Here is a 41,292-nt window from a genome sequence, read left to right on the forward strand (position 1 = left end):
GGCGGTGTTTATGACTCACCTTCATTAAGTGCCTACAGCAACGGCATCTATGACAGCCCGACCCTGTTTGCTTTTGCAAAGGGGGCTGGCGTGTTTGGTGAAGCTGGTCCGGAAGCCATTATGCCTCTGGCGAAAACGACTGACGGTACGCTGGGTGTCAGGGCGCTGGGTGACCCGGGTTCCTCTGGTAGTGGTATGAATGGTGGGATTGTTTATTCACCTGAGTATCACATTACCATTCAGAATGACGGGCAAAACGGGGAGATAGGGCCGCAGGCATCGCAGATGCTGGTCAAAATGGTCGACACGCGTGTCATGAGTATCCTGAGAACTCAGGGCCGCGATGGCGGCATGCTGGCGGGAGGATAAGTGAAAACCTTTCATTGGGCACCCAGGGAGGGGATGCAGTCTTCTGTTTCCCCTTCGGTGACAACCATAAAATTTGGGGATAGCTATGAGCAACGTCGCCCGACCGGACTCAACCATCAGTTAATTAACTTCCAGCCTGTTTTCCGTATCACGTCGGACAATTCCCGCACCGCACTTGAAGCGTTTCTGGCCGAGCACGGAGGATATAAAGCCTTTCTGTGGCGACCGCCAAAATACAACCGCACAATAAAAGTTGTCTGCCGGGAGTGGTCTGTTACGGACAACGTCGCGTATTCCGATTTCAGCTGTAAATTTGAGCAGGTCATTGCTTAAGGATCTTTATGCAAGATATTCCTCAGAACACCCTCAACGAAATCACGAAAACCGAACAGTCGGCCCGCATTGATTTGTGGGAAATCGACCTGACGGCCTTTGGTGGCCAGCGCTACTATTTTTCAAATGAACTGAACGAGAAGGGCGAGCCGGTCACCTGGCAGGGCCGGAAGTATGACGTTTACCCGATACAGGGAACCGGGTTCGACCTGTCAGGGAAAGGGACTACCGCCCGCCCGACGCTGGCGGTGTCGAACCTGTTTGGCATGGTTACGGGACTTGCGGTAGATATGCAGAGCCTCGTCGGGGCCACGGTGGTAAGGCATGTTGTGTACGCCCGTTTTCTCGATGCGGTGAACTTTACAGGCGGCAATCCGGAGGCCAACCCGGAACAGGAAGTGGTCAGCCGCTGGGTGATTGAACAACTGTCGGAGCTGAAAGCCACCACGGCGACCTTCGTGCTGGCCACACCGACCGAAACGGACGGCAGCGTGTTTCCGGCGCGGATCATGCTGGCTGATGTCTGCAACTGGACCTACCGTTCTGATGAGTGTGGTTACATCGGGCCGCCTGTGGCGGATGAGTTTGATAAGCCCACGGCAGACCCGGCAAAAGATGCCTGCAGCAAATGCCGTACCGGCTGCGAGCTGCGTAATAACCTGCCGCGCATCGGCTGCTTCCTCTCGATTAACCGTCTTTCCTGATGGATACACACATGAACAAAACACTCCTGGCGCATGCTGCTTCGTGTGCGCCCGCTGAATCATGCGGCTGGGTGGTGAACACGCCAGCCGGGGAGCGGTATTTTCCCTGCCAGAATCTTTCCGCTGAACCGACCCTGTATTTCCGCATGGATCCGGCTGATTACCTTCAGGCGCAGGCGGCAGGCGATATGGTGGCCCTGGTCCACAGCCATCCCGATGGCCTGCCGTTTCTCAGCGATGTTGATCGCCGCCTGCAGGTTCAGAGTGGCCTGCCGTGGTGGCTGGTCTGCGATGACCGGATATACAAATTTCGTTGCATGCCGTTCCTCACCGGGCGGGCATTTGAGCATGGCGTGACGGACTGTTACACCCTGTTCCGCGATGCGTACCATCTGGCCGGTATTGAGATGCCGGATTTTGCGCGGAAGGAGGACTGGTGGACGCAGGGGGATAATCTGTATCTGGATAATCTGGAGGCGACCGGCTTTTACTGGGTGAATGCCGCAGAGGCACAGCCCGGAGACATTCTGATTTGTTGTTTTGGTTCATCGGTTGCCAATCATGCTGCGATTTACTGCGGCGATGGCGAGCTGCTGCACCATATTCCTGATCAGCTCAGTAAACGCGAGAGGTATACCGACAAATGGCAACGCCGCACACACTCGATATGGCGACACCGGGCATGGCACGAGTTTGCCTTCACGGGGATTTACAACGATTTGGCCGCCGCTTCAGCCTCAGTATAAAAACGGGGGCCGAGGCCATTTACGCGCTGGCCATGCAGGTTCCGGGCTTCCGGCAGAAAATGAATGATGGCTGGTATCAGATACGCATTGCAGGCCTGGATGTGAATGAAACCAGCCTGTCAGCCCGTCTGCACGAGCCGCTGCCGGAGGGGGCCATTATTCATATTGTCCCACGCATGGCTGGGGCTAAATCCGGTGGTCTGTTCCAGGTGGTGCTGGGAGCAGTAGCAATAGCCGCGTCCTTTTTTACAGCAGGGGCTTCACTGGCAGCCTGGGGAGCAGCGTTATCTGCCGGTGCTATTTCGGCATCCTCGGTTCTGTTTTCTATGGGGGCGGCCATGATGCTGGGTGGTGTGGCGCAGATGCTGATGCCGCAGGCAAAAATCCCCTCGTCCCGGAAGACCGATAACGGCAAACAGAACACCTATTTTTCGTCACTGGACAACATGATGGCGCAGGGTAATGCCCTGCCGGTGTTATACGGTGAAATGCTGGTCGGATCCCGCACGATCTCCCAGGAAATCAGCACACGGGATGAAGGTGGCGGGGGGCAGGTGGTGATCATCGGTCGCTGACTTACTGCAGCATATTTGTATTTACATAGAACCGCCTCCGGGCGGTTCTGTCGTTTCAGAGGGAACAGATTATGGGTAAGGGTGGTGGCAGCAGTGAAACACCGCATGAGGCTCCTGACGACCTGAAATCCAGTCAGATGCTGACGGTAGTTGATGCCATCTGCGAGGGGCCGATTGAAGGTCCTGTGGACGGGCTGAAGAGTGTCAGAATTAACAAAACGCCGGTCCTCGACAGCGACGGTAACGCGATGGTTCATGGTGTCACCGTGGTTTACCGCGTGGGGGAGGATGAGCAAACCGCGATGGAGGGGTTCGAAGACTCCGGCGCTGAAACCCTGCTGGGTGTGGAGGTGAAGAAGTCAGAGCCGGTAACCCGCACGATTACCACTAAAACGCTGGACCGTCTGCGCTTTACCTTTGGTGTGCAGTCTCTGGTTAGTACCAGTACCAAAGGCGACCGCAACCCGACCAGCGTACAGATGCTGATCCAGTTTCGCCGGGACGGGCTGTGGCGAACGGAACGGGATATCACCATTACAGGTAAAACAACCACGCAGTTTCTGGCATCTGTGGTGATCGATGATTTGCCGCCCCGGCCGTTTGAAGTCCGCATGCAACGTATCACTGATGACAGTACGACAGACCTGCTGCAGAACAAAACGGTGTGGTCGGGCTATACCGAAATCATTGATGTAAAACAACGCTATCCGAATACCGCCGTTATCGGGGTAAAAGTGGACGCGGAGCAGTTTGGCAGCCAACAGGTCACGCGAAACTATCTCCTGCGCGGGCGTATCGTACAGGTGCCGTCGAACTACGATCCGGTAAAACGGACATATACGGGAATATGGGACGGGACGTTTAAACCCGCCTGGACAGATAATCCGGCCTGGTGTGTGTTGGATATGCTGACTCATCCGCGCTATGGCATGGGAAACCGCATTGGTGTTGCTTATGTGGACAAGTGGGCGCTGTATGCCATTGCACAGTACTGCGATCAGCCTGTTCCTGACGGTTTTGGCGGGACAGAGCCGCGCATCACCTGCAATGCGTATCTGACGGACCAGCGTAAGGCGTGGGACGTGCTGGGGGATTTCTGTTCCCTGATGCGCTGCATGCCGGTCTGGAACGGCAGTACCCTGACCTTTGTGCAGGACCGGCCCGCCGATAAAGTCTGGACCTACACACAGAGTAATGTGGTGATGCCCGCTGACGGTGCGCCGTTCATCTACAGTTTTAGTGCCCTGAAAGAGCGCCACAATGCCGCCGAGGTGCGCTACACCGACCCGAACAACGGCTGGGAAACGTCCACCGAACTGGTGGAAAACGACGCTGCCATCCGGCGCTACGGTCGCAATGTTCTGAAGATGGATGCATTTGCCTGTACCAGCCGTGGGCAGGCGCACCGCGCCGGACTGTGGGCCATCACCACCGAATTGCTGGAAACGCAGACGGTGGATTTTTTCGTGGGGGCCGAAGGACTGCGACATGTTCCCGGCGATATCATTGAGGTCTGCGACAGTGATTATGTCGGCGTGACCGTGGGCGGACGCGTTCTGTCGGTCGACAGCCTGTCCCGTACGCTCACCCTGGACCGCGAGGTGGAAATACCGCCAGGCGGCAATGTGGTGCTGAACCTGGTGGGCAGCGATGGCCAGCCTGTTACCGTCGCGGTCACCGCACATCCGGCCCCGGACCGCGTGACCGTCAGCCAATTACCCGATGGCGTGGCGGCGTACAGCGTGTGGGGGCTGAAACTGCCGGACCTGCGCCAGCGCCTGTTTCGCTGCGTGGCCATACGGGAGAATGATGACGGCACGTATGCCATCACCGCCGTGCAGCATGTTCCGGAGAAAGAGAGCATCGTGGACAACGGTGCGAAGTTTGACCCGTTGCCCGGCACAGGTATCACGAACACACCACCCGCTGTGCAGCATCTCACCACGGAGATTCTGGCAGAGGACGGGCAGTATCAGGCGCGGGCGCGCTGGGACACGCCGCGCGTGGTGAAAGGCGTTAACTTCTTCCTGCGCCTGACGGTGAAAGCGGAAGATAACAGCGACCGCCTGGCCAGCAGCCTGACCCTGACCGAAACGGAGCACTCCTTCCGCAACCTGACGCCGGGGCGCTACACCCTGACGGTGCGGGCGGTGAACACCCAGGGCCAGCAGGGTGAGCCTGCCAGCACAGATTTCAGCATCGCCGCACCGGCTGTACCGTCTTATGTTGAGTTGACTCCCGGCTATTTCCAGATAACCGCCACCCCGCGCCAGGCGGTATATGACCCCACGGTGCAGTATGAATTCTGGTTTACAGATACGCAGATTGCCGATATCCGCCAGGTGGAAACCGATGCGCGTTATCTCGGCACCGCGCTGTACTGGATTGCAGCAAACGCGAATATCAAACCCGGCAAGGATTATTACTTCTATATCCGGGCCGTGAACCAGGTCGGAAAATCGGCGTTCGTGGAGGCTAAAGGGCAGGCCAGCAACGACGCGGCGGGTTATCTGGATTTCTTCAAAGGGAAAATCACCGAAAGCCACCTGGGTAAAGAGCTGCTGGAGAAGGTGGAGCTGACGGAAGACAACGCCAGCCGGCTGGATCAGTTTTCGGAAGAGTGGCAGGACGCGAACGGCAAGTGGAATGCCATGTGGGGCGTGAAGATAGAACAGACCGAAGACGGGAAGCACTATGTGGCTGGTCTGGGCCTGAGCATGGAGGATACGGAAGAAGGTAAACTGAGCCAGTTCCTGGTGGCGGCTGACCGTATCGCGTTTATCAACCCGGCGAACGGCAATGAAACTCCGATGTTTGTGGCGCAGGGCAACCAGATATTTATGAACGAGGTGTTCCTCAAATATCTGACGGCCCCGAGCATCACCAGTGGCGGGAACCCGCCGACCTTTATGCTGACGCCTGACGGCAGGCTGACTGCCCGTAATGCGGATATCAGCGGTAATATCAGCGCGAATTCCGGCACCCTCAATAATGTGACGATAGCGGAAAACTGCACCATTAACGGGACAATGCGGGCAGAGAATATTGTCGGCGATATCGTTAAAGCCGTGGGGCGGGCTTTCCCCGGAAGCGCTAATTACCCGAATGGGACCCTCACGGTTCAGATACAGGATGACCACCATTTTGACAGGCAGATAATCATTCCCCCCATCACCTTTGCAGGAGGAAAGGCAAAATCAGAGACAAGCAACGAGATATGGACAGACTGTGGGCTTGTGGTGAAGCACAACGGCAGAGAGATATACAACGCAGAACCCGCGATTACAGCGAGATCATTCAGCAGGGTTCTTGATATGCCAGCCGGAGGTGGAAATGTGACGCTGAGCTTCACGGTTTCATCCAGGGGGTATGGCGGCGGGGCCTGGGCTGATATCAGCAACCTGCTGGTCATGGTGGTGAAGAAGAACAGCACGGGGATCAGCATTTACTGATACCTGAATCCAGAAACGAGCGCCTGAATGGGCGCTTTTTTATTGCTGAAAACAAGAGGTAATGACATATGTCAGTACAAATTTCTGGCGTATTAAAAGACGGGGCGGGGAAGCCGGTACAGGGTTGCACTATTCAGCTGAATGCGAAGAAAACCAGCCCGACCGTTGTTGTGGAGGTTATTTCATCCACTGTTACGGACGCGAACGGCCACTACAGCATTGAGGCTGAACCGGGTTATTACAGTGTGTCACTGATGCGGGAAGGGTTTCCGCCCTCTGTGGCTGGCGACATTTACGTGGCCCCGACCGATGCGCCGGATACCCTGAATGCGTTTCTCGATGCACCAAAAGATGCAGATCTGCGCCCGGAGGTGATGAAACGCTTTGAAGAAATGGTAAACCGTGTAGTGGATTTGAGCGGTGCAACAGAAAAGGATCGGGAACGCGCCGAACAGGCTGCACAGTCAGCGGAACAAAGTAAGGATTCGGCAGCCCTTTCTGCAACGGCTGCAGCAGAGTCACAGAAGCAGGCAGCACGCTCTGCAGATGCTGCTGATGTGTCTGCCCGCTCTGCTGATGATAATGCCCGACAGACCGCGCAGGACGTTCTGGCCTGTGCAGCGGATGCGGACAGTGCGGCAAAGTCTGCACAGACAGCGACGGAGCAGGCCGGACAGGCTAAAATCGCCGCCGATACGGCACAGAAAGCGCAGGAGGAAGCGGGAGTTTCGGCACAGTCAGCCGCAGGAAGTGCCGGAAGTGCTGCTGCAGCAGCACAAACAGCGGGTGAACATGCCGGTAATGCAGCCGCATCGGAAACCTCTGCGCGTGAAAGCGCCCTCACGGCCACGCAGGCGGCAGAACAGGGTGATAACAGCGCGGCAGCTGCAGTGCTAAGTGAACAGCATGCCAGGGAGTACAGCGAAAAGGCTGCTAAATCAGAGGCTGCGGCATCAGCCAGTGCAGAATCGGCATCTTCCAGTGATGCATCAGCCATGCAGTCAGCCGAAAAGGCTGAGAAACAGAAAAATGCGGCCGCTGAGAGTGTCACCCGCGCAGAACAGGCCAGAGATGAGGCGCTGACTTCCCGGAACGAGGCAGTGGAGGCCGCTGAAACAGCGGCGACAGACGCTGCGGAGAAAGCCGCAGGCAAGGTTTCGGAGCAACTGAAAGCCGCTGTAGCTGATGATACTCAGCGCGCCGAAGCCGCAATGGCTGGCGCTGAAAGCGCGGCAGTAGCCTCACAGGGATACCGTGATGAAGCGAGGGATATTGCTGAAAGTCTGAAGCCAGGAGACGCCAGCACCACGCAGAAAGGGCTTGTTCAGTTAAGCAGCGATGACGACAGCGACAGTGAAGCCTATGCAGCGACACCGAAAGCCGTTAAAAAAGTCAAAGGCCTGGCAAACCAGAAGGCCCCACTGGACAGTCCGGATCTGACAGGGACTCCAACTGCCCCCACGCCGCCATTAAGTGTCAGTAACAAACAGATTGCGAATACCGAGTACGTTCAGGCTGCGGTTGCTGCATTAGTTGGCTCATCCCCTGAAGCTCTGGATACGCTGGCTGAGTTAGCGCAGGCATTAGGAAATGATCCTAACTTTGCAACCACGATGCTCAATGCGTTAGCGGGTAAACAGCCGCTAAATGAAATACTGACGTCGCTGTCCGGGCTGTCTACCTCCGGAAGTAAATTGCCATTTTTTAGCAGTAAAAATACGTTGATGTTGACGGATCTGACGACGACCGGGCGTGGGTTGATTGCTAAAAACTCAATAAATGAAATTCTCACATACCTTGGTTTGGTAGAAACGATAAATTTAGCAGCTGGCGCGGTGCCTTCAACGCGCAGAGTAAACGAAAAAGCGCTTACAGGTGATATTTACATCACCTCACAGGATATTTTTAACGGGCAAGTCTTGATGATTGGTGCAGACCAAAATCTGGACAATTTCCAGACGCCGGGGCTGTATGTTCAGGATATGAATGTTAATACCAGTGCGGCACTGAATTACCCGGAGAATAATGCAGGTTCTCTGATGGTACTGAGAAGCGCCGGAGTGACACAGATTTACCGCGTGTACAACTCATCCCGCAGTTATACACGTAGCAAGTATTCAACGCAGGCATGGACTCCCTGGGTACCTGATGATTCTTTTCCGGTCGGCGCACCTATTCCCTGGCCGTCTGATACAACTCCGCAAGGGTATGCTTTAATGCAGGGGCAACCTTTCGATAAAGCAGCCTATCCATTGCTTGCGATTGCGTATCCATCGGGTGTTATCCCGGATATGCGAGGCCAGACGATTAAGGGTAAACCGAACGGTCGTGCGGCACTTTCGTATGAACAGGATGGTGTTATATCGCATACCCACGGAGCCAGCGCATCCAGTACGGATTTGGGAACTAAAACCACATCATCGTTTGATTACGGCACTAAGACTTCAAACACTACCGGTGACCATAACCACAACAGAGGTACTATGGAAATTACTGGTACTCTCGGTTACTTCAGAAGTGATAATAGTAGCTTCTATACAGCAAGTGGAGCATTTACACTTGGTGGCTCTGCAGCGGCTAAAAGTTTTACAGGTTCTAATTTTACTTATGGTGTTCCTGTAAACTTTAACGCTTCCAGAACCTGGTCTGGCGTCACAAACACTACGGGTAACCATGCGCACTCTGTTGCAATTGGCGCTCATGCACACTCCATTGCTATTGGTTCACACGGACACTCCGTCACTGTTAACGCTACTGGTAACGCGGAAAACACTGTCAAAAATATTGCGTTTAACTATATTGTGAGGCTTGCCTGATGACTTTTGAAATGACAGGAGAAAACCGAACTATTACTCTCTACAACCTTCGTGCAGATACAAATGAATATATTGGGAAATGTGAAGGGTTTATCCCTGCTAATACCGGATTACCTGCTTACAGTACCAATATTTCTCCGCCGCCAGCGAAGGCCGGTTTTGTCGCTGTATTTAATCTTAAGTCAGAAAAATGGTCACTGGTTGAGGACCATCGAGGGAAAATTGTCTACGACATTCAAACCGGGAAAGCTACCACAATTGACCAGTTAGGTAAGTTACCTGACGATGTTGTTTCCGTTGCGCCGGAAGGCCATTTTGTTAAGTGGAACGGAGCACAGTGGGTCCACGATACCGATGCGGAAAATGAACATCTTCTGATGTTGGCGGAACAGGAAAAAATAAATCTTCTGGCGGTTGCAACATCCGCTATAGCTCCCTTACAGGATGCTGTTGATCTCGACATGGCAACGAAGGTTGAAACCGCACTTTTACTGGAGTGGAAGAAATACCGTGTCTTGCTTAACCGGGTAGATACCTCAAATCCTGAATGGCCTACTTCCCCGAATATTCAGGCCAGTTAATATCAGGGGCGGAAGACAAATCGAGGCGGCGTAACTCAGTACGATAGCTTCGCAACGCTGCCAGTTCTGTTTCCTCGCTGGCTGATATATCGCCGTCTTTTGTGCAAGACGACTAAAGTTAACCGCAGAAGAGTGGGCTCAGGCTGGAAGGTTGATAGCTGCAGGTGAGTCAAGAAAACGTGTGGCTATAATTTACGATGTAGGGAGGGCGACGCTATACAAAAAATTTCCTGCGCGGTGTTGAGAAGACACCACCGCCTCGTCGTATGCAAGAACGGGCGACGGCGAACTGGCGAACGTTCGATAGTGCGGGTATTGAATGATTACCAGATTACTACTGTTCACCCCAAACGGAGGATTTTAGCTATGGGGTTCCCTTCAACTGCCAGTGATTACGTTGAAACGAGGATCTCACTCGATCAGCAGCTTATCAACCAGCAACGACTTACTTCATGCGGGTATCACGTTCACATTTCAGGGAAGGGATACTCCAGGGGCGCTGCTTGTGGTAGAGACATCACTTACTGCCTGCGATGACTCACTGCTGATATGTGCAATCGACGGGGAAGCGATATCGGACTCACCCTCAACCCAACCTGATTAATCTGGAGAGCGGGCGAAAGGAGGCGCTGCCAGTAGATGATGACGGATACGGTTCTGCACCCGCTATATTCTGGGTGATTACTTACATCATCAATGATGCTAGGAATGCAGAGTTTGATGATTGCCCGGCCATGTGAGCACATTATTGCTAAGTGAAGTATGAAGTGGGGTTACGTGGTTGAGGCTAATTATCATTTCTGTCTGGATTGTTAGACAAACCAATCCCTACTTTTACCGCAGCGAACAACATGATGCACAGAGTGGTAATCGCGGCAAATACCAATAAGAGACTAGTAATCATAGAGCTTCTTAATGTCAGATGAATTCAATTGTCAGACAACTGTATAGGGAAAAGGTTCCTGGCAATTATCGTGCTTGCTATTCAAGAGGATATTACAACCCGATAGAACGTAGTTGGCTGGTAATCTGTCGATAGTTTCACCCCAATAATCCCCTGAGTTTCCCCGTACAGAAAACAGGCATAAAAAAACCAGCCGTAAAGTCTGGTTCTTAAAGGAGTTTTGGTCGGCACGAGAGGGTTTGAACCTCCGCCCCCCGAGACCCCATGACGGTGGCTACTGTTTTTAGGATTGCTATGTGCTAAAAGCGGAAATAAATAACAATTGTTCGATAATCACTTTTAGTGATCAGAAGCATGAAATCCCCTGCAGCAATATGCAGGGGCTTATATATGATGCCGGGTGCCTCCCGGTAAGACTTTGGGTAACCTCCCATGACTCGCTGCTTCAGTCGTGCATGATGAACATTCCAGCATAGAAGTCATCAGGTTAATTAGCCCTGCCGCTCAGAAGGATTCATCATAAAAGGCAAGATAGCATGAAGAGGGTGGGAGAGATATCGGCATTTAATCAGATAACAAAGAATATTTCTCTCATGTCAGTGTAGGTATTAAAATGTTGAATATGAAAAAAAGCCTGCTGTTAGCAGGCCGTAAATATTTTTAACTCATTTTTTGTTCGCTTCTGATAAATATGGTAAGAATGCAATCAAACGTGAAGCAGAGAGCATAAAAAAAAGCTATAAATATTTCCTTGCAGCATCAAGTATCTCCTGTGACGTTAACTCCCTGTCAGAAGCTACGTAAACAATACCATGAACGCCAGTTAAGGAAGGAAAGCCTGCAGACATAATCCGAAGATGCGTTTCTTCACCGTTCGGATATTCCTGCCTGATAGAGGATATACCTTCCAGAACAGTCATGACTTTACAGGATTCAGCATTAAAGAAAACAAGGACTTTTATCATATTCCACTACCCTGTTCTCTCGTGGATGTAAACAGTCAGATGCCATAAGGTAAAAGCAAAGACGTGATGCTTTCGGAGGCAGCCTCGCCTCTTACGCACTTTATTATTTAACAAGCAGTTAGCTTCTGCTTTCAGACTTTTATGCAGCAGTCCTGCACTTCATCACATCGGTCAGCACACTCATAATTGCGAAAAAATATGCTGACCTGATATTAAGAATAAACGACTTTTATCTGATTTAAGTTATGGAACTGTCTACTCAGGAATAATTATTCATCGTTATCGCAGATCCACAAAGATTTATTTATCGCAAAGTATTACGTTTGCAGCAGCAGGGCCTTTGTCACCACTGTGAATGGCGAATTCAACTTTCTGTCCTTCAAATAAGGTCTTAAAGTTGTCGCCGTTAAGCGCAGAAAAATGAACAGAGATGTCTTTACTACCATCAAGAGGAGAGATGAAGCCAAACCCTTTGTCTTCGTTAAACCATTTTACCAAACCTTTAATTCTTATGGTCATACCAACTCCTGCTACACATGATTGTATTGATAGTAAACGTATAGTATTAAACGTATGGACTCAAAAGGGGGGGATATCAGCGATAACACCTGGTAATGAGGACTACACGGAAAATGTTTAACGTTCGTCTGTACATTGAACTGATGGGATTCATTAAGGCACGGTAATTAATAATAAGCAAATTATATTTTAGCCATCCAGAGAATCTGCAAGAGAAATTAAACTGGCAAAGGCCTCAACCTCCCTTCAGGGTGCCTGTGGTTGCGAATATCTACCTCTCCTGAATTTCAGTGCCTCAAAATAAATAGATTAAAACTTAACCACATGTGATACGGTGAAGCTCGTTCATTGAAAGGTTAATGGTTATGTCTATTATCAATTACGCAATGAAACTCTTCACCAGTGCGTCTACCGCCACTGCCGTCTGCCCTGTTTGTGGCTTAAAATCGGCTCAACTTCTGTCAAAAATCCGGCGCAATCAGGCCATGCTTTGCCCTGGATGTAAGGCTCTGTTTATCTCCCGACGCTAGCGCGGCCAAAAAACGCAGACAAAACTCATATTCTATACTTAAGTCAAATCCCGGCAGCTGTTAAATCCCTGATGCCTTACGCCCATCCTCAGAGAACGTTTCTGAACTGATTTTGCAACTGCTCCTGCATGCTAACTCTGCATCAGAGCAATGCTATGAAAATGAACCCCAGGGCGTGGTTTAACCGCTCCCATATTCCGATGAATGCTACCGAAAGCGTAACGTTTTCGGCGAACGATCCTGCCGGTGAAAGCACTCTGCAGTCAGAACTCTTTTCGACCGCCCAGATGGAACGCTATGGTCAGAAGCTCGCCCGGACCCATAAATTATCGCCGGATAAACATCCTTATTATCTTCTAAAAAGACTCGGCGAGAATGAGGCCATCATCACCCAAAGCTGTTATGAGTTTAACGCGGGTAAAAAGACCAGCATCATGCCTGCTGGGGAGTGGTTGCTGGACAATTATTATCTTATTGAGGAACAAATCCGCACGGTCCGCCAGCACTTGCCGAAAAGCTTTGGTAAAGGTCTTCCGTCGCTGATGTCGCCGCTGAATTGCCCACGAATTTATCATATCGCATCTGAGGCAGTTGCTCACGGTGATGGCCGCTGGGATGCCGCGAGCCTGACCAGCTATCTCACTGCCTATCAACAGGTGACACCGCTGACGCTAGGTGAAGTCTGGGCGCTACCGGGAATGCTGCGCCTGGCGCTGATTGAAAATCTTCGTCGTATCAGCATGGAAGTGATAAATGCGCAGCAGGACAGAAACCTTGCCGATACGTGGATAACCAGGATTTTCGAATGTGCAGAGAATGCCCCTGGCGATTTAATCATGGTGGTTGCCGATATGGCACGCTCCCGACCTACGTTAACCAGTGCGTTTGTCGCAGAGCTGGTGCGGCGCCTGCAGGGGCATGGCAATGCGTTGTCGTTACCTCTGACCTGGGTTGATCAGTGCCTTCGGGAACAGGGGATCACCACCGACGTTCTCATACATAATTTCAATCAACAGCTTGCCGCCAGCCAGCTATCTGTCAGTAACAGCATCGCGGGTCTGCGATTACTGAGTGAAACGGATTGGGCTGATTTCGCCGAAACGATAAGTGTCGTCGAACAGGCATTACGCAATGATCCTGCCGGTATCTATCCCCGGATGCACTTCAATACCCGGGATCATTACCGGCACGTTGTTGAGGTCCTGGCCAGGGACAGTGGTCTCAGCGAGCCTGAAGTTGCTGACAGGGTGCTGACGCTTTCAGGGAACAGTGCTCCCGATACACTGGAACATCATGTTGGTTATTATCTCGCAGGCGAAGGTCGGCAGGCGCTGGAAATTCATCTGTTAGCAGACACCTCAAGGCTCATGCGCTTGCGGCACAGTTTCAACAGAATAACCCTGCTGTCATGGCTTGGAAGCCTGGCGTTGTTGACAATCGCAACGACCGCAACGATTTTGCACGAAACAGCCATGCAGGGCGCAGACTGGCTGTTGATCGCGGTGATATTCCCTCTGATTATCGCTGTAACTCAGTTAATGAGCGATTTACTCAGTGACGCAACCACCCGTTTTCGCGTTCCTCGCCCCTTGCCGCGGATGGATTTCTCAACCGGCATTCCCCCTGACAGCGCCACTCTGTTAGTCATCCCCTGCATGCTGACCAGCCACGAAAGTTTCAGCCAGCTCCTCACCAGTCTTGAAGTCTGCTGGCTGGGGAATGAAAACGAAAATCTCAGGTTTGCGCTGCTCACTGATTTCGCTGATTCTGCAAATGAACCCTCGCCGGAAAGCCAGATGCTGCTCAGACAGGCGATCGCCGATACGCAGGCGCTGAATCGCCGCTATCCCTCCAGCCGCCCACGTTTTTATCTGCTACACCGCCAGCCTGAATGGAACCCCGCGGAAGGAACGTGGATGGGCTATGAACGCAAGCGGGGAAAACTGGCGTTACTGAATAGTTGGTTGCGCCATCCGGGGACACAATTCGTCAGCGTTGCAGACATGCCTGCTAACCTTTTACCGGGCCACATTAAATACGTCATTACCCTGGACAGTGATACGGTGCTGCCGCGCGATACGGCGCACAAACTGGTCGCGACGATGGCGCATCCGCTGAATACGCCAGAGTATGATCCGGTACGCCAGAGGGTTGTCAAAGGATTTGGCATTTTACAACCCGGCCTTGCGGAGGAGATACCACGCAACGGTCAGGGACGTTACGCCGCCATGCGCAGCAGCACACCAGGCAATAATCCCTATTCGATGATGTCTTCGGATATCTATCAGGATCTTTTTGGGGAAGGATCGTTCGTGGGCAAAGGGATTTACGATGTTGACATTTTTATGCAAGCCACTGCCAACACCTGCCCGGAAAACCTGGTTCTCAGCCATGATCTACTCGAAGGATGCTATGCACGTTCGGGTCTGCTGAGTGAGGTGTTACTCTATGAACAGTACCCGAATAATTATCTGTCGGATGTTGCACGCCGTTCACGCTGGATCCGGGGTGACTGGCAACTGCTTAACTGGCTGAAACCACGTGTCAGAAGAGCCGATGGAACCCGGACCAGGAATCCGCTGACCGCGCTTTCTTACTGGAAATTACTCGATAATCTGCGTCGCAGTCTGGTCGCCCCTTCATTACTGGTATTGCTGTTCTTCACACTGCTAGGGGTACCTAATCCGGTTTACTGGCTGGGCGTACTGTCGCTGATATGGCTGTTGCCAACCATCCTCTGCATCACCTATGACCTGCTGCATAAACCTCTGCGTCGCCGCCTGAAGCCGCATCTGTTACTGGTAGGGGCGGGCGCGCTGAAGCGTTTGTCAGGTATCGGCCTTAATTTTGCGATACTGCCGCACGAAGCCGGATATTCGCTAAAAGCGATCGCCGTGACGTTATGGAGATTGGGGATCAGCAGGCGTCACCTCAGCCAGTGGTTCAGCCACAGCCTGGACAGCAATCAGGCCGGACCCACTGTCGCGCGTTTTTATCAGGCGATGTGGCTGAATGTTGCATGTGGTGTGATGCTGATAATACTGACCGGACAATTTGCTCCACAACTGCTGGGGATTGCGTTGCCGATCGGTTTGTTATGGTGTGTGGCACCGCTGCTGATGAGCTGGCTGAGTCGCCAGCCTGCGCGTAAGGTGTTTTCGCCCAATCCGGAACAAAAACAGCTGTTGCGCCAGACAAGCCGTGAAATCTGGGCGTTTTTTGAAACCTTTGCAACAGAAAAAGAGAACTGGCTTCCGCCTGATAACTACCAGGAAATACCGCAGCCGACGGTGGCCCATCGAACCTCTCCTACCAATATTGGCCTTTCCCTCATGGCTAACCTGACGGCATGGGACTTTGGCTACCTGCCCGGCGGGGAAGTGCTACGGCGCGTGTCGCTCACGCTCGACACAATGGATAAAATGGAGCACTACCGGGGCCATCTCTACAACTGGTATGACACTCGTACGCTGGCCCCCCTCAGCCCACGCTATATCTCAAGCGTCGACAGCGGCAACATGGCAGGGCATTTGTTGACACTGCGTGCAGGGCTGTCCGCCATGCGTCATCAGCCAGTTTTAAACCGCCAACAGATACTGGCAGGACTGAACGATACGCTGGATATTCTGGAAAAACAGTGGGGTCAGAACCCGCCTGACAGCTTGCGGTTGCTGCGAAAACACTGCCTGAGCGCGGTGTCGCTCTCTCCGCAGACATTTTTCAGCGAGCTGAAAAATATGCGCACCCAGTGCAATCACCTGAACACGCTATGCCATCAGGGATCTCCTCTTCAGATGCGTTGGGCAGGACATCTGGAGCATCAACTGGTTCAGGTTTGCCATGAGTGGTCGCTGCTGCTTGGCTGGTTACCCGCATCCTGGAACGAACAGACGCTGCCGACTTTGTGCGAGCTTGCCCGCGCAACATTTACTGGCGCAGGAACCCCCCCGGCGTCAGCGACGGAGCAGGCCCGGATGCGACTCAATATTATCACTGAACTTGAACAACGGTTGGATGAGCATGCCCGGATGGATTTCGCCTTTCTGTACAGCGAAGCAACCAGTCTGCTCAGTGTTGGCTATAACTGTGACACGAATATGTCTGACAAGAGCCACTACGATCTTCTGCCGTCTGAAATCCGCCTGACCAGCTTCCTTGCCATTGCCACTAATCAGCTACCTCTTAAAAGCTGGTACGCGCTGGGGCGACTGTTCACCACCATTGACAATGAAACAGCCCTGATGTCATGGAGCGGGTCAATGTTTGAATACCTGATGCCGAATCTGGTAATGCCCACCTGGCCTGGCAGCCTGCTCGATGAAATGAGTCAGTCGGCGGTTATGCGCCAGATTCATTGGGGGAAAGAACGCGGAGTACCGTGGGGCGTTTCAGAGTCTGGTTATCATGCTTTTGATGTTCAGCATAATTATCAATATCAGGCATTTGGTGTGCCGGGTCTCGGCCTGCGCAGGGGGCTTGCTGATGACATGGTTGTCGCCCCTTACGCCACACTGCTGGCGTTGATGGTTTCCCCACAGAAAGCCTGTGAGAACCTGATAAGGCTGCAAAAAAATGGCGCACTTGGTGAATACGGTTTTTATGAAGCGCTGGACTATACTCCCTCACGCCTCGCAACCGGTCAGCTCTATGCGGTGGTTCAGTCCTGGATGGCGCATCACCAGGGGATGGCGTTTCAGGCGCTGGCTCATGTGCTGCTTGACGCCCCGATGACTGAACGCTTCATGTCCAGTACGGTCTTCCGCTCAGCGAGCCTGCTGTTACAGGAACGCGTGCCGGATGCAGTCGATCTGTACAGTCCGCGCCGTCATTTTGAATCTCATGAGGGCAGGGTCAAACCCGTTCGCTATGAACCCCGTATTTTCTATGGCGTGGACACGCCGGCCCCGGATATTCAACTGCTGTCCAACAACCATTATCATCTGATGTTGACCACGGGCGGCGGCGGCTATAGTCGCTGGAATAATATTGCGCTCACGCGCTGGCGCAGTGATACCACCCGCGATAACTGGGGAGCATTCTGCTATATCCGCGATATACAGACGGGGAATGTGTCGAGCAATACCTGGCAACCGACAGCCCACACCAGCGGGCATGACGAGGAAGTGATATTCACCGATGCGAGTGCTGAATTCAGACGCTCTTTCGATGGGCTCAGCATCAAAACTCAGGTTGTGATCTCCCCAGAGGATGATATTGAGTTGCGACGACTCACACTGATTCATCGTGGTCGCCAGCCTCGCTCTCTGGAACTGACAACCTATGCCGAAGTGGTACTGGCGCCTGAAGCCAGCGATCTGGCACACCCGGCATTTAGCAATTTGTTTATTCAGACGGAACTGGATCCTGAGCGTGACGCTATTCTTTGCCACCGGCGCCCGCGTTCTCCGGGTGAAGAGAGTCCCTGCCTGTTTCACATGATGGTGGTGCATGGCGATAACCGTCATAACGTTTCGTTTGAAACAGACAGGGCAAAATTTCTTGGTCGTGGCAGAAACCCTGCGGATGCCCAGGCAATAAAGGCAGGCGGAGCGCTCAGCAACACGTCGGGGTCAGTGCTGGATCCGATCCTGGCAATACGCCACGCCATCACTCTGCAGCCGGGGCAGCCGGTCACGATTGATATCATTTATGGCATCAGCGAGACCCGCCAGCAGAGCCTAGCATTGCTGGAAAAATACCGCGATTACCCTATCGCTGATCGCGTATTTGAACTGGCCTGGTCTCACAGTCTGGTGGTGTTACGCCAGATGAACGCCAGTGAAGATGATGCCACTTTGTTTAATCGTCTTGCCAGCGCGGTGCTTTACCCTGTCCAGGAGCTGCGCGCCGAAGGCCAGGCGATCAGCCGCAACCGGCGTGGTCAGTCCGGTCTGTGGGGCTGGGCAATTTCAGGTGATCTGCCGATAGTGCTGATCAGTATTACCAGCGAGGAAAGTATTGCTTCAGTGACCACACTGATTCAGGCACACCGTTACTGGAGACAGAAAGGACTGGATGTTGATTTGGTTATCCTGAATAACAGTCCCGGCGGCTACCAGCAGGGCTTACAAAATCAGATTATGGACTTAGTTTATGCCGGGTCTGAAGCCAGTCTGCTGGACAAAACGGGCGGTATTTTTGTTCGTAATGGCGAGCATCTCTCTGCTGAGGATAAGTTGCTTTTGATGAGCGTGGCCTGTCTTTATCTTGATGACCGCACAGGTAGTATCAATGAGCAGCTTAATCAGCGTACTCATACCCTTAAACCTCAGGCCAGAGCACTCATTCCACGGGCTGTACGCGAGCGTAATCAACATACGGACTGGAGTCCCGATATCAGTCAGTTATGCCATTTCAATGGGTACGGTGGATTTTCTCAGGATGGTCGGGAATATCAGATTGTTCTGCGGGAAGATGCGCAGACACCGGCACCCTGGTCAAACGTACTGGCAAATGCCCGTTTTGGCACTGTGATTTCAGAGGCGGGACAGGCCTACTCCTGGTATGAGAATGCACATGAATACCGGTTGACACCGTGGGAGAACGATCCTGTGAGCGATCGCAGCGGCGAGGCGTTTTATCTGCGCGATGAAGAGAGTGGTGAGTGTTGGTCACCGACGGCTTTACCTGTTCGCGGACATGGTGATTACCTGACCCGCCATGGTTTTGGTTACAGCGTGTTTGCCCATCGAGAGAATGGTATAGACAGCGAGCTGACGGTCCTGGTTGCCGAAGAGGCGCCGGTTAAACTGGCGCTCCTGACGCTCAGTAACTCTTCGGGTCGGACACGCAAACTTTCCGTCACCGGCTATGTGGAGTGGACGCTCGGAGGAACACGAACTCGCTCAGCCCCTCACATTGTGACACATGCGGCCAGACCACCTGGCGGCTGCGGAGTGCTGGCGAACAACTTTTATGGCGATAACGGTAGCGGTCGTACTGCCTTTTTTGCCGTCAGCGGTAATGACTGTTCGTTGACCGGGGACCGCCGGGAGTTTATCGGTCGTAATGGTTCTCTGCACGCCCCGTCGGTCATGAAGCTACGCAGGCTTTCAGGTAAAACGGGCGCCGGTCTGGATCCCTGCGGGGCAGTACAATCGGCGGTAACATTAATTGATGGGGATCAGAGGACGTTTATTTTTATCCTAGGCGCAGAGGAGAATCATATTCGAGCTCAGGAGACGCTTGCCCGTTATATGAATGAGGAGACGGTCCGCGAGGAGCTGAACCGGGTTCACAACCACTGGCACAATGTGCTCGATAAAATTGTGGCTAACACTCCCGACACATCGGTAAATTTACTGGTGAATGGCTGGCTATTGTACCAGACGGTAGCCTGTCGCCTGATGGCTCGCAGCGGTTACTACCAGTCCGGCGGCGCATTTGGTTTTCGCGATCAACTGCAGGATACGCTGGCGCTGAGCCATGCTGATCCGAACCGGATGCGAGAACAGATAATCCTGTGTGCATCACGGCAATTTATTGAGGGTGATGTACAGCACTGGTGGCACCCGCCACACGGCAACGGAGTGCGCACTCGCTGTTCCGATGATTATCTGTGGCTTCCGCTTGCCGTTTGCCACTATGTCGAAACGACGGGGGATATGGATGTACTGGAAACACGTATTCCTTATCTGGAGGGACGTCCGCTTCAGCCTGGTGAAGAGTCTGCCTATGATACGCCGGTGATCAGCGGTACCGAAGAGACACTCTGGTTACACTGCGTCAAAGCCATTAAGTATGGACAACAGTTCGGGGAGCATGGTCTGCCGCTGATGGGGGCTGGTGACTGGAATGACGGCATGAACCGGGTGGGGATTGAAGGCAAAGGTGAAAGCGTCTGGCTGGGCTTCTTCCTGTTCGACATTTTGCAGCAGTTTGCGGCGCTGGCTGATCGCAGGTTGGATGAAAGCGTCGCCTCAATGTGCCGTTCACAGGCTATGCGCCTGCAAATCAATCTCGAAGCCCACGCCTGGGATGGTGAATGGTACCGGCGTGGATATTTTGACGATGGTACTCCCCTGGGGTCGAAGGCTTCACAGGACTGCCGGATTGATGCGATTGCGCAGAGCTGGTCTGTATTGTCCGGGGCCGCAAGCCCGGGACGGTGCGCAATGGCCATGCAGGCGCTGGATAAGCACCTTGTGGATAACGAGGGGGGACTGATAAAACTATTAACACCTCCTTTCGATGGGCACGGTCCAAATCCTGGTTACATACAGGGTTACCTGCCTGGTGTGAGGGAAAACGGAGGGCAGTATACACATGGCGCTATCTGGGCTGTGATGGCATTTGCCCGAATGGGGAATGCCGAACGCGCTTGGCAACTCTGGTCAATGCTCAACCCGATAAATCATACTCTGAATACAGATTCGGCCGGGATTTATAAAGCTGAACCTTATGTCATGAGTGCTGATGTCTACAGTGTCGCTCCCCATACCGGACGTGCAGGATGGAGCTGGTATACTGGTTCTGCAGGCTGGGCCTGGCGTTTACTTACCGAGGAATTACTGGGGATAAAACGTTCCGGTGCTGACTTTACGGTTCATGCCAGGTTGCCGGATGGGTGGACATCTTTTTCTATGAGCTATCAATATGGCGAAAGCCATTATCAAATTAGTGTCTCACGCGGCGATGCAGAATATCGCGTGACACTGGATGGTGTTCTCCTCCCTGATGACAGAATACCGCTGAAGGATGATGGACAAAACCATATGGTTGAGATCATTCAGAACTGACACTGAGTCCGGAGGCGCATTAACGTCTGCCGTTAATGCGCTGATTATCCCTGAGAACATCAATCGCAGTTTGCATGGCGATTTTGTCATCCCGCCTTTTTTGTTTGTCCTGCATGAACTGAAGGTATTCCAGCAAGGTGCGGGTATTAATCGGTCGGCCCTGTTTACCCACAGCCAGCACGGCTTCGCCAAGAATAATTTTCACTGGCGGTAGTTGTGCCGGATACCAGTCAAGGGTGTCTTCTGATTTCATTATAAATCTCTCACGGAAGGGTAGTGTATCATAAATCAGACGTTCAATTTTCAATATTTGATATCCTGATTCAGACACAACTTAACATAACTTATGCCAGTTATTTTTATATTAAAGCGTATAATAATTACTGTATCCCTCAGAGAATTATTTATGTCTTATACAAAAGGGCTCAGGTATTTTAAAGAAAGACCGGTTCATGTTGCCTGCCCGGTATGCGCACACAAAGCTGATCAGAAAGCAGGTAAACTAAGAAAAGATGCAGTTCTTGAGTGCCCTGCCTGCGGACTGTTGTTCAGACCTTCAGAATGCTGGTGTATCGGCGGCTGATCAGCTTCTGCCTTTTAACGTAAGTGATGTCGGGAAATGACAATGTTTATCCTGTTTTGCAGTTGTCGAGGGTATGATAATGAAATCTAAAAAATCTGTTTTTATTGAAGGACATATTCTGTCGAATAGCTGTCACGGGCAGGCCGGTCAACCTTTCTGCATTCACCGGGTCAGGTTTAGTAATGGTAAATATGCGATTATCCGGGTGACATCCGGGATATGTTTCAAACCTGGCGAAATTATTCAACGAAAAGATTGCGAGTGGTTTTATAAACTTACCAAGATTCGCCTTCTTTCTTTTGAGTACCTTGAGGATGATGAATCAAGGAGACAATTTACTGAATATCAATGATAAATCCATGAATTTAATAACAGCCGTTACACGTTTCGGCAGAAACGAATTATGTGTTGAGCTACAGAGTTACATTAATGTGGCCTTTAGAACTAATATGCACAGCTATATTAATACAGATATTAACTCATAGAAAACATGGAATTAATCTGGTTATTCCCTCTGTTGTTGGGCTATCTGGTTAGAGATTTAAGAAATCATTCATCCACATATCAGCCTCTTCAAACATTTCCTGAACACTTCGGCTTATCTGTTCTATTTTATGCTTGCTGGCGTCAGCGCATTCAATTTTGGAAGGAAAAACTGTCCGAAACCGGTCCGAATATGTCCGAAATGTTGGCTAACTATATGATTTTTAATGCTTGAAAACACACCTTTATTTGTGCATTTTTTGTTCTAATGGTTTGTTATTGCATTGAAAATAAAGGATAAAAAATAATTTTGGAAAAAACAGGAATCGTATTCGGTCTCTTTTTATGTGGATTTTATTTCAATAACTTAGGACATAACGTCTGAAAGTTTCCGAAATTTTTCCGCATATCACTTTCGGGATTTCTTCGTTATACCATACTGTTTTTAACATTCACACTTCATTTGCACAGAAAAAAATCAGATCGTGATGCCCGTTTTTCCTGAGATCCGGCTGATGTGCCGGCATTTCAGTTGATGCTTGTTCCTCAGAGGCTTGGACACGCCTCTCTCAATAGCGGTATGATTATCCATCAATTGATGAAGTTCTGGTCCCTGATACATGGACTTAGTTTCTCGATAAAGAGACATAAGAAATGGAAAAATTAAAAGAAAGGCTTGTGATGGAGATTGGTAATGCTGATGATCTCTCTGCATCATTAAAACTATATACCAGTTTCTATCCATTAATTCCTGAGTATAAATTTGTCTTTTCATCGCCTAAAGGGCCATATCCGGGTTTTCAAACTAACAAGAAATTCGAGCATGGGGCGTCTATCCGCTCTTTATTCAATGATGAAAATGTTTTCGTGATGGATCCCCAAACCATAGAGGAAATGTTCAGTGAGAAAGGGCACTCTACATTTAAAATAGACTACTCCATATCCCTTGATAGTCAGGCATTAAGCTATCTCAGACCATATATTAATGGCAAAGTTTCTGGTTTGGATGATGATATTGAAGAAATATTTAAATTTATTTCACATAAGAATACGCAAGTAGACTCAGTATTATATGAACTGGAGAATCTTAAAAATCTGGATGAAAAAGATAATCACCATAAAATATTTGACAAGTTGATGGGATACGAATTTATAAAAGATGTTGATCTCGTTAAGTCTGGAAGCAGTGGAATATTGACCTCAAAGATATCTCAAGGTGAGCTTTTTCTCAATACAGACAGACATTTTAGCTCAATGCTCACCAAAAACAGAAACTCTGAGTTCAGGCGTGCGTTAACAGACAGGCACGATAGCGTATACGCTTATGTTCTTATGATGAGTATCATACAAATAAAATCGCCTGCCAGATCGCTTAAGAATAAACTAATCGATCTCTTAAGTTTTGCTCACACCAAAGCTTGCTTTTTGGCGACAAGAGAATTGATCCTGGCGAGTGAGTTTTTTAAGCGAGGGACTGACTTTAGGTTTTTTAACAAAATACATAAAAAATCGAAAAATCTGTGGCCGGCATTACGAGGTATGGCCTGGGACTTGACTCACTGTAGGTATTTAGAACAGGCACTCACATTCAATACAGGAAAGGATGAGCGGTATTTTTTTCCTGGAATATTGAGTTGTGACAAAGGCTTTATTGAGGCAATGGAGATCACGCCGCTTAAGGCTGTTGCATTTAACACCCAAGGCGGGCCACCGTTACTATTTTATCATGAACATGATGTAATAAAAATTACCGGGAATATCCCTGCGGTTAATGATTTTTATCAGGAGTTGTGTCGTAAACAGAAAAGAGAAGAAAGAGCCTGTGCACGTAATGCACCTGATTATGACCTGCAATTTTTAGTCGCTGAACTGGAAGAAGAACTGGAAGCTGTTGCGATTGTACCTCGTTGACGCGCGGATAGCGTAGGGCCACGACGTCTGGTTCGGTCATTCTGTTTTTTACTGCTAAGGTTTAATTAAGAACAGGGCAATATTTGTGTACAGGAGGTCAAATGGGACTGCCTGACAATGCCTATCAGAGAGTGGAAGCGACGCGCTGGCGTCACGTCTGGGTGGTCGGGGACATCCACGGTTGCTTCTCATTATTGATGGCTAAATTGCGCCACTGTCATTTTGATCCGTGGCAGGACCTGCTGGTTTCAGTGGGAGATGTTATCGATCGCGGGCCTGACAGTTTGCGCTGCCTGAAATTACTGCGTAAAAGCTGGATTGTCGCGGTCAGAGGGAATCATGAACAAATGGGGTTGGATGCGCTGGCAATGGGGGAGCAATCGCTGTGGTTTATGAATGGCGGTTCGTGGTTTGCACAGGCGGAGCAGCCAGCGGCAAAATTCGCTCTTGAAGAATGTCAGCAATTACCCTGGATTCTGGAGCTGCGTTGCAGCAATGGCATTCATGTCATTGCCCACGCAGATTACCCTGATGATGATTATCAGTGGCAAAAAGATATCGATTTACAGCGGGTGCTGTGGGATCGCTCAAGGCTAATGAATAAAGGCAACGGCATTCGCGGCGCGGATCACTTTTGGTTTGGCCACACGCCATTGCGCCAACGGTTGGATTACGAGAATCTGCACTATATTGATACCGGAGCGGTATTTGGAGGCGAGTTAACGCTGGTGCAACTGCAATAATCAAAAATCGCTGTACTCCTGGGCCGGACGCCAGAAGCTGTCGATATAGTCATCCGCGGGTAAACATCCGCCGTTACGAATACGCTGATCGTCCATCGATATCAGGCACTGCTGCTCGGTTTTGTAGACATCAACAACGATATCTTCACAACCGCCGCCCAGGTAGCACACAAAAAGAACCAGCGTGAACATTCCATCCTCAAAGGGTAAAGCCATACCTGTAGTGTAGAAGATGTTAATAGATGAGGGAAATTAACCAGGAAATAACCCGTCTGGCGACGGGTTCTTTTTGAATCAGGCAAGGCGCATGATCCAGGCATCTGACTTACGATCGTAGTGCTCGCGAAATAGAACCGAATGTTCTCCGTTAAGAAGGGCCGGGACGCTGGTGTCGGCATCCCAGGCGTCCAGTTGCATACATAAATCCGGATCGGATTTACACGGAATGGTTAACGTTCGATCCCCTGGCGATTCGCCATGTAATTCGGCGTCGTCGATTTCAAAAGCGCCAATGCGCACACTGGTTTTCATCATCGTGCTCTCCGTTTATTTGCTGGTTGTGGTACGACCAGTTAGGGCGTCCATTTTTCAGCGTAGCCAACGTTAGCAAAAGCGCCAGTAAAAACGTGCGTTATCCTGTAAAGAGTTTGCCATCCCGGACAAGATCGCGTGGATAGCTATTCTTTAATCGCGAACCAATACGCTTTGCCAGGCCGAGCGGCTGATGCTGGAACGTAACCAGTACATCATCGGTAGTCGGCGCGGTTTGTGGGTAGATATCCCGGCCACGGTACCACTCTTCGGCTTCGGCAAGGGTCAGTTCAAACGCATGGCTGTGATTTGGGTTGGCAAGAGCAATTACGGCCTCATGCTGCCAGCGGTATCCTTTATTGTGCGTTTCAGCCAGTTTGACACCGAGTCGGGAAAAACGAACTTTGCCAATCAGGGGTTCAATCTCGGTTGGAAACAGCCAAATTTCTTTATCACGCTGCCACAGGCGCAGACTATCTTCCCACTGCAATCCACAGGCGTTAGCAGCCTCAGTGATAAGGGCGGATTCACGTCCTTTTAGCGGAGTGAACGGGAAGTTACCGACTTTGTATTTCGGCGCGGGTAACGCAGGAATGGAGGCCGTTTTGCGCAAACGCGCAACGAAGAAACCTTCACAATCGTAGATCTGCGGGAATACATGCAGGAATCCTTCCGGCGTCAGGGCGCGTTCGGCCTCCGGGAATAAATCGCCCAACGGTAAAAACTCGACGGCATCCGGGTAGGACTCAATCAACCATTGCATGATGTTTTCATTTTCGTCACGATTCAGCGTGCAGGTCGAGTAAACCATCGTGCCACCGGGACGCAGGGCATGAAAGGCGCTGTCGAGCAGTTCGCGCTGGGTCTCGGCGATTTGCAGATTACTTTCTGGCGACCAGTTTTTTAGCGCATCGGGGTCTTTACGCACCACGCCTTCACCGGAACAGGGGGCGTCCAGCAAAATGGCATCGAAGGCTTCTGGTAATGCTGCGCCAAATACCCGTCCGTCAAAATGGGTGAGCGCGACATTGGCTATCCCGCAACGGCTGATGTTGGCGTGCAAGACTTTGACACGACTGGCGGAAAACTCATTCGCCAGAATCGTGCCCTGATTATTCATTTTCGCAGCAATTTGTGTGGTTTTGGAGCCGGGGGCAGCCGCAACATCCATTACGCGTTCCGGGGTATTGCCTTCGGCAAACAGCGCGGCGACCGGCAGCATCGAGCTGGCTTCCTGAATATAAAACAGACCGCTCAAATGTTCCGCGGTGCTGCCAAGAGGCACTGACTCCTCATCATCGCGTTCGATCCAGAAGCCTTCTGCACACCAGGGAATTGGAGTGAGTGACCAGTTGTAAGGCGCAGTCAGAGTGAGGAAGTCGACAACGGAGATTTTCAGCGTATTGACGCGGATACTGCGGCGCAGCGGGCGCTGGCAGGCAGCGAGAAAATCATCGAATGAGAGCGTGGAAGGCATTGCTTCACGCATTTGCGTCAGAAAGGCGTCGGGAAAATAAGCCACTTGGTACCACCGGCAAAAAAACAGGTGCGCAGTGTAGCATAACTGCTCCGGCGTACGTACTCGCGCCGGAGCAGTGGATACATTAACGTGGCAGGGCGGTGCCCCATTCACGCCACTCTTTTGGTTCGCTTTCGAGTAGCAGGAAGTGTTTACCGGCCTGCGCTTTCGGGGCCAGTGGCGTACCCGGCGGCGTAGCGAAGGCGATACCACCGCGGATGAACTGATTGAAGGTACCGGTCTTCACAACGCCGCCAGTCAAACCAAAGTCGAGATTGTATCCGGATGCCAGCCAGAACACGGAGTTGTTGCGCACCAGATGCTGATAGCGCTGGCTAATGCGCATGGCAACCATCACGCGGTCAGAAAGCGAGCCCAGCGTCAGCCCGGTGACGGTACCCACTTCAATGCCTCTGAACAGGACTGGCGTACCGATATTCAGCGAACCTGCTTCCGGCGCTTCCACCACAATGCTCAAACCATCGAGGTAACGAGAGTCGGTGATAGTGGCTTCCTGCAGCTCAAAATCACGGCGCGGGTTACCGCGTCCTGGTTCAACGTTAATATACGGCTGTAAGATCGTATCCAGATGCTCTACGCCTGCCGCCGAAATTTGCGGTGTGATCACGGAGAAACGGGTACCGCTTCGGGCAAAGTTTTGCACGTATTCCGGATACAGAACCGCTTTTGCCTGAACTTCGTTACGGGCGGTGATCAGCTCAAGCGTCTGGATCTGGCCGATATCGATTCCCAGGTAGCGAATTGGCATGCCGGCAGCGAGTTTACCGGCGTCGAACGCGTGCAGGGTAATCTGGCCGCCCACTGCGCGCGCGGCGGTTTCGGAAGCATACAGAATACGCTTGTCGCCTTTGCGTTGGCTGGCGCTGGCGCCGCTCAGGTTATCGAAGCTAATCGCGCCTTTGAGCGCCCGCGAAAGGGGAGATGCTTGTACGGTCAAACCGCTGCCGTTAAGCTGAACCTTTGCCCCGCCTTCGGCCCAGAATACGCTGTTGCTGGTCAACAGATTGCGATATTCCGGTTTGATATGCAGATCGATATCAAATGCATCGGCGCGTGGACGAACGCTGATCACTTCACCGACTTCGAATTTGCGATAGAGCACCACCGAACCAGCCTGCACATCAGGTAACGTTTCGGCGCTCAGGCTGACCGTGGTGGTCGGCAGATCGCTCAGGCTGTTTTCAATCGCTTTTTCCAGGTTAGCATACAGCGGGTAGCTTTTTTTCATTTCACCTTTGGTACCGGGTAAAATGCGAATGCCGCCGCTGAGCCACTCACTGGCGCTGGCGCCAAGGAATTCAACGCCATCAAGCCCTACTTTGACATCCACACGGCTGTTGACCACGAACTTACTGTCACCTTGCACCAGGGCACGATGCTGTGGTTCAACGGCAACGGTAAATGAGACGCCTTTGCTGGAAAGCGTGCGCTCAATCACCTGACCGACCTGTACGCCGTGGAGAATCAGCGGCTGGCCAGCATCAATACCGTAACTCTCCGGCGCGGTCAGCGTAAACGTCATGACGCCCGGATCGTGCAATAAAGACTTCTCAGCGGGGATCACGGCAAACTGGCTACGCGGCTCGCCCTCGCCGGGTACCAGCTCGAAAGTTTTCCCTGTCAGTAGCGAACTGATATTTGCATCGCTTAACGACAATTTAGGGCTGTGTAATTCAATCCGCGTGTTGTCACGCAGCAGCGTTACAACACTGGGATCAACCGTCATTTCGCCGGTGACTTTACCGCCTGGATTTAAATCCAGTTTGGTCAGTTGACCGACTTCTAATCCTTGATACATCAGCGACGTTGAACCAGCCTTGAGTCCGTCGCCGCTGGGTAAATCAAGTTTGACGATCACCCCGCGCTGGCTATGCGCGAGATCCTGATATAAACCAAACGTGTCATCGGCCACCGCGGGTTTTGAGTCTTCAGGCGAATCAAAAGCAATGGCTCCATTGACCAGCGCCGCCAGACTCTCGAGCTTGATCTTCGCTCCGCTGAGGCTGACATCGGCATTTACGCCGGACACGTTCCAGAAACGGCTGCCTTTTTTCACCAGATTAGTAAAGCGACGTTCGATCAGCACGTCGATAGTTACGCCCTGATGATTTGGGTTGATGGTGTAGTCATACACCCGGCCCACCGGAATCTTACGGAAATAAACCAGCGAACCGCTATTGAGCGATCCGAGGTCAGGGGCCCGCAGATGCAGCATCAAATCGCCATTATCCAGGCGATATTTAGGTTGCGTATCGAGGGCGACGAAATGATCTTCCGGCTCGCCGGTTCCGGGCATCATGCCGATATAGTTGCCGCCAACCAACGCATCCAGACCAGAAACCCCGGCCAGTGACGCTTTTGGCGTGACCAGCCAGAACTGGGTATCTTTGCGCAGAGCATCTTTCATGGTCGATTTGATGCTGACGCGGACTTCAATTTTGCGCAGATCTTTGCTGAGGTTGATATCCTGCACCGTGCCCACTTCAACGCCCTGATAACGAACGGGAGTACGGCCCGGCACAATGCCGTCCGCAGACATAAAGTCAATGGTTACGGTATTGCCGCGATCTTCATAGCTTCCCCAGATAAGCCATCCTGCAATCATCAGCGCGATGAACGGCAGCAGCCAGAACGGAGAAATACGGCGTTTAGTTTTAATCTGCGCTTCAGTCTGCGAAGCGGGCGTTTCCTGACTCATGTGCATCCCAAAGTAAGCGGCTGTCCAGCCATTCCACAGCAAGAATAGTCAATATTACCGCTGCGCCGAAATAAAACGCAGCCGGTCCCATAGTAAAAGCAAGTATCTGATCGCGATTAATCAGCGACATGGTTAAAGCGATAACAAACAGATCCAGCATCGACCAGCGACCAATCCAGGTCACTATACGCAGCAGTTTGATGCGGGTACGCAATCCTTGCTCACATTTAAAATGGATGCTGATGAGCAACGTAAACATCACAATCACTTTGGTGAATGGCACCAGAATACTGGCGATAAAAACGATCGCCGCCACGCCGATGTTGCTGTTCGCCAGTGACATTATGCCTGACAGGATCGTATCTTCCTGTCGGCCGCCGTTGACATAAATTACCGAGATGGGCAGCAGATTAGCAGGCAAAAGCAGGACTACTGAGGCCAGCAGAGCAGCCCAACACTTTTGGATACTTTGATTTCTGCGCCAGCGCAATGGGATATGGCAGCGAGGGCAGCGACCGCGGGCGTCCGGATAACCTGTAAAATGGCAGCCGAGGCAGACGCGGAGCTTTTCATCGGGCCGACGAGCCGGTCTTTGCGGGTAGAAACGGTCCCAAAGCTGCTCAACGTTAAGATGCGACAGCGTCAAAATGCTCAGGATCACCAGCGCAATAAAAGCAAACAGCCCCACACCAGGTTGCAAAAAAGCATAGTCCTGAACTTTGATTGATGCGACGCCAATACCAACCAGATAGATATCAAGCATCACCCATTCTTTGAGTCTTTCCAGCATCAGCAGCACCGGGCGCAGGTTCATGCCAAGAATATTGCCGAACCATAGATAAGCGATTGAGGTAACCAGAATGATTGGTGCCCCGGCAACGCAAAACAGTACGAAAGATGCGGTGAGTGGGTCACCTTGTCGGGTCATTTGCCAGATACCTTGCAGCACATTGGCGTCAATGCGCACACCTAATAAATAGATGTGCAGGAGTGGTTCTCCCCAGGCAAAGGGCATCAGCAGCAGCATGGTGAAAGCCATTGCCGCCAGCCGTGTTAATGACCAGTCGCGTCCGTCACGAATTTTTGCCTGACAGCGTGGGCAAAATGCACTTTGGTGCGAACGCATTTTAGGCAAGCTAAAGATCAGGTCACATTCAGGGCAACGATGGTAATGTGCACGAGGAATTGCATCACCAATGGACCTGATGGCTATTTTTTTAGTCGGCGTGATGCGTGGTGTCGTTAAGGCCATGTATCGCGAATCAAATTGTTGAAGTAATGTTATCTTAACTCATGACGGGAATGATCTTGAGCATTAACGCATTTAATGTTTATTTTAGTAGGCTGCAGTTTTAGGTAAGACAACCAAGTGATTAAATAATGAACAAAATAGAGCTATACACGGATCTGAACCGTGATTTTCAGGCATTAATGGCAGGTGAAACCAGTTTTCTGGCAACGCTGGCGAATACCAGCGCGTTGTTGTACGAGCGTCTTGCAGAAGTAAACTGGGCCGGTTTTTATCTACTCGAAAACGATACGCTGGTGCTTGGACCCTTCCAGGGAAAAATCGCCTGTGTGCGGATCCCGGTAGGGCGCGGGGTGTGTGGTACCGCAGTAGCGCAGAACCAGGTGCAGCGCATTGAGGACGTTCATGCTTTTGACGGGCACATCGCATGCGATGCCGCCAGCAATGCAGAAATCGTTCTGCCAATCACCGTCGAAAATCAGATGATCGGCGTGCTTGATATCGATAGCACGGCGTTTGGCCGCTTCAGTGAAGAGGATGAACAGGGGCTGCGAACGCTGGTGGCAGCGCTTGAAACCGTGCTTGCAACGACGGATTACAAAAAATTCTTTGCGCGCGTCGCAGGATAATCAACGGATAACGTAGCAATTACTGATGACGTCATTATAATGTCGCCTGTTCATGCCTGCGCTTGTTGGCTACGTCCGTTGTAATCAGGAAATTTCATGGAAAATCAACCTAAGTTGAATAGCAGTAAAGAAGTCATCGCGTTTCTGGCCGAACGCTTCCCGCAGTGTTTTAGTGCGGAAGGCGAAGCGCGCCCACTGAAAATTGGCATTTTTCAGGATCTGGTAGAGCGTGTTGAGGGCGAAATGAACCTCAGCAAGACGCAGCTCCGCTCTGCCTTACGTCTCTATACTTCAAGCTGGCGCTATCTGTATGGCGTAAAATTGGGCGCAACGCGTGTCGATCTTGACGGCAACCCTTGTGGTGAGCTGGATGAGCAGCACGTTGAACATGCCCGCAAACAGCTCGAAGAAGCTAAAGCCCGCGTTCAGGCGCAACGTGCAGAGCAACAGGCGAAAAAACGCGAAGCGGCCGCTGCTGCCGGTGAAAAAGAAGACGCACCGCGTCGTGAGCGTAAGCCGCGTCCTGCTCCGCGTCGTAAAGAAGGCGCTGAGCGTAAACCTCGCGCTGAAAAACCAGCAGCAAAAGCACCGCGTGCTCCTCGTGAAGAACAGCATACCCCGGTATCTGATATTTCAGTACTGACGGTAGGGCAATCTCTGAAGGTGAAAGCAGGTAATAATGCGATGGATGCCACCGTATTAGAAATCACCAAAGATGGCGTCCGTGTACAGCTGAATTCGGGTATGTCTTTGATTGTACGCGCAGAACACCTGGTGTTCTGAAACGGAGGCCAGGCCTGGCATGAACACTTTTTTTAGGCTTACTGCGTTAGCTGGTCTGCTTGCATTAGCAGGCCAGGCACTTGCTGTAGAAGATATCACGCGTGCCGATCAAATCCCCGTATTAAAGGAAGAAACCCAGCATGCGACGGTAAGCGAACGTGTGACATCGCGTTTTACGCGTTCACACTATCGCCAGTTCGACCTGGATCAGGCGTTTTCGGCAAAAATTTTTGACCGCTATTTGAATCTGCTCGACTACAGCCACAACGTGCTGCTGGCGAGCGATATCGAACAGTATGCAAAAAAGAAAACGGTCCTCGGCGATGAACTGCGTACCGGTAAACTGGATGTCTTTTACGATCTCTATAATCTGGCGCAAAAACGTCGATTTGAGCGTTATCAGTACGCATTAAGCGTACTGGCTCGTCCAATGGATTTCACCGGTACCGACACCTTTAACCTCGACCGGAGCAAAGCCCCATGGCCGAAAAGCGAAGCAGAGCTTAACGCGCTGTGGGACGGCAAGGTTAAATTTGACGAACTCAGCCTGAAGCTGACCGGTAAAACCGATGCGGAAATTCGTGAAACGCTGACGCGTCGCTACAAGTTTGCGATTCGCCGTCTGGCGCAGACCAATAGCGAAGATGTGTTCTCTCTGGCGATGACGGCTTTCGCCCGTGAAATCGACCCGCATACTAACTATCTGTCTCCACGCAATACCGAACAGTTCAATACTGAAATGAGCCTGTCTCTGGAAGGTATTGGCGCGGTTTTGCAAATGGATGATGACTATACCGTCATTAACTCCATGGTAGCGGGTGGCCCGGCAGCCAAGAGCAAAGCGATAAGCGTTGGCGACCGTATTGTCGGCGTGGGCCAGACCGGAAAAGGTATGGTTGACGTGATTGGCTGGCGTCTTGATGACGTCGTGGCGCTGATCAAAGGACCTAAGGGCAGCAAAGTTCGCCTTGAAATCCTGCCCGCTGGTAAAGGTACCAAGACGCGCACCGTAACGTTAACGCGTGAACGTATTCGCCTCGAAGACCGCGCCGTGAAAATGTCCGTGAAAACCGTTGGCAAAGAAAAAGTTGGCGTACTGGATATCCCTGGCTTCTATGTTGGCCTGACGGATGATGTCAAAGTTCAGTTGCAGAAGCTGGAAAAACAGAACGTCAGCAGCATCATTATCGATCTGCGCACCAACGGCGGTGGCGCGCTAACCGAAGCCGTTTCACTTTCCGGTCTGTTCATTCCTTCTGGCCCGGTGGTTCAGGTTCGTGACAATAACGGTAAAGTGCGTGAAGACAGCGATACCGACGGCGTTGTGTACTACAAAGGCCCGCTGGTGGTGTTAGTCGATCGCTTCAGTGCTTCGGCATCAGAGATTTTTGCCGCGGCAATGCAGGATTATGGTCGTGCGCTAATCGTTGGTGAACCAACCTTCGGGAAAGGCACCGTACAGCAGTATCGCTCCCTGAACCGTATTTACGATCAGATGCTGCGTCCGGAATGGCCGGCGCTCGGTTCTGTTCAGTATACGATCCAGAAATTCTACCGTGTAAACGGTGGCAGTACGCAGCGTAAAGGCGTTACGCCGGACATCATCATGCCGACAGGCAATGAAGAAACTGAAACCGGTGAGAAGTTTGAAGACAACGCGCTGCCGTGGGATAGCATTGATGCTGCGACCTACACCAAATCAGATAACCTGACGCCGTTTGGTCCTGAATTGCTGAAAGAGCACAATGCGCGTATTGCCAACGATCCTGAGTTCCAGTACATCATGAAGGACATTGCGCGTTTCAATGCGCTGAAGGATAAACGCAACATCGCATCTCTCAATTACGCTCAGCGTGAGAAAGAGAATAACGAAGATGACGCAATGCGTCTGGCGCGTATCAACGATCGGTTTAAGCGCGAAGGCAAACCGCTGCTGAAGAAACTGGACGATCTGCCGAAGGATTACCAGGAACCCGATCCGTACCTGGATGAAACGGTAAAAATTGCGCTCGACCTGGCGCATCTTGAAAAAGAAAAGCCAGCGGAACAGCCCGCAACCGGTAAATAACCTTAAACAGGCACAAGAAATTGTGCCTGTTTTTTTAACAAACGCATGAAGACGTCAGTCTGATACGATAAAATGTAAAGTTGTGTCTTTCTGGTGACTTAGCACCTATGGATGCTTGAAAATAGCCATAAGACCCATACGATATGGGTAATCGCATAGTGCGTTTTGTTAAATTGAGGTTAAAAGAAAATTATGATGCGAATCGCGCTCTTCCTGCTGACGAACCTGGCTGTGATGGTCGTTTTCGGGCTGGTATTGAGCCTGACAGGGATTCAGTCAAGCAGCGTTCAAGGCTTGTTGATCATGGCACTGCTGTTTGGTTTTGGTGGTTCCTTCATTTCGCTGCTGATGTCCAAGTGGATGGCGTTAAAGTCCGTTGGTGGGGAAGTAATCGAACAGCCCCGCAATGAAAGGGAACGCTGGCTGATGAATACGGTAGCGAATCAGGCTCGTCAGGCCGGGATCGCCATGCCACAGGTCGCAATCTACCATGCGCCAGATATTAACGCGTTTGCTACCGGTGCGCGCCGGGATGCTTCGCTGGTGGCTGTGAGTACAGGCCTGTTGCAAAACATGAGCCCGGATGAAGCCGAAGCCGTCATCGCGCACGAGATCAGCCACATTGCCAATGGCGATATGGTTACCATGACGCTCATTCAAGGGGTGGTGAACACCTTCGTTATCTTTATCTCACGTATTCTGGCGCAAATTGCCGCTGGTTTTATGGGTGGAAACCGCGATGAAGGTGAGAGCAGTAACGGCAACCCGTTGATTTACTTTGCAGTGGCGACGGTGCTGGAGCTGGTATTTGGTATTCTGGCGAGCATTATTACCATGTGGTTCTCACGTCACCGTGAATTCCATGCGGATGCCGGTTCAGCAAAACTGGTGGGGCGTGAGAAAATGATCGCCGCGCTGCAGCGTCTGAAAACCAGCTATGAGCCGCAGGAAGCGACCAGCATGATGGCGTTCTGCATCAACGGTAAATCCAAATCGCTGAGTGAGCTGTTTATGACTCACCCTCCGTTGGATAAACGTATTGAAGCGCTGCGCAGCGGTGAATACCTGAAATAACTGGCAGCAGGCTAAAAGTAAAGAGCGCGTCGACAGACGCGCTTTTTTTTATCTATATTATTTGCCGGGGAGTTCAAAACAGATTTACCCGTCTCCCTGGTTACCAGAAGATTCATTTACTTCAGTTCGTGTGCAGTACCATCAGATAGCAAATGGATTCGGCGTAATGAAGATGTGATAGCGGCAATTAGAAAAATGAACTGGGTGAATACGCATCTCGTTTAACTACCATTGAAATACATGGATACATAATAGTTTTAACTGGCAGAACTCACTGACGCAGGTTAGTTGAGGCGAATTCATTTTCCTTAGGGTAAGAGTCAAAAACTATTATGAAACAAGAGCTTGTATTGACAGATGAAGACTTGCTGGCAAGAGGTAACGACCGATACGTCTTTCAGCATCCTCAGGATAGCAAGCTGCTGATCAAAATCGTTATTTCAGATATAGCTAACTATAAAAGCAAATTACGTGAAGTCTTCCGCGATCTCAAAGAGTGCAAGCCTAACCATCAAACTGACTCGCTTTATATGCAAAAGATCGAAGGTCTTGTTGAAACAAACAAAGGAGTAGGGCAGATCACTGTGAAGGAGTGCGATGAACATGGCAATATTGCGCAAACTCTTTATCAGCTCGCCGTGAAAAAAGAACTCGATGACAGTAAATTACAGAAGCTGAATGCTTTTTTAGCATGGTTTGTCAGCACCAGAGTCATTATTAACTCTCTGCATTGTAAAAACATTGTTTACGCCTGGGACAGCGAGCGTCAGGAGTATCGCTTCAAAGTCATTGACGGGTTTGGTGACAAAACGTTTTTTCAACTCAGTAAGCTTTCACAGTCAGTTCGCGATAAGAATAAAATCAAATGTCTCAAGCGGATGCTTAACGATTTGAATGGCCTTCAACAAGCTTAACCACACTGGTTAGAAATAGTCTAATCATAATTGTTTGTTGCTGGATATCCAATACAACGAGCTGATTAATAGAGGTTTTTACTCAGACGTTCGTTGTATATCAACTTCTTGAAACATATTCTTAATTGCCCGGCTTATGTGCTCATGTTTGCAGCTTAAGTATAGATTGCTGGCAGTTTCATTATCGGCTTAACCCGATATCAGTATCCTCGTAGACCCAGTGAACTTTCTTATCAACCCTCCCGTTATCTATTTTTCATTCCTGTCTTCGATATAGCAAATATCTCTTCCTTTGAAGCAATATTTACTATTTTCCCAATAGTTCGGTCAGGATCTGATCTTAACAACACAGTATGATCTACTGAAACGATGGTGGATTTTTTGTATTTTATATTTTACAGACTGTGCTGCCAGATATCTTTATGGCCAAAACATCTATAAATTAATTTTTTATTAGTATAAATAACTGACATTGTGCATGCCGATTATAATGAAGGTGTCATTTTTAAAAGTAAATACATTACAAGATTTCTCATCTACAGTATCGATTCCTGAACGGAAATTCAGGAATTAGAAAACGACAGGAGTTATTGGTTTGCTGCAACAAAAATATATTGTTTTTACTCAGGATACTTACCTTCGTTGTTCTATAGACGCTTTGATGCAAGCGAGTTTTACAGAGAAAATATTGTGTTTCTGCGATGTAGATTCATTTCCTACACTGGATGCGCTTTATCGTGCAATTGAATCAGTCTGTGCAGATACTAGAATAATTACTATCTCACGGGGATTATGGCTCTCCCGGTTACTTGGAACACTAGTAGATTTGGAAATGACAGATGATTTCTACAAGTGGCGTTTATGTATCTTCAGGGGACAAAAAAATCACTCCCGTAAGGTAATCGATAAAATACTAAGCATCAGACAACTTAAGACATTAACCCGACGAGAGATATATGTTATTCATTTATTACTGGCTGCAAATAGCGTCAGCGAAGCTGCTAAATTAGCAAGGATTGACGTTAAGTTTTTCCAGGCGATAACAATCGCTATTGCGCGAAAATATAATTTACGTAATTCTAACGAACTGCACTTTTTTGTTCGTAAATTTATGCTGTGGAGTTAGCGTGGTAACAGCTATGTGGAATTTATCTATACAAATCATTAACACTGCGTTGTCTTTGCATTAAACTGAATTGGTGTTAATGACTGTTTCTGTCATATAAGTAAGATAAAGTATCTATAATACGTCAAATTATCGATATAAATGGATGTTTTTGTGAGCCGGGAATAGTATCCGCCCCGTACAGGTTGCTCAATGTTTCTGCGGAAAAGACCAGAAAAGAGAGGATGCCTGTTGAGTGTCGTTATATTCATTGCTGTACCGCCATGATAATTAGCCAAAACACAAAGGCTTCGTGGTCTTATTCGGAAGGTGATTATGAACAAGATTTATCGTGTTATATGGAATTCGGCTCAAAATTTATGGGTTGTGGTTTCGGAGTTTGGTAAAGGTAAAACGAAAAGTAAAAGCACTACCCAGTTCTCCCCGAAATCCACCAGTTTGCTGTTTAATCTTAAAGCTGTTAGCACGGTTGTTACATTAATACTATCAGGGAACGTTAATGCGCTAGAAATCAATGGATATACTGAATTCAATTCATCAGATAGTATAAATGATGGTTTGCAATGGAACACAACCTCTACTGTGCAGGTAAATAACGGTGCGGATGTTATTATTACAGGTGGCAATCCAACAATAAATATGGCGCCACCTGCCAATGAAAATACATCTATATGGATCAATGGCGGCAGTTTAACAGCGGAAAATAGCGGTGCACTATTAATGGGAAATAATAGTATGCTGCAAATTGGTGGTTCCCAATTAGGAGGGTTGACATCGGAGCAATCCGGGGGGACTGCCGGTGTTATCTCTGCAGGTGATATTAAAACGAATACTGGCGCGACAGATGCGACTATCTGGATGTTTGGATCAGCGAATGCAATGGCTAGGTTAACTGCAGAAAGCATTAGTCTTACTGCAGATCATAATAGCATATGGCTGGCAAATCCCAGTTCTTCAGAGCAGGGTGCCGAAATTAATGTTACGGGTGACATGACCGTAAAAAACACCAGTGGCGGCACGTTCATGATGGTGGGCAATTCCCAGCTTAACGTGGGCGGCGATCTGTCTCTTGATACTACGAACGGTAGTTTTTTAGCGACTAACAATTCAACTTCGAATGGTATCAACGTTGGTGGCGATCTTACTTTCAGTAATAACGTTGAAATCAATAACATTGATGCTGTTAGTACTGCTGCAGGCATTTATTCAACGGTGGTAAATGTTGGTGGAGATATAAATGTTGTTGGTAAAAACGTAGGGGGTACGGGTCTTCAGATATTGAATGCAACAGGAACGGGCATAACGACGAATGGTGATTTCAATATATCGTCAGCAGTCGCTGACAACGTGACAAAAGTGATCCTGGGGCACGCTTCAAAAGTGACTGCTGAGAATGATATCACATTAAACAGTGTATCCGGCGGCGCTACCCAGCTTTATATTGGTGATGCTAAGTATGGTGCCCCTTCCTCTATTGCTGCCAAGAGCATAGCAATGAGTGGCGATGGCCAGAATACGGTTATTTTCAATAACATCAATCAGGCTCAACCTGGTACTGAAGGCTATTTATTCAATATTGCGATTAATGGCGATGGCGCGGTGGAGCAACAATCAGGACATACTACTCTGGCTGCTGTGTCAAATTACACTGGTGGGACGGTAATTAGCGGTGGTTTACTTTCCATTGCGGATAGTAAAGCACTGGGAAGTGGTGTGGTATCTGTTAATACGGCTCCAAACACTAATACCGGACTGGATATTGCTTATGCTGATGGCAGTGCATTCAATAACATATTATCAGGTAGCGGTAATTCAACCGTATCTGGTAATGCCCAGATAACCGGTACTAACCAAAACTATGCGGGTAACTGGAAAGTAACGGGCACTGCTTCAACGGATACCGCGGTGTCCTCTACGCAGAATAATTTCGGTACCGGTGATGTAAATATCAGCAGTGGCGGACGCTTGCTCGCGACAACAAACAATGGGTTCAGCTTTGATAATAAGTTAACCGGAGCCGGATATCTTGTTGCTGATAATAATGGTAATGCGTTTAACTTTAGCAATACCACGGGTTCTGAATTCGCAGGGAATGTGATTCTCAATAATAATCTGTTCGCATTAGAAGCAGACAATACGTCTGCGTTAACGAATGCCACGCTTACCGTGGGTACTGGCAACGCTACATCGGTTGGAACTGGAACACAAAACATTGGTGGTCTGGCCTTTAATGGCGGGACATTAATTTTTGGTGCTGTTTCTCCTGGCGATACGCTTAGCGATCGTTTCATTCAGACGGAAAACGATCTGAATTTAACCGGTAGCGGGCAAATTCAAATTAGTACTGGTGGCGATTTTGAGAACACGCCGCAGCATCCTGACACAACTTTACCTTTGCTCCAGCAGGATGAAGGTGACGTCCTGGTTAAATTGGCTGATAGCTACGGCACGGTTACAGGTAGTGCGGGGAATCTTAGCCTGGTCGATCAGAATGGTAATGTGGTTTCTAATGCCCAGACATCTCACATTACTCAGAATGGTGAGACCGTGGCAAATGGTGTTTACGATTATCGTCTGACAAGTGGTGAAAATGGCGATGGACTTTACATCAATTATGGTCTGACCCAACTCGAATTACTTGCGCAAGGGAATAATGCCCTAACCCTCAATGCCGAAGGGAATACCGGTAATGCCGCAGATCTCAGCGCCCGCGTGACCGGCACTGGCGATCTGGCGTTTGACAGCGCCAGAGGCCAGACGGTATCGCTGTCGAATATGGATAACGATTACACCGGTATCACCGATGTACGCAGCGGCAACCTGCTGATGAAAAACGATAATGTTCTGGGACAGACCAGCGAACTGCGCCTGGCCGCTGATACCGGTTTTGACATGAACGGTTATAGCCAGACTGTCGGTAAGCTGACGGCGGCGGCTGACTCACTGCTGAACATCAATGGCGGTAGCCTGACCCTGCAGCAGGGTGGCACAGCTGATGGAATATTGACCGGAAGCGGCGCGCTGAACATCAATGGCGACACGCTGACCATCACCGGTGAAAACAGCACGCTGACGGCAAAAACGACCATTGCAGAAGGCGCGCGCGTGCTGATGAACACGACGCTGGGCCTTGGCACCGGCGATATTGTGGCGGCGGGGACGCTGACGATGAGCAAGGCCGCAGGCGCGCTTTACAACAGCATCAGCGATGCCGGACGGGTTGAAGTCAGCGAAAGCGATGTCGCGCTGGTGGGCAACAACAGCGCCTTTACGGGGCAATTTGCTGTGGATGCGGATTCCCGGCTCACCGCGTTCACAGCAGAAAATCTGGGCAGCGCAGAGGTGAGCAACAGCGGTTCACTGGTGCTGAACAGTAATACCGACTGGCAGCTTAATAACGAGGTTTATGGTAGCGGCGATGTGACCAAGCTGGGAGCCGGCTCCATTACCGTCGGCAATAACGCCGCCTGGACGGGCAAAACGGAGATTGAGCAGGGCGGCCTGGTACTGGGGGACGGTACATCTCCGGTCACGCTGGCCAGTAGCGAAGTCAACATTGCGGCTGCGGGGATGCTCTCGGGCACGGGGGGCGTTGCAGGTCATGTGAATAACGCCGGTGTGCTGCAGGTGGGAACCGGGACCGGCGACAACCTCCTGTTCACGGTGGGGGGCGACCTGGTTAACAGCGGTACCCTCGCAACCGGTGTGAATGGTCAGCAGGCCGGTAA

The 41,292-nt window shown here is 50.4% G+C and carries 31 protein-coding genes and 3 pseudogenes; 23 read left to right on the top strand and 11 right to left on the bottom strand.

The genetic code is table 11. From position 1 onward, the window contains the following. The 8 genes from OGV77_RS13370 to OGV77_RS13405 all read left to right on the top strand — a co-directional run. Positions 1–369: phage tail tape measure protein (locus tag OGV77_RS13370; protein ID WP_502873697.1), on the top strand; the 369-nt coding region annotated here is incomplete at its 5' end. Next, positions 370–702, top strand: a complete 333-nt coding sequence (locus OGV77_RS13375; protein WP_286502747.1) for a phage tail protein — start codon at positions 370–372, stop codon at positions 700–702. An 8-nt stretch (positions 703–710) separates the two neighbouring features. After that, a complete protein-coding gene (locus tag OGV77_RS13380; protein ID WP_286502748.1) occupies positions 711–1,406 on the top strand; it encodes a phage minor tail protein L in 696 nt (231 codons plus the stop codon). An 11-nt stretch (positions 1,407–1,417) separates the two neighbouring features. Continuing rightward, a complete protein-coding gene (locus tag OGV77_RS13385) occupies positions 1,418–2,152 on the top strand; it encodes a C40 family peptidase (protein ID WP_286502749.1) in 735 nt (244 codons plus the stop codon). Next, positions 2,050–2,727 (top strand): tail assembly protein, encoded by a 678-nt coding sequence (locus tag OGV77_RS13390; RefSeq protein WP_286502750.1) that lies wholly within the window; start codon positions 2,050–2,052, stop codon positions 2,725–2,727. Before OGV77_RS13385 ends, OGV77_RS13390 begins: the two co-directional genes overlap by 103 nt. Before the next feature lie 71 nt (positions 2,728–2,798). After that, positions 2,799–6,179: a phage attachment tail tip protein J gene (gene gpJ, locus OGV77_RS13395; protein WP_286502751.1), complete on the top strand. Its 3,381-nt coding sequence runs from the start codon at positions 2,799–2,801 to the stop codon at positions 6,177–6,179. A 68-nt stretch (positions 6,180–6,247) separates the two neighbouring features. Next, on the top strand, positions 6,248–8,995 hold the full coding sequence (locus OGV77_RS13400; RefSeq protein WP_286502752.1) for a prophage tail fiber N-terminal domain-containing protein: 2,748 nt from the start codon (positions 6,248–6,250) through the stop codon (positions 8,993–8,995). Further along, complete coding sequence (locus OGV77_RS13405) at positions 8,995–9,576, top strand: tail fiber assembly protein (RefSeq protein ID WP_286502753.1); 582 nt, start codon at positions 8,995–8,997, stop codon at positions 9,574–9,576. The genes OGV77_RS13400 and OGV77_RS13405 overlap by 1 nt, the downstream gene beginning before the upstream one ends. On the opposite strand, the pseudogene OGV77_RS13410 reads toward OGV77_RS13405, so the two are convergent. Beyond that, positions 9,548–9,673 (bottom strand): annotated as a pseudogene (locus tag OGV77_RS13410) (tail fiber assembly protein); the annotation flags it as partial. The gene OGV77_RS13405 and the pseudogene OGV77_RS13410 overlap by 29 nt on opposite strands. A 9-nt stretch (positions 9,674–9,682) precedes the next feature. Here OGV77_RS13410 and OGV77_RS13415 point away from each other — a divergent pair. Together OGV77_RS13415 and OGV77_RS13420 are read left to right on the top strand one after the other, a co-directional pair. Further along, a pseudogene (locus tag OGV77_RS13415) lies at positions 9,683–9,820 on the top strand (helix-turn-helix domain-containing protein); the annotation flags it as partial. A gap of 122 nt (positions 9,821–9,942) precedes the next feature. Beyond that, positions 9,943–10,316 (top strand): annotated as a pseudogene (locus OGV77_RS13420) (HumD family translesion DNA polymerase). A gap of 47 nt (positions 10,317–10,363) precedes the next feature. Here the strand turns inward: OGV77_RS13420 and OGV77_RS24745 are convergent. The 3 genes from OGV77_RS24745 to OGV77_RS13430 all read right to left on the bottom strand — a co-directional run bounded on the left by OGV77_RS24745 (position 10,364) and on the right by OGV77_RS13430 (position 11,964). Next, positions 10,364–10,480, bottom strand: coding sequence for a YnaM/YnfT family protein (locus tag OGV77_RS24745; RefSeq protein ID WP_352477250.1), 117 nt, complete (start codon positions 10,478–10,480; stop codon positions 10,364–10,366). A 737-nt stretch (positions 10,481–11,217) separates the two neighbouring features. Further along, positions 11,218–11,445 carry a hypothetical protein gene (locus tag OGV77_RS13425; RefSeq protein WP_080625050.1) on the bottom strand — a complete coding sequence of 76 codons (228 nt, stop codon included), beginning with the start codon at positions 11,443–11,445 and terminating at the stop codon, positions 11,218–11,220. A 300-nt stretch (positions 11,446–11,745) separates the two neighbouring features. Then, positions 11,746–11,964: a cold shock domain-containing protein gene (locus tag OGV77_RS13430; protein ID WP_080625051.1), complete on the bottom strand. Its 219-nt coding sequence runs from the start codon at positions 11,962–11,964 to the stop codon at positions 11,746–11,748. Positions 11,965–12,329: 365 nt separating this feature from the next. On the opposite strand from OGV77_RS13430, the gene OGV77_RS13435 reads away from it, so the two are divergent. Both OGV77_RS13435 and OGV77_RS13440 read left to right on the top strand, forming a co-directional pair. Further along, the gene (locus OGV77_RS13435; RefSeq protein WP_216350678.1) at positions 12,330–12,494 is read left to right on the top strand and encodes a YnfU family zinc-binding protein; all 165 of its coding nucleotides are present in this window, start codon (positions 12,330–12,332) and stop codon (positions 12,492–12,494) included. Between the two features lie 155 nt (positions 12,495–12,649). Then, the gene (locus OGV77_RS13440) at positions 12,650–21,232 is read left to right on the top strand and encodes a glycoside hydrolase family 94 protein (RefSeq protein ID WP_286502755.1); all 8,583 of its coding nucleotides are present in this window, start codon (positions 12,650–12,652) and stop codon (positions 21,230–21,232) included. A gap of 19 nt (positions 21,233–21,251) precedes the next feature. Here the strand turns inward: OGV77_RS13440 and OGV77_RS13445 are convergent, their stop codons facing one another. Next, positions 21,252–21,485, bottom strand: coding sequence for a YnaE/YdfK family cold shock protein (locus tag OGV77_RS13445; protein WP_080625052.1), 234 nt, complete (start codon positions 21,483–21,485; stop codon positions 21,252–21,254). Positions 21,486–21,638: 153 nt separating this feature from the next. Between OGV77_RS13445 and OGV77_RS24750 the strand changes: the two genes are divergently transcribed. Next, the gene (locus OGV77_RS24750) at positions 21,639–21,815 is read left to right on the top strand and encodes a YnfU family zinc-binding protein (protein ID WP_216350677.1); all 177 of its coding nucleotides are present in this window, start codon (positions 21,639–21,641) and stop codon (positions 21,813–21,815) included. Positions 21,816–21,894: 79 nt separating this feature from the next. Next, on the top strand, positions 21,895–22,167 hold the full coding sequence (locus OGV77_RS13450; protein WP_172313143.1) for a hypothetical protein: 273 nt from the start codon (positions 21,895–21,897) through the stop codon (positions 22,165–22,167). A 181-nt stretch (positions 22,168–22,348) separates the two neighbouring features. Here the strand turns inward: OGV77_RS13450 and OGV77_RS13455 are convergent, their stop codons facing one another. Continuing rightward, a complete protein-coding gene (locus tag OGV77_RS13455; RefSeq protein WP_286502760.1) occupies positions 22,349–22,456 on the bottom strand; it encodes a DinI-like family protein in 108 nt (35 codons plus the stop codon). Positions 22,457–22,952: 496 nt separating this feature from the next. Between OGV77_RS13455 and OGV77_RS13460 the strand changes: the two genes are divergently transcribed. Both OGV77_RS13460 and pphA read left to right on the top strand, forming a co-directional pair. After that, positions 22,953–24,209 (top strand): hypothetical protein, encoded by a 1,257-nt coding sequence (locus OGV77_RS13460; protein ID WP_286502756.1) that lies wholly within the window; start codon positions 22,953–22,955, stop codon positions 24,207–24,209. Positions 24,210–24,310: 101 nt separating this feature from the next. Continuing rightward, on the top strand, positions 24,311–24,952 hold the full coding sequence (gene pphA / locus OGV77_RS13465; protein WP_043016682.1) for a protein-serine/threonine phosphatase: 642 nt from the start codon (positions 24,311–24,313) through the stop codon (positions 24,950–24,952). On the opposite strand, the gene OGV77_RS13470 is transcribed toward pphA, so the two are convergent. From OGV77_RS13470 to yebS, 5 genes are all read right to left on the bottom strand, one after another. Further along, positions 24,953–25,144 (bottom strand): YdfD/YebW family protein, encoded by a 192-nt coding sequence (locus tag OGV77_RS13470; protein WP_016152779.1) that lies wholly within the window; start codon positions 25,142–25,144, stop codon positions 24,953–24,955. 102 nt (positions 25,145–25,246) lie between these two features. Continuing rightward, positions 25,247–25,483, bottom strand: coding sequence for a YebV family protein (locus OGV77_RS13475; protein ID WP_029139506.1), 237 nt, complete (start codon positions 25,481–25,483; stop codon positions 25,247–25,249). 100 nt (positions 25,484–25,583) lie between these two features. Continuing rightward, entirely contained in the window at positions 25,584–27,005 is a 1,422-nt protein-coding gene (gene rsmF, locus OGV77_RS13480) for a 16S rRNA (cytosine(1407)-C(5))-methyltransferase RsmF (RefSeq protein ID WP_072033342.1), read from the bottom strand. A gap of 82 nt (positions 27,006–27,087) precedes the next feature. Next, the gene (locus tag OGV77_RS13485) at positions 27,088–29,721 is read right to left on the bottom strand and encodes a PqiB family protein (RefSeq protein ID WP_043016681.1); all 2,634 of its coding nucleotides are present in this window, start codon (positions 29,719–29,721) and stop codon (positions 27,088–27,090) included. Further along, entirely contained in the window at positions 29,690–30,973 is a 1,284-nt protein-coding gene (gene yebS, locus OGV77_RS13490; protein ID WP_043016680.1) for a membrane integrity lipid transport subunit YebS, read from the bottom strand. The genes OGV77_RS13485 and yebS overlap by 32 nt, the downstream gene beginning before the upstream one ends. Before the next feature lie 128 nt (positions 30,974–31,101). On the opposite strand from yebS, the gene msrC reads away from it, so the two are divergent. From msrC to OGV77_RS13525, 7 genes are all read left to right on the top strand, one after another. Continuing rightward, entirely contained in the window at positions 31,102–31,599 is a 498-nt protein-coding gene (gene msrC / locus OGV77_RS13495; protein WP_043016679.1) for a free L-methionine (R)-S-oxide reductase MsrC, read from the top strand. A 96-nt stretch (positions 31,600–31,695) separates the two neighbouring features. After that, positions 31,696–32,382: an RNA chaperone ProQ gene (proQ, locus tag OGV77_RS13500; protein WP_003833781.1), complete on the top strand. Its 687-nt coding sequence runs from the start codon at positions 31,696–31,698 to the stop codon at positions 32,380–32,382. A 19-nt stretch (positions 32,383–32,401) separates the two neighbouring features. Continuing rightward, complete coding sequence (gene prc / locus OGV77_RS13505; RefSeq protein WP_043016678.1) at positions 32,402–34,450, top strand: carboxy terminal-processing peptidase; 2,049 nt, start codon at positions 32,402–32,404, stop codon at positions 34,448–34,450. Positions 34,451–34,642: 192 nt separating this feature from the next. After that, a complete protein-coding gene (gene htpX / locus OGV77_RS13510; RefSeq protein WP_043016677.1) occupies positions 34,643–35,524 on the top strand; it encodes a protease HtpX in 882 nt (293 codons plus the stop codon). Positions 35,525–35,856: 332 nt separating this feature from the next. Continuing rightward, positions 35,857–36,438 carry a YrbL family protein gene (locus OGV77_RS13515; protein ID WP_043016676.1) on the top strand — a complete coding sequence of 194 codons (582 nt, stop codon included), beginning with the start codon at positions 35,857–35,859 and terminating at the stop codon, positions 36,436–36,438. Positions 36,439–37,033: 595 nt separating this feature from the next. Further along, positions 37,034–37,564 carry a hypothetical protein gene (locus OGV77_RS13520; RefSeq protein ID WP_043016675.1) on the top strand — a complete coding sequence of 177 codons (531 nt, stop codon included), beginning with the start codon at positions 37,034–37,036 and terminating at the stop codon, positions 37,562–37,564. A gap of 315 nt (positions 37,565–37,879) precedes the next feature. After that, the coding region (locus OGV77_RS13525) for an ESPR-type extended signal peptide-containing protein (RefSeq protein WP_286502759.1) at positions 37,880–41,292 on the top strand (3,413 nt) is incomplete at its 3' end.

Source organism: Citrobacter sp. Ce129 (assembly GCF_030334545.1).
Lineage (GTDB): Bacteria > Pseudomonadota > Gammaproteobacteria > Enterobacterales > Enterobacteriaceae > Citrobacter > Citrobacter europaeus.

What these genes read in the sequence shown, in the direction of transcription:
- OGV77_RS13405 (WP_286502753.1), top strand. Translation starts at nt 8,995, where the DNA reads ATGACTTTTGAAATGACAGGAGAAAACCGAACTATTACTCTCTACAAC.
- OGV77_RS13445 (WP_080625052.1), bottom strand. Translation starts at nt 21,485, where the DNA reads ATGAAATCAGAAGACACCCTTGACTGGTATCCGGCACAACTACCGCCA.
- OGV77_RS13475 (WP_029139506.1), bottom strand. Translation starts at nt 25,483, where the DNA reads ATGAAAACCAGTGTGCGCATTGGCGCTTTTGAAATCGACGACGCCGAA.
- htpX (WP_043016677.1), top strand. Translation starts at nt 34,643, where the DNA reads ATGATGCGAATCGCGCTCTTCCTGCTGACGAACCTGGCTGTGATGGTC.
- OGV77_RS13435 (WP_216350678.1), top strand. Translation starts at nt 12,330, where the DNA reads ATGTCTATTATCAATTACGCAATGAAACTCTTCACCAGTGCGTCTACC.
- OGV77_RS13440 (WP_286502755.1), top strand. Translation starts at nt 12,650, where the DNA reads ATGAAAATGAACCCCAGGGCGTGGTTTAACCGCTCCCATATTCCGATG.
- pphA (WP_043016682.1), top strand. Translation starts at nt 24,311, where the DNA reads ATGGGACTGCCTGACAATGCCTATCAGAGAGTGGAAGCGACGCGCTGG.
- proQ (WP_003833781.1), top strand. Translation starts at nt 31,696, where the DNA reads ATGGAAAATCAACCTAAGTTGAATAGCAGTAAAGAAGTCATCGCGTTT.
- prc (WP_043016678.1), top strand. Translation starts at nt 32,402, where the DNA reads ATGAACACTTTTTTTAGGCTTACTGCGTTAGCTGGTCTGCTTGCATTA.
- OGV77_RS24745 (WP_352477250.1), bottom strand. Translation starts at nt 10,480, where the DNA reads ATGATTACTAGTCTCTTATTGGTATTTGCCGCGATTACCACTCTGTGC.
- OGV77_RS13385 (WP_286502749.1), top strand. Translation starts at nt 1,418, where the DNA reads ATGAACAAAACACTCCTGGCGCATGCTGCTTCGTGTGCGCCCGCTGAA.
- OGV77_RS13485 (WP_043016681.1), bottom strand. Translation starts at nt 29,721, where the DNA reads ATGAGTCAGGAAACGCCCGCTTCGCAGACTGAAGCGCAGATTAAAACT.
- OGV77_RS13400 (WP_286502752.1), top strand. Translation starts at nt 6,248, where the DNA reads ATGTCAGTACAAATTTCTGGCGTATTAAAAGACGGGGCGGGGAAGCCG.
- OGV77_RS13390 (WP_286502750.1), top strand. Translation starts at nt 2,050, where the DNA reads ATGGCAACGCCGCACACACTCGATATGGCGACACCGGGCATGGCACGA.
- OGV77_RS13450 (WP_172313143.1), top strand. Translation starts at nt 21,895, where the DNA reads ATGAAATCTAAAAAATCTGTTTTTATTGAAGGACATATTCTGTCGAAT.
- gpJ (WP_286502751.1), top strand. Translation starts at nt 2,799, where the DNA reads ATGGGTAAGGGTGGTGGCAGCAGTGAAACACCGCATGAGGCTCCTGAC.
- OGV77_RS13380 (WP_286502748.1), top strand. Translation starts at nt 711, where the DNA reads ATGCAAGATATTCCTCAGAACACCCTCAACGAAATCACGAAAACCGAA.
- OGV77_RS13470 (WP_016152779.1), bottom strand. Translation starts at nt 25,144, where the DNA reads ATGTTCACGCTGGTTCTTTTTGTGTGCTACCTGGGCGGCGGTTGTGAA.
- OGV77_RS24750 (WP_216350677.1), top strand. Translation starts at nt 21,639, where the DNA reads ATGTCTTATACAAAAGGGCTCAGGTATTTTAAAGAAAGACCGGTTCAT.
- yebS (WP_043016680.1), bottom strand. Translation starts at nt 30,973, where the DNA reads ATGGCCTTAACGACACCACGCATCACGCCGACTAAAAAAATAGCCATC.
- OGV77_RS13460 (WP_286502756.1), top strand. Translation starts at nt 22,953, where the DNA reads ATGGAAAAATTAAAAGAAAGGCTTGTGATGGAGATTGGTAATGCTGAT.
- OGV77_RS13425 (WP_080625050.1), bottom strand. Translation starts at nt 11,445, where the DNA reads ATGATAAAAGTCCTTGTTTTCTTTAATGCTGAATCCTGTAAAGTCATG.
- OGV77_RS13430 (WP_080625051.1), bottom strand. Translation starts at nt 11,964, where the DNA reads ATGACCATAAGAATTAAAGGTTTGGTAAAATGGTTTAACGAAGACAAA.
- msrC (WP_043016679.1), top strand. Translation starts at nt 31,102, where the DNA reads ATGAACAAAATAGAGCTATACACGGATCTGAACCGTGATTTTCAGGCA.
- OGV77_RS13515 (WP_043016676.1), top strand. Translation starts at nt 35,857, where the DNA reads ATGAAACAAGAGCTTGTATTGACAGATGAAGACTTGCTGGCAAGAGGT.